This window comes from Staphylococcus sp. HMSC34C02 (genome assembly GCF_001838705.1).
Classification (GTDB): Bacteria; Bacillota; Bacilli; order Staphylococcales; family Staphylococcaceae; genus Staphylococcus; species Staphylococcus borealis.
On record NZ_KV838572.1, the window covers coordinates 1 to 57,671 of the forward strand.

56 protein-coding genes, 1 other RNA gene, 2 pseudogenes and 2 other annotated features (1 of these 61 running past the window's edge) are annotated in these 57,671 nt (G+C 33.0%); of the genes and pseudogenes, 53 read left to right on the forward strand and 6 right to left on the reverse strand.

Features of this window, described 5'->3' with window-relative positions; genetic code table 11:
* Positions 1 to 189: 189 nt before the first annotated feature.
* The 12 genes from HMPREF3239_RS04755 (at position 190) to HMPREF3239_RS04810 (ending at position 12,861) form a co-directional block, all read left to right on the forward strand.
* On the forward strand, positions 190 to 798 hold the full coding sequence (locus HMPREF3239_RS04755; RefSeq protein ID WP_053029597.1) for an NUDIX domain-containing protein: 609 nt from the start codon (positions 190 to 192) through the stop codon (positions 796 to 798).
* Positions 799 to 810: 12 nt separating this feature from the next.
* The gene (locus tag HMPREF3239_RS04760) at positions 811 to 1,734 is read left to right on the forward strand and encodes a hypothetical protein (protein ID WP_070854901.1); all 924 of its coding nucleotides are present in this window, start codon (positions 811 to 813) and stop codon (positions 1,732 to 1,734) included.
* A gap of 159 nt (positions 1,735 to 1,893) precedes the next feature.
* Positions 1,894 to 3,198: a trigger factor gene (tig, locus tag HMPREF3239_RS04765; protein WP_070854902.1), complete on the forward strand. Its 1,305-nt coding sequence runs from the start codon at positions 1,894 to 1,896 to the stop codon at positions 3,196 to 3,198.
* Between the two features lie 157 nt (positions 3,199 to 3,355).
* Positions 3,356 to 4,618 carry an ATP-dependent Clp protease ATP-binding subunit ClpX gene (clpX, locus tag HMPREF3239_RS04770; RefSeq protein WP_070854903.1) on the forward strand — a complete coding sequence of 421 codons (1,263 nt, stop codon included), beginning with the start codon at positions 3,356 to 3,358 and terminating at the stop codon, positions 4,616 to 4,618.
* A gap of 204 nt (positions 4,619 to 4,822) precedes the next feature.
* Positions 4,823 to 5,410, forward strand: a complete 588-nt coding sequence (gene yihA / locus HMPREF3239_RS04775) for a ribosome biogenesis GTP-binding protein YihA/YsxC (RefSeq protein WP_070854904.1) — start codon at positions 4,823 to 4,825, stop codon at positions 5,408 to 5,410.
* Positions 5,411 to 5,580: 170 nt separating this feature from the next.
* On the forward strand, positions 5,581 to 6,927 hold the full coding sequence (gene hemA / locus HMPREF3239_RS04780) for a glutamyl-tRNA reductase (RefSeq protein ID WP_070854905.1): 1,347 nt from the start codon (positions 5,581 to 5,583) through the stop codon (positions 6,925 to 6,927).
* A 21-nt stretch (positions 6,928 to 6,948) separates the two neighbouring features.
* Positions 6,949 to 7,761, forward strand: coding sequence for a cytochrome C assembly family protein (locus HMPREF3239_RS04785; RefSeq protein WP_070854906.1), 813 nt, complete (start codon positions 6,949 to 6,951; stop codon positions 7,759 to 7,761).
* Positions 7,762 to 7,792: 31 nt separating this feature from the next.
* Complete coding sequence (hemC, locus tag HMPREF3239_RS04790; protein ID WP_070854907.1) at positions 7,793 to 8,725, forward strand: hydroxymethylbilane synthase; 933 nt, start codon at positions 7,793 to 7,795, stop codon at positions 8,723 to 8,725.
* A gap of 26 nt (positions 8,726 to 8,751) precedes the next feature.
* On the forward strand, positions 8,752 to 9,432 hold the full coding sequence (locus HMPREF3239_RS04795; protein WP_070854908.1) for a uroporphyrinogen-III synthase: 681 nt from the start codon (positions 8,752 to 8,754) through the stop codon (positions 9,430 to 9,432).
* Complete coding sequence (hemB, locus tag HMPREF3239_RS04800) at positions 9,422 to 10,396, forward strand: porphobilinogen synthase (RefSeq protein WP_070854909.1); 975 nt, start codon at positions 9,422 to 9,424, stop codon at positions 10,394 to 10,396. Before HMPREF3239_RS04795 ends, hemB begins: the two co-directional genes overlap by 11 nt.
* A 24-nt stretch (positions 10,397 to 10,420) precedes the next feature.
* Positions 10,421 to 11,704 carry a glutamate-1-semialdehyde 2,1-aminomutase gene (gene hemL, locus HMPREF3239_RS04805; RefSeq protein ID WP_053029587.1) on the forward strand — a complete coding sequence of 428 codons (1,284 nt, stop codon included), beginning with the start codon at positions 10,421 to 10,423 and terminating at the stop codon, positions 11,702 to 11,704.
* 80 nt (positions 11,705 to 11,784) lie between these two features.
* Positions 11,785 to 12,861 (forward strand): AbrB family transcriptional regulator, encoded by a 1,077-nt coding sequence (locus tag HMPREF3239_RS04810; RefSeq protein WP_070854910.1) that lies wholly within the window; start codon positions 11,785 to 11,787, stop codon positions 12,859 to 12,861.
* 210 nt (positions 12,862 to 13,071) lie between these two features.
* On the opposite strand, the gene HMPREF3239_RS04815 is transcribed toward HMPREF3239_RS04810, so the two are convergent.
* On the reverse strand, positions 13,072 to 13,626 hold the full coding sequence (locus HMPREF3239_RS04815; RefSeq protein WP_070854911.1) for a DNA-3-methyladenine glycosylase I: 555 nt from the start codon (positions 13,624 to 13,626) through the stop codon (positions 13,072 to 13,074).
* Between the two features lie 56 nt (positions 13,627 to 13,682).
* Positions 13,683 to 13,901 (forward strand) — a binding site (T-box leader).
* 44 nt (positions 13,902 to 13,945) lie between these two features.
* On the opposite strand from HMPREF3239_RS04815, the gene HMPREF3239_RS04820 reads away from it, so the two are divergent.
* The 8 genes and pseudogenes from HMPREF3239_RS04820 (at position 13,946) to HMPREF3239_RS04850 (ending at position 23,717) form a co-directional block, all read left to right on the forward strand.
* A complete protein-coding gene (locus tag HMPREF3239_RS04820; RefSeq protein ID WP_070854912.1) occupies positions 13,946 to 16,576 on the forward strand; it encodes a valine--tRNA ligase in 2,631 nt (876 codons plus the stop codon).
* A gap of 11 nt (positions 16,577 to 16,587) precedes the next feature.
* Positions 16,588 to 17,850 (forward strand): bifunctional folylpolyglutamate synthase/dihydrofolate synthase, encoded by a 1,263-nt coding sequence (locus tag HMPREF3239_RS04825; protein ID WP_053029583.1) that lies wholly within the window; start codon positions 16,588 to 16,590, stop codon positions 17,848 to 17,850.
* A gap of 192 nt (positions 17,851 to 18,042) precedes the next feature.
* Positions 18,043 to 18,738, forward strand: a complete 696-nt coding sequence (locus tag HMPREF3239_RS12765; RefSeq protein ID WP_083324753.1) for a prepilin peptidase — start codon at positions 18,043 to 18,045, stop codon at positions 18,736 to 18,738.
* A gap of 15 nt (positions 18,739 to 18,753) precedes the next feature.
* Positions 18,754 to 19,293, forward strand: a pseudogene (gene radC / locus HMPREF3239_RS04830) (DNA repair protein RadC); the annotation flags it as partial.
* Between the two features lie 132 nt (positions 19,294 to 19,425).
* Positions 19,426 to 20,511 (forward strand): tyrosine-type recombinase/integrase, encoded by a 1,086-nt coding sequence (locus HMPREF3239_RS04835; RefSeq protein ID WP_000868132.1) that lies wholly within the window; start codon positions 19,426 to 19,428, stop codon positions 20,509 to 20,511.
* Positions 20,508 to 22,400, forward strand: coding sequence for a site-specific integrase (locus HMPREF3239_RS04840; protein ID WP_001557544.1), 1,893 nt, complete (start codon positions 20,508 to 20,510; stop codon positions 22,398 to 22,400). Before HMPREF3239_RS04835 ends, HMPREF3239_RS04840 begins: the two co-directional genes overlap by 4 nt.
* A 6-nt stretch (positions 22,401 to 22,406) precedes the next feature.
* Positions 22,407 to 22,784 carry a DUF6262 family protein gene (locus HMPREF3239_RS04845; protein ID WP_000361059.1) on the forward strand — a complete coding sequence of 126 codons (378 nt, stop codon included), beginning with the start codon at positions 22,407 to 22,409 and terminating at the stop codon, positions 22,782 to 22,784.
* A gap of 150 nt (positions 22,785 to 22,934) precedes the next feature.
* The gene (locus tag HMPREF3239_RS04850) at positions 22,935 to 23,717 is read left to right on the forward strand and encodes an aminoglycoside nucleotidyltransferase ANT(9)-Ia (protein WP_000067268.1); all 783 of its coding nucleotides are present in this window, start codon (positions 22,935 to 22,937) and stop codon (positions 23,715 to 23,717) included.
* Positions 23,718 to 23,842: 125 nt separating this feature from the next.
* Here the strand turns inward: HMPREF3239_RS04850 and erm(A) are convergent, their stop codons facing one another.
* The gene (gene erm(A), locus HMPREF3239_RS04855; RefSeq protein ID WP_001072201.1) at positions 23,843 to 24,574 is read right to left on the reverse strand and encodes a 23S rRNA (adenine(2058)-N(6))-methyltransferase Erm(A); all 732 of its coding nucleotides are present in this window, start codon (positions 24,572 to 24,574) and stop codon (positions 23,843 to 23,845) included.
* A gap of 57 nt (positions 24,575 to 24,631) precedes the next feature.
* Positions 24,632 to 24,691 carry an erythromycin resistance leader peptide gene (locus HMPREF3239_RS12770; RefSeq protein ID WP_010959190.1) on the reverse strand — a complete coding sequence of 20 codons (60 nt, stop codon included), beginning with the start codon at positions 24,689 to 24,691 and terminating at the stop codon, positions 24,632 to 24,634.
* Positions 24,692 to 25,082: 391 nt separating this feature from the next.
* On the opposite strand from HMPREF3239_RS12770, the gene HMPREF3239_RS04860 reads away from it, so the two are divergent.
* The 3 genes and pseudogenes from HMPREF3239_RS04860 to HMPREF3239_RS04865 all read left to right on the forward strand — a co-directional run bounded on the left by HMPREF3239_RS04860 (position 25,083) and on the right by HMPREF3239_RS04865 (position 26,477).
* Positions 25,083 to 25,745 (forward strand): class I SAM-dependent methyltransferase, encoded by a 663-nt coding sequence (locus tag HMPREF3239_RS04860; RefSeq protein ID WP_001092058.1) that lies wholly within the window; start codon positions 25,083 to 25,085, stop codon positions 25,743 to 25,745.
* 228 nt (positions 25,746 to 25,973) lie between these two features.
* Positions 25,974 to 26,117 (forward strand): annotated as a pseudogene (locus HMPREF3239_RS12070) (JAB domain-containing protein); the annotation flags it as partial.
* A 78-nt stretch (positions 26,118 to 26,195) separates the two neighbouring features.
* Positions 26,196 to 26,477 carry a hypothetical protein gene (locus tag HMPREF3239_RS04865; protein ID WP_053029581.1) on the forward strand — a complete coding sequence of 94 codons (282 nt, stop codon included), beginning with the start codon at positions 26,196 to 26,198 and terminating at the stop codon, positions 26,475 to 26,477.
* A gap of 57 nt (positions 26,478 to 26,534) precedes the next feature.
* On the opposite strand, the gene HMPREF3239_RS04870 is transcribed toward HMPREF3239_RS04865, so the two are convergent.
* Entirely contained in the window at positions 26,535 to 26,714 is a 180-nt protein-coding gene (locus HMPREF3239_RS04870) for a hypothetical protein (RefSeq protein WP_053029580.1), read from the reverse strand.
* 168 nt (positions 26,715 to 26,882) lie between these two features.
* On the opposite strand from HMPREF3239_RS04870, the gene HMPREF3239_RS04875 reads away from it, so the two are divergent.
* From HMPREF3239_RS04875 to HMPREF3239_RS04985, 24 genes are all read left to right on the forward strand, one after another.
* A complete protein-coding gene (locus HMPREF3239_RS04875) occupies positions 26,883 to 27,359 on the forward strand; it encodes a DUF4930 family protein (protein ID WP_053029579.1) in 477 nt (158 codons plus the stop codon).
* Positions 27,360 to 27,439: 80 nt separating this feature from the next.
* Positions 27,440 to 27,565: a hypothetical protein gene (locus HMPREF3239_RS12625; protein ID WP_141763588.1), complete on the forward strand. Its 126-nt coding sequence runs from the start codon at positions 27,440 to 27,442 to the stop codon at positions 27,563 to 27,565.
* Between the two features lie 197 nt (positions 27,566 to 27,762).
* On the forward strand, positions 27,763 to 28,599 hold the full coding sequence (gene mreC, locus HMPREF3239_RS04880; protein ID WP_070854914.1) for a rod shape-determining protein MreC: 837 nt from the start codon (positions 27,763 to 27,765) through the stop codon (positions 28,597 to 28,599).
* Entirely contained in the window at positions 28,599 to 29,108 is a 510-nt protein-coding gene (mreD, locus tag HMPREF3239_RS04885) for a rod shape-determining protein MreD (protein ID WP_070854915.1), read from the forward strand. The genes mreC and mreD overlap by 1 nt, the downstream gene beginning before the upstream one ends.
* A 45-nt stretch (positions 29,109 to 29,153) precedes the next feature.
* Positions 29,154 to 29,229 (forward strand) — a sequence feature (ribosomal protein L21 leader region).
* Between the two features lie 13 nt (positions 29,230 to 29,242).
* Complete coding sequence (gene rplU, locus HMPREF3239_RS04890; protein WP_002448968.1) at positions 29,243 to 29,551, forward strand: 50S ribosomal protein L21; 309 nt, start codon at positions 29,243 to 29,245, stop codon at positions 29,549 to 29,551.
* Between the two features lie 3 nt (positions 29,552 to 29,554).
* Entirely contained in the window at positions 29,555 to 29,875 is a 321-nt protein-coding gene (locus HMPREF3239_RS04895; RefSeq protein WP_053029576.1) for a ribosomal-processing cysteine protease Prp, read from the forward strand.
* Positions 29,876 to 29,886: 11 nt separating this feature from the next.
* Positions 29,887 to 30,171, forward strand: a complete 285-nt coding sequence (gene rpmA, locus HMPREF3239_RS04900; protein ID WP_011275573.1) for a 50S ribosomal protein L27 — start codon at positions 29,887 to 29,889, stop codon at positions 30,169 to 30,171.
* A gap of 152 nt (positions 30,172 to 30,323) precedes the next feature.
* Entirely contained in the window at positions 30,324 to 31,616 is a 1,293-nt protein-coding gene (gene obgE, locus HMPREF3239_RS04905) for a GTPase ObgE (protein WP_070854916.1), read from the forward strand.
* Between the two features lie 11 nt (positions 31,617 to 31,627).
* Positions 31,628 to 32,083, forward strand: coding sequence for an ACT domain-containing protein (locus tag HMPREF3239_RS04910; protein WP_070854917.1), 456 nt, complete (start codon positions 31,628 to 31,630; stop codon positions 32,081 to 32,083).
* Between the two features lie 12 nt (positions 32,084 to 32,095).
* Positions 32,096 to 32,701, forward strand: coding sequence for a Holliday junction branch migration protein RuvA (gene ruvA, locus HMPREF3239_RS04915; RefSeq protein ID WP_053029573.1), 606 nt, complete (start codon positions 32,096 to 32,098; stop codon positions 32,699 to 32,701).
* Positions 32,702 to 32,752: 51 nt separating this feature from the next.
* Positions 32,753 to 33,748 (forward strand): Holliday junction branch migration DNA helicase RuvB, encoded by a 996-nt coding sequence (ruvB, locus tag HMPREF3239_RS04920; RefSeq protein ID WP_053029572.1) that lies wholly within the window; start codon positions 32,753 to 32,755, stop codon positions 33,746 to 33,748.
* A 10-nt stretch (positions 33,749 to 33,758) separates the two neighbouring features.
* On the forward strand, positions 33,759 to 34,784 hold the full coding sequence (gene queA, locus HMPREF3239_RS04925; RefSeq protein ID WP_053029650.1) for a tRNA preQ1(34) S-adenosylmethionine ribosyltransferase-isomerase QueA: 1,026 nt from the start codon (positions 33,759 to 33,761) through the stop codon (positions 34,782 to 34,784).
* 19 nt (positions 34,785 to 34,803) lie between these two features.
* Positions 34,804 to 35,943, forward strand: a complete 1,140-nt coding sequence (gene tgt / locus HMPREF3239_RS04930; protein ID WP_070854918.1) for a tRNA guanosine(34) transglycosylase Tgt — start codon at positions 34,804 to 34,806, stop codon at positions 35,941 to 35,943.
* A gap of 16 nt (positions 35,944 to 35,959) precedes the next feature.
* Positions 35,960 to 36,220, forward strand: coding sequence for a preprotein translocase subunit YajC (yajC, locus tag HMPREF3239_RS04935; RefSeq protein ID WP_011275581.1), 261 nt, complete (start codon positions 35,960 to 35,962; stop codon positions 36,218 to 36,220).
* Between the two features lie 226 nt (positions 36,221 to 36,446).
* Positions 36,447 to 38,732, forward strand: a complete 2,286-nt coding sequence (gene secDF, locus HMPREF3239_RS04940; protein WP_070854919.1) for a protein translocase subunit SecDF — start codon at positions 36,447 to 36,449, stop codon at positions 38,730 to 38,732.
* Positions 38,733 to 38,870: 138 nt separating this feature from the next.
* Entirely contained in the window at positions 38,871 to 41,144 is a 2,274-nt protein-coding gene (recJ, locus tag HMPREF3239_RS04945; RefSeq protein ID WP_070854920.1) for a single-stranded-DNA-specific exonuclease RecJ, read from the forward strand.
* Positions 41,145 to 41,165: 21 nt separating this feature from the next.
* Positions 41,166 to 41,684: an adenine phosphoribosyltransferase gene (locus HMPREF3239_RS04950; protein ID WP_053029568.1), complete on the forward strand. Its 519-nt coding sequence runs from the start codon at positions 41,166 to 41,168 to the stop codon at positions 41,682 to 41,684.
* A 374-nt stretch (positions 41,685 to 42,058) separates the two neighbouring features.
* Positions 42,059 to 44,248: a RelA/SpoT family protein gene (locus HMPREF3239_RS04955; RefSeq protein ID WP_053029567.1), complete on the forward strand. Its 2,190-nt coding sequence runs from the start codon at positions 42,059 to 42,061 to the stop codon at positions 44,246 to 44,248.
* 15 nt (positions 44,249 to 44,263) lie between these two features.
* On the forward strand, positions 44,264 to 44,716 hold the full coding sequence (gene dtd / locus HMPREF3239_RS04960) for a D-aminoacyl-tRNA deacylase (protein ID WP_070854921.1): 453 nt from the start codon (positions 44,264 to 44,266) through the stop codon (positions 44,714 to 44,716).
* Complete coding sequence (locus HMPREF3239_RS04965) at positions 44,713 to 45,588, forward strand: N-acetylmuramoyl-L-alanine amidase family protein (RefSeq protein ID WP_070854922.1); 876 nt, start codon at positions 44,713 to 44,715, stop codon at positions 45,586 to 45,588. Before dtd ends, HMPREF3239_RS04965 begins: the two co-directional genes overlap by 4 nt.
* Before the next feature lie 359 nt (positions 45,589 to 45,947).
* Complete coding sequence (gene hisS, locus HMPREF3239_RS04970) at positions 45,948 to 47,216, forward strand: histidine--tRNA ligase (protein WP_070854923.1); 1,269 nt, start codon at positions 45,948 to 45,950, stop codon at positions 47,214 to 47,216.
* Between the two features lie 23 nt (positions 47,217 to 47,239).
* Positions 47,240 to 49,006 carry an aspartate--tRNA ligase gene (aspS, locus tag HMPREF3239_RS04975; RefSeq protein WP_053029563.1) on the forward strand — a complete coding sequence of 589 codons (1,767 nt, stop codon included), beginning with the start codon at positions 47,240 to 47,242 and terminating at the stop codon, positions 49,004 to 49,006.
* Positions 49,007 to 49,227: 221 nt separating this feature from the next.
* Positions 49,228 to 49,418: non-coding RNA, 6S RNA (gene ssrS / locus HMPREF3239_RS04980), on the forward strand.
* A gap of 92 nt (positions 49,419 to 49,510) precedes the next feature.
* Positions 49,511 to 50,287: a tRNA threonylcarbamoyladenosine dehydratase gene (locus tag HMPREF3239_RS04985; RefSeq protein ID WP_053029562.1), complete on the forward strand. Its 777-nt coding sequence runs from the start codon at positions 49,511 to 49,513 to the stop codon at positions 50,285 to 50,287.
* A 72-nt stretch (positions 50,288 to 50,359) separates the two neighbouring features.
* Here the strand turns inward: HMPREF3239_RS04985 and HMPREF3239_RS04990 are convergent, their stop codons facing one another.
* Positions 50,360 to 51,628 carry a replication-associated recombination protein A gene (locus HMPREF3239_RS04990; protein ID WP_070854924.1) on the reverse strand — a complete coding sequence of 423 codons (1,269 nt, stop codon included), beginning with the start codon at positions 51,626 to 51,628 and terminating at the stop codon, positions 50,360 to 50,362.
* Positions 51,629 to 51,713: 85 nt separating this feature from the next.
* Here HMPREF3239_RS04990 and cymR point away from each other — a divergent pair, with 85 nt between their 5' ends.
* Positions 51,714 to 52,136 (forward strand): cysteine metabolism transcriptional regulator CymR, encoded by a 423-nt coding sequence (cymR, locus tag HMPREF3239_RS04995; RefSeq protein ID WP_070854925.1) that lies wholly within the window; start codon positions 51,714 to 51,716, stop codon positions 52,134 to 52,136.
* Positions 52,137 to 52,282: 146 nt separating this feature from the next.
* Positions 52,283 to 52,417, forward strand: coding sequence for an SAS049 family protein (locus HMPREF3239_RS12630; RefSeq protein ID WP_254613586.1), 135 nt, complete (start codon positions 52,283 to 52,285; stop codon positions 52,415 to 52,417).
* A gap of 300 nt (positions 52,418 to 52,717) precedes the next feature.
* Here HMPREF3239_RS12630 and HMPREF3239_RS05000 read toward each other — a convergent pair whose 3' ends face one another.
* On the reverse strand, positions 52,718 to 53,731 hold the full coding sequence (locus tag HMPREF3239_RS05000; protein WP_176747950.1) for an LLM class flavin-dependent oxidoreductase: 1,014 nt from the start codon (positions 53,729 to 53,731) through the stop codon (positions 52,718 to 52,720).
* Between the two features lie 547 nt (positions 53,732 to 54,278).
* Between HMPREF3239_RS05000 and HMPREF3239_RS05005 the strand changes: the two genes are divergently transcribed.
* The 4 genes from HMPREF3239_RS05005 to HMPREF3239_RS05020 form a co-directional block, all read left to right on the forward strand.
* On the forward strand, positions 54,279 to 55,418 hold the full coding sequence (locus HMPREF3239_RS05005; RefSeq protein ID WP_070854927.1) for a cysteine desulfurase family protein: 1,140 nt from the start codon (positions 54,279 to 54,281) through the stop codon (positions 55,416 to 55,418).
* Positions 55,419 to 55,420: 2 nt separating this feature from the next.
* Complete coding sequence (gene mnmA / locus HMPREF3239_RS05010; RefSeq protein ID WP_053029558.1) at positions 55,421 to 56,533, forward strand: tRNA 2-thiouridine(34) synthase MnmA; 1,113 nt, start codon at positions 55,421 to 55,423, stop codon at positions 56,531 to 56,533.
* 118 nt (positions 56,534 to 56,651) lie between these two features.
* Entirely contained in the window at positions 56,652 to 57,323 is a 672-nt protein-coding gene (locus tag HMPREF3239_RS05015) for a tetratricopeptide repeat protein (protein WP_176747951.1), read from the forward strand.
* Position 57,324: 1 nt separating this feature from the next.
* On the forward strand, positions 57,325 to 57,671 hold the start of the coding sequence (locus tag HMPREF3239_RS05020; RefSeq protein WP_070854928.1) for an SF1B family DNA helicase RecD2. The gene runs 2,086 nt beyond the window's last position; 347 of the gene's 2,433 nt are visible here — the first part of the coding sequence; it begins with the start codon at positions 57,325 to 57,327; the stop codon falls past the right edge of the window.

The following is a 57,671-nucleotide window of genomic DNA, read 5'->3' on the forward strand; positions in this document are numbered from 1 at the left end:
TTTTAGTCATCAGTCCAATTTATTATAGAGCCTAAAATAATTGATTTATTAAAGATGACTTTGAAGTCATCTTTTTTTGTTTTCAAATAATTAAAATTGAAATTATAAATCGTTCATGCACCTTTATTTGTTCTTTGGTGATTGAGTTTGATAAAATGCTAATTAAGAAATTATTGTAAGGAGAACACTATGTCTAAATATGATGAGCAAATTATAGTAGTACCAAGAGATATTCTTTTTGAAGAAGAATCAAATGCCTTTAATGGGTTTTTAACTAAAAATGATCCACAAGGCAAAGCAATATTTAATACTTTTTCTAAATATGAAGTTAAACGACGTGGAGATATGGAAGAGGACCCTTCATATAAACAATTAATTTCATATTGCTTACTAGAAAATGAAAAAAATGAATTGCTAATTTATAAAAGGTTAAGCGGTGGTGGAGAATCACGTTTACACGGTCAATCATCTATTGGTGTGGGTGGACACATGAATGATGTAATAGGCGCGAGTTCGATTAATGAAATTTTAAGAGAAAATGCTCAAAGAGAACTTGAAGAGGAAGTAGGATTAACTGAAGCCAATTCTCAAAACATGGAATATATCGGATTTATAAATGATGATACAAATGATGTTGGCAAAGTACATATTGGTGTAGTTTTTAAAATTAAAGTTAACTCAAATGATATTGAAGTTCGTGAAACAGATACATTAAAAATTCAATGGTTGGAGAAAGAAAGCATTGACAATTATGATGATTTTGAAACATGGAGTGCATTGATTTTAAAAGAGTTATAGGAGGGAGATGAAATGTCTGATATTATCCCTTTTCCGAAATTGCAACAAAAACTATATAAAGATATTAAAGTAGCACATAACAAGCAACAATATGAAATGCTATACCAATTATTTGAAAATTATGAGACACAATTTGAATTAGACGAAACACTAGCTTTAATTAAATGTAATATGCTGTATCATTTAAATTCTTTTTTGGAGTTAAGAGAAGAGGCTATTGTACTCTTGAAAAGAGGGATTCAACAATATGATGACTTAATGTTATATTACATCAAGGCGTTAAATGGTCTTGGACAGTACTATGAATCCGTCAATGTTATAAATCAGATCATAGATGAAGTTCAAAGTCATAAAACTAGAATGGCGCTATTCCCACTAAAAGAATATGCGCAATCACAGTTGAATGAAGATAAACATATAACTAGTCAAATGTTAGCTAAATTCAACACCTTGAACCTAAACGAACAAATTCAATTAATTCTTAAATTGATTGATAATGGCCACTATGAATTTAAAGAAACCATTGCCTTTTTGCTAGCCAATGAGGTAGAAGCAGATAATTTAAAGAGTTTAATGATCGAATTCTTAAGGTTTGCTGGATATCATTCAGCGATTTCGATAAATAAGATGGGTCACGACATTAAAGTTATTCCATCTGAGCTTAATGGCTTAGAACATACTGAACTTAAAACTCAAGTCATTCCTAAAGTCATTGATCGTTTAGAGAATGGCGCACTAAACATCATAGATGAAGCCATACATGCAATGAATAACCATGCTATATTATTATATCCACTTAATATATATGAATTATTTGATTATGAAGATTGGATTGTGGGATATGATGTTTATTTTAAATCAATGATTGGTATAGAAAATACGGAAGCTAATTTAGACGTATTAAGTTTTATTCATCAACTTGATGGTCAACTTTGAGCAAATTATTTTATAATATTAAATGAATTCGTTAAAGTTAGATTATTGAAATTTAAAAGTGTTTTAAAGCCCTATAAAAGACTGTTTGTGTCCGTATTGGACGTGTGCTATAATAGGGAAGTTGAAAAAATAAAAATGTAATCATGGAGGTATTTATACATGACAGCAACTTGGGAAAAAAAGGAAGGTAACGAAGGATTATTAAAAGTTACAGTTCCAGCAGAAAAAGTAGACAAAGCATTAGATCAAGCATTTAAAAAAGTAGTTAAACAAATTAACGTGCCTGGTTTCCGTAAAGGTAAAGTGCCTCGTCCTATCTTTGAACAACGTTTCGGTGTAGAAGCATTATATCAAGATGCAGTAGACATTCTATTACCTGAAGCTTATGGTGAAGCGATTGATGAAACTGGTATTAACCCAGTAGCGCAACCTGAAATTAATGTTACACAAATTGAAAAAGGTAAAGATTTCGAATTTGAAGCTACTGTAACGGTTGAACCAGAAGTTCAATTAGGTGATTACAAAGGTTTAGAAATTGAAAAACAAGATTCAGAATTAACTGACGAAGATTTACAAGAAGCAATTGACCACAGCTTAGGTCACTTAGCTGATATGGTAGTTAAAGAAGATGGCGCTGTTGAAAATGGTGATACAGTGAATATCGACTTTGATGGCTATGTTGACGGTGAACAATTTGAAGGTGGACAAGCTGACGGTTACGATCTTGAAATCGGTTCAGGTTCATTTATCCCTGGATTTGAAGATCAATTAGTAGGCGTTAAAAAAGGTGAAGAAAAAGACGTAGTTGTTACATTCCCTGAAGAATATCATGCTGAAGAATTAGCTGGTAAAGAAGCTACTTTCAAAACAAAAGTAAATGAAATTAAATATAAAGAAGTACCAGAATTAGATGACGAAATCGCTAATGAATTAGATTCTGAAGCTAATAGTGTTGATGAATACAAAGAAAACTTACGTGAACGTTTATCAGAACAAAAAGCTGAAGAAGCTAAAAATGTAGAAAAAGAAGAAGCAATTAACAAAGCGACTGATAATGTAACAATCGATATTCCTCAAGCAATGATTGATACTGAATTAGATCGTATGGTTCAAGAATTTGGTCAAAGAATTCAACAACAAGGATTAGACTTACAAACTTATTTCCAAATTTCAGGTCAAGATGAGTCTCAATTAAGAGAACAAATGAAAGATGATGCTGAACAACGCATTAAAACAAACTTAACACTTTCAGCAATTGCAGATAAAGAAAATATTGAAGCAACTGATGAAGATATCGATAAAGAATTAGAAAAAATGAGTAAACAATTTAATATCTCTGTAGAAGATATTAAAAACACTTTAGGTAATACAGACATCATTAAAAATGATGTACGTATTCAAAAAGTTATTGACTTACTTAGAGACAATGCTAAATACGTTGAATCTACAAAAGAAGACAAATAATAATTCATTGTTAAATTAATAATTAAAATTTAAAGTAGCAGGTGCATCAATATATGTAACCTGCTACTCTATGTTTTAAGCATTTTAGTTGTTAACCATGAATTTGCATTGTAGAATGCTATCTAGTATAGTCGTTTAAGAATAGAGGTGTAAATGAATGTTTAAATTCAATGAAGATGAAGAAAATTTAAAATGTTCTTTCTGTGGTAAGGACCAAGACCAAGTTAAGAAATTAGTCGCAGGAAGTGGCGTATATATCTGTAATGAGTGTATCGAATTATGTTCAGAAATTGTGGAAGAAGAGTTGGCTCAAACGACTTCTGAAGAATTTACTGAACTGCCTACACCGAAAGAAATTATGGATCATTTAAATGAATATGTTATTGGTCAAGAAAAAGCTAAAAAATCTTTAGCAGTAGCTGTATATAATCACTACAAACGTATTCAACAATTAGGACCTAATGAAGACGAAGTCGAGTTACAAAAAAGTAACATTGCGTTAATAGGACCAACTGGTAGCGGTAAAACTTTACTCGCACAAACATTAGCCAAAACGTTAAACGTTCCATTTGCAATTGCAGATGCTACAAGTTTAACAGAAGCTGGCTACGTTGGTGATGACGTAGAGAATATTCTATTACGATTAATTCAAGCAGCCGACTTTGATATTGATAAAGCTGAAAAAGGTATTATCTATGTTGATGAGATTGATAAGATTGCTCGAAAATCTGAAAATACGTCTATTACACGTGATGTATCTGGTGAAGGTGTTCAACAAGCTTTACTTAAAATTCTTGAAGGCACGACTGCTAGCGTGCCACCACAGGGCGGACGTAAACATCCAAACCAAGAATTAATCCAAATTGATACAACGAATATCTTATTCATTTTAGGTGGTGCGTTTGATGGCATCGATGAAGTTATTAAACGTCGCTTAGGTGAAAAAGTAATTGGATTTGCAAGTAATGAGGCGGATAAATATGATGAAGAAGCATTGTTAGAACAAATTCGTCCAGAAGATTTACAATCATATGGTTTAATTCCTGAGTTTATCGGACGTGTGCCAATTGTTGCTAACTTGGAAACATTAGATGTAGAGGCGCTTAAAAATATTTTAACGCAACCTAAGAACGCTTTAGTAAAACAATATACTAAAATGTTAGAACTTGATAATGTCGAGTTAGAATTTACAGAAGAAGCATTAGCTGCTGTAAGTGAAAAAGCAATTGAACGTAAAACAGGTGCTCGTGGCTTACGTTCTATTATTGAAGAAGCATTAATTGATATCATGTATGATGTGCCATCATCAGAAGATGTAACTAAAGTCGTAATTACAGATAAAACAATTAATGATGAAGTTGAACCAGAACTATATGACGCTGAAGGCAACTTATTGAATGATAGTAAAACATCTGCTTAATTAAATATATTGCTTAATATGCTTTAATCATTCACAGTCACCAGTGTTAAAGAAATTGAAGACAATTATAAATTGGAGTGGGACCTCGAATTCAATTTGAATTCCGTTCCACTCTTTTTAATTTGAGTAATTGTTTGTTTAGAAATATCACAATATATATTATAATGAAACAGTTAAAATTAATTCTAAAAGAGAGGATAATCTATGAATATTAATCCTAATAATATTGATTTAATTATTAGTGCAGTTCAAGAAGCACAGTATCCAGATTCAGGTTTATCTGAAGTAGCGTTAAGCGGACGTTCAAATGTCGGTAAATCCTCATTTATAAATAGTATGATAGGTAGAAAGAATATGGCACGTACGTCACAACAACCAGGGAAAACACAAACATTAAATTTCTTTAATATTGATGATCAATTAATATTTGTTGATGTACCTGGATATGGATATGCAAAAGTAAGTAAATCTCAACGTGAGAAATTTGGTAAAATGATAGAAGAGTATCTAACTAAAAGAGAAAGTTTAAAGTTAGTTATTCAATTAGTTGACTTACGCCACAATCCTACGGAAGATGATGTTTTAATGTATAATTATTTAAAACATTTTGATATTCCTACTTTAGTCATCTGTACTAAAGAGGACAAGATTGCTAAAGGCAAAGTTCAAAAGCACATCAAAAATATCAAAGAAAAATTAGATTTAGATACTGATGACACGATCATTAGTTACTCATCAATTCAAAATACTAAACAACAACAAATATGGGATTTAATTGCTAATTATTTATAATCATTACAATCTAAACAAAGTTGAAACTTTTGTTTAGATTGTTTTATGTTTAAAGTGTCAAAATTTTGACTTTAAATTAGAATCTTTCTAATTTGTTTGAGCAATCAACTTAAAATCGTTAAATTATGTGTTATACTAACAGTATTGTTAGTATTTGGAGGGCGTTATAAATGCATTTTATTGCTTTAAGTATAAATCATCGCACTGCCGATGTAGCACTTAGAGAGCAAGTCGCTTTTAGAGATGATGCCTTACGATTAGCCCATGAAGATTTGTTCGAAACTAAATCTATTTTAGAGAACGTTATTCTATCTACATGTAATCGTACTGAAGTATATGCCATAGTTGATCAAATCCATACAGGTCGTTATTATATACAAAGATTTTTAGCGCGTTCATTTGGATTTGAAGTAGATGATATAAAACAAATGTCAGAAGTTAAAGTGGGGGACGAAGCAGTTGAACATTTACTGCGTGTCACTTCTGGCTTAGATTCTATTGTACTGGGTGAAACACAAATTCTTGGACAAATGAGAGACGCATTCTTTTTAGCTCAAGATCTTCAAACAACTGGTACAATGTTCAATCATTTATTTAAGCAGGCTATTACATTTGCTAAAAAAGCGCATAATGAAACTGATATAGCAGATAATGCTGTTAGCGTTTCATATGCTGCGGTTGAATTAGCTAAAAAGGTATTTGGTAAACTAAAAGGTAAACAAGCTATCATCATAGGTGCAGGGGAAATGAGTGAGTTATCACTTTTAAATTTGTTAGGTTCAGGTATTGATGATATTACTGTTGTAAATCGAACTGAAACTAATGCGTATAAATTAGCAAACAAGCACGGCGTGAATTATAATACACTTGAGTCATTACCAACTCTATTGACTGATGCGGATATTGTTATCAGTTCAACAAGTTCACCAGATTTTATTGTTACAAAATCTATGATAGAAGAAGTCAATCTTCAAAGAAAAGCTTCATCATTACTGTTAATTGATATTGCAGTTCCTAGAGATATTGAACCAGATGTTAACATTAGTGAGAATATATTCAGTTATGATGTGGATGACCTTAAAGGTTTAGTTGATGCAAACTTACGAGAACGTCAAATGGCTGCAGATTTTATAGCTAGTCAAATTCCTGATGAAGTACAAGCACATAACGATTGGGTGAATATGTTAGGTGTTGTACCTGTTATTAGAGCGTTACGTGAAAAAGCAATGACAATCCAATCAGAAACGATGGATAGTATCGACAGAAAGCTTCCTAATCTTACAGATAGAGAACGTACAATAATTTCGAAACACACTAAAAGTATTATCAATCAAATGTTGAAAGATCCAATAAAACAGGCCAAAGAATTGAGTAATGATAAGAGAAGTAATGAAAAATTAGAGCTATTTCAAAACATATTTGATATTGATGCTGAAGATCCTTACGAACATATTAAAGCGCGTAAAGTACAAAAAGAAAAAGAAATGTCTATCCGTCATATCTTTAGTTTTGAATAAGCATATTTATATGGTGATAATATGCAAGAGACCCTGTTTATTAGATTTCATGAAATAATATTAATTATATATTTAATTAGTATTCTCTGTTATTTTATTGACTTCGTTAAAAAGAGTCACAAAATTAGACAATTGGGAATTTATACATTAGGGATTGTTTGGATATTACAAACAATCTCTTTGTCTGTTTATATCACTTCACATAATAGAATTCCTTTAAGTTCGTTATTTGATGTATTTTTCTTTTTATCGTGGATAATCATATGTATTGCATTGATTTTAAATGTTGTTAAAGTATTAAGTTTTTCTGTGTTCTTTCTTAATGTAATAGGATTTATCTTATTAATGATGAATACGTTTCAACCTGAACATTATTCAACAAACGTGCAACGGGTTGCAGTTATTAATGAATTATTGTTAGTGCACATTGGATTAGCAGTATTAAGTTATGCATTTTTTGCTTTAGCTTTTGTTAATTCGTTGCTGTATATTATTCAGTACCGAAATTTGAGAGAGAAGAATTTTGATCAAAAGTATTTTAGGATTGGTAGCGTAGCTACACTTGAAACCGTTGTGTTCTACTCATCTTTAGCTGGATTCATCATCTTGATTTTAAGTGTTATCCTAGGTGCTCAGTGGGGCGTGTATGCCATAGGTCATAGTATCTTTGCTGACCCTAAAGTGGTATTATCGTCAATTATTACCATTTTCTACGCTATTTATTTAATAAGTCGTATCAATCACTGGTTTAAAACAATTTATTTAATCTACTTTAACATTGTGTTATTTTGCTTATGTATGGTTAATTTATTTTTTACAACGCATTTCACTTAAATTTTTTAAATGTCATTAGGAGGCAACAAGTATGCGCAAATTAGTTGTAGGCTCACGTAGAAGTAAACTTGCTTTAACACAGAGCCAACAATTTATCGATAAGTTAAAAGAAATGGATCCAACTCTAGAAATTGAAATTAAAGAGATTGTCACAAAAGGTGATCGCATTGTAAACAAACAACTATCTAAAGTTGGTGGTAAAGGGCTATTCGTCAAAGAGATTCAGCAAGAACTTTTTGATAAAGATATCGACATGGCGATTCACTCACTTAAAGATGTGCCGAGCATCATACCTGAAGGTTTAACCTTAGGTTGTATACCAGATAGGGAAGTACCGTTTGATGCTTATATTTCAAAAAATCATGTTCCATTACATGAATTACCAGACGGTAGTATAATTGGAACAAGTTCGTTAAGACGTGGTGCTCAAATTTTATCTAAATATCCCAATTTAGAAATAAAATGGATAAGAGGTAATATTGACACGCGCCTTCATAAACTTGAAACTGAAGATTATGATGCCATTATTTTAGCTGCTGCTGGATTGAGACGCATGGGTTGGTCAGATGACATCGTTACAACGTATTTAGATAAAGATGTTTTATTACCAGCTATCGGCCAAGGTGCATTAGGTATTGAATGTCGTAGTGATGATACCGAGTTATTAGAATTATTGCAGAAAGTCCATAATCAATCAGTAGCAGACTGTGTTACTGCTGAAAGAACATTCCTTTCGGCTATGGATGGAAGTTGCCAAGTACCTATTGGTGGTTATGCCACAAACAAAGAAAATGGGGAAATTGAATTTACTGGGCTCATTATGACGCCAGATGGCTCAGAAAGATATGAACATACAGAAGTTGGTAGCAATCCAATTGATTTAGGTGAAAAAGTCAGTCGTGTATTAAAAGAGCAAGGCGCTTATGACATCATAAAAAAATTAAACGAAGAACAATCGCATTAAACCAAATTTTAGAGGTGCAATGAATTATGAAACCAGTTGTAGTTATGACGCAATCGAGTGAATTTAGTAGTGATTTAGTTGAAATAGTGCATAAGCCATTTATTGAAATTCAATCACTTGAATTTGACACTCAAGTTTTGCATCATAATTATGACTGGATTATTTTTTCCTCTAAAAATGCGGTTCGATTATTTTATCAATATTTAAATCAAGTAGATGTTAACTATGTAGCAGTTATTGGCAAGAAAACAGCAGAGCTATGTGAAACGTTAAATATTAATGTGGACTTTGTTCCTGATGATTACTCTCAAGAAGGGTTGTTAGAACAGTTTAAACAAGAAAATCAATCTATTTTAATACCAAGTAGTGCTATGGCGCGACCTAAACTTCATCAAACGTTAGCACTAACTAATAGTGTGACCAAAATCGATTTATATGAACCTATTGCGAATAATAGACATATTAGTGAAGTGATTCAACAAGTCGAAAGTCATAAGATTGATGCTATAACGTTTTCAAGTTCTTCTGCTGTAAACGCATATGTAAAGCATAATGTGCCGAAACAGTTTAATAACTATTTTGCAATAGGAAAGCAAACTGCGAACACATTACATCAACATGGTTTAAAATCATTGGTAGCAGATAAACAAACTTCAGAATCGCTTATAAATAAAATTATTGAAAGTTGGTATAATAATGAAATTTGATAGACATAGACGATTACGTTCATCAGAATCAATGCGTAATTTAGTTAGAGAAAATCATGTTAGAAAAGAAGATTTAATTTACCCAATATTTGTAGTTGAAAAAGATGATGTAAAAAGTGAAATAAAATCACTTCCTGGCGTTTATCAAATCAGTTTAAATTTGTTAGATGATGAAATTAATGAGGCATATGACTTAGGTATAAGAGCGATTATGTTCTTTGGTGTACCGAATGCTAAAGATGATGTAGGTTCAGGTGCATATGATCATAATGGCATTATTCAAGAAGCGACTAGAAAAGCCAAAGCATTGCATCAAGATTTATTAATCGTTGCAGATACATGTTTATGTGAATATACAGACCACGGTCATTGTGGTGTGATCGATGAGCATACGCATGATGTAGATAATGATAAATCCTTACCATTGCTTGTTAGAACGGCTCTTTCACAAGTTGAAGCAGGTGCTGATATTATTGCACCAAGTAATATGATGGACGGTTTTGTCGCTGAAATTCGAAAAGGCTTGGATGACGCAGGTTATTATAATGTTCCAATTATGAGTTATGGCATTAAATACGCATCAAGCTTCTTTGGACCATTCAGAGATGCGGCAGACTCTGCACCGTCATTTGGAGATAGAAAAACATATCAAATGGATCCCGCAAATCGTTTAGAAGCATTCCGTGAACTTGAAAGTGACTTAAAAGAAGGCGCAGATATGATGATCGTAAAACCTGCGTTAAGTTACTTAGATATTGTTAGAGATGTTAAAAATAATACAAATATTCCTGTTATCGCTTATAACGTTAGTGGTGAATATGCGATGACGAAAGCTGCAGCTCAAAATGGTTGGATTGATGAAGAACGTGTTGTTATGGAACAAATGGTTTCTATGAAACGCGCTGGCGCAGATATGATTATTACTTACTTTGCTAAAGACATTTGTCGTTATTTAGATAAATAAAATAACTAGTAGGAGGACTTTGATATGGGTTACGAGAAATCGATAGAGGCTATGCAAGTTGCTGAAAATCTAATGCCAGGTGGTGTTAATAGCCCTGTAAGAGCATTTAAATCTGTAGATACACCAGCAATTTTTATGGATCATGCTAAAGGATCAAGAATTTATGATATTGATGGCAATGAATATATTGATTATGTATTAAGTTGGGGGCCATTAATTTTAGGACATAAGAATGAACAAGTCATTAAAAAACTTCATGAAGCTGTAGATAGAGGCACAAGTTTTGGTGCATCTACATTAGAGGAAAATAAACTTGCTGAATTAGTTATCGAACGCGTGCCATCAATTGAAAAGGTACGTATGGTTTCGTCTGGAACTGAAGCAACATTAGCAGCTTTACGATTGGCTCGTGGTTATACAGGACGTAATAAGATCGTTAAATTTGAAGGATGTTATCACGGCCATAGTGATTCATTATTAATTAAAGCGGGTTCTGGTGTTGCAACACTTGGCTTACCTGATTCACCTGGTGTACCTGAAGGCACTGCTAAAAATACAATCACCGTTCCTTATAATGATCTTGATGCAATTAAAGTTGCATTTGAGAATTACGGGGATGATATAGCTGGTATTATTGTAGAGCCTGTTGCAGGTAATATGGGGGTTGTTCCACCTAAAGATGGATTTTTACAAGGATTACGTGATATTACAAATGATTATGGTGCACTTCTTATTTTTGATGAGGTTATGACAGGTTTCCGAGTAGGATACAATTGTGCACAAGGTTACTTTGGTATTACGCCAGATCTTACTTGCTTAGGTAAAGTTATCGGTGGCGGACTACCAGTAGGTGCTTTTGGTGGTAAAAAAGAAATAATGGATAAAATTGCGCCAGTAGGTAATATTTATCAAGCAGGAACACTTTCAGGTAACCCGTTAGCGATGACAAGTGGTTATGAAACACTAAGTCAATTAACACCTGAGTCATATGAATATTTCCAAGAATTAGGTGATATGTTAGAAGAGGGACTTAAAAAAGTCTTTAGTAAACATAACGTCCCAATCACTATAAATAGAGCTGGTTCTATGATTGGATACTTCCTAAATGAAGGACCTGTCACTAATTTTGAAGAAGCAAATAAAAGTGATTTAGAACGATTTAGTCAAATGTATCGTGAAATGGCAAAAGAAGGGGTATTCTTACCACCATCTCAATTTGAAGGTACTTTCTTATCTACAGCACATAGTAAAGAAGACATTGAAAAAACCATCCAAGCATTTGATACTGCTCTAAGTCGTATTGTATAATGTTATGAAATAGAATGAGGTTAGGACTTTCAACTCGATGATGTCTTAACCTCATTTTTAATGAAAGAAGTGGATGCATAATGAAAAAAATATGGATCAATAACTTTATTCTTTTAGTGACAGCAATTGTAATAAGCTTAATACTGCATGTTGCACACATTCTTTTACCATATATGTTTGGTCCTATTATTGCATCAATAATTGTCATTAAGGTATTTAAATTAGAGGTTAAATGGCCTTTTTGGTTCAGTCAGATTGGTCTTATTTTATTAGGTGTTCAAATTGGATCGACATTCACGACTGAAGTGCTTCATGATATCAATGATGATTGGCTGACAATTATTATTGTTACACTATTACTTATCATTTTATCGCTACTGATAGCATTCTTTTTTAAGAAAATAGCAAATGTTAACACTGAAACGGCGATATTAAGTGTTATACCCGGTGCATTAAGTCAAATGTTGATCATGGCTGAGGAAAATAAAAATGCAAATATACTCGTGGTGAGTTTAACGCAAACGTCTCGAGTCATTTTTGTAGTGATATTAGTACCAATGATTTCATATTTCTTTAGTAGCCATGGTGATAATGGCGTAACGCCTCTGAAATCACCACCATTAACAGAAGTACTTAACTTATCGCAAGTTATATTACTCGTGTGTTGTATTGCCATTGTTTATAGTTTTATGGCGAAAATTAATTTTCCTAATAAACAATTATTAGCGCCTATATTAGTTTTGGTTATTTGGAATTTGACGACACAACACATATTTACACTGGATAACTATATCCTTGCTTCTGCACAAGTGATCTATATGATTAGAATCGGACTACAGATTGCCAATTTACTCTCAGATTTAAAAGGTCGTATTGCCGTAGCTATAATTTATCAAAATGTCTTTTTAATCATTGGATCATTTATCATGGTATACGTTGTGCATCTGTTTACAAATAATAATATTAATGAATTATTTTTAGGTGGGGCGCCGGGAGGTATGAGTCAAATTGTTCTAGTCGCAATGGCAACTGGGGCAGATGTGGCAATGATTTCTAGTTTCCATATATTTAGAATCTTTTTTATTTTATTTGTAGTAGCACCTATCATTGGCTTTTTCTTACGTGGTGGTATATCGAAATTTCTGAAAAAAAGATGAGGTTGGAGCAAAATAGTTAGATAATATTACTTGGTAAATTTACAGTAGCCGATTGAACTAAGAAGATGCTTAAATCAAACGTTTAACAAACCTAGTTATCTTTGCTAGCCGGGTCCTAGCTAAGTGAATGTCATCATAAAAAGCTACAAGCTAAGCAAGCTGGGGCGGGACAACAAATATATTTTATTTCTGTTCCGCCCCATATTAATTTTATGAAGGTTTAGATGGGCATCCTTTTAAATGAGCGTCATATAACCCAGCCGCTTCTAAAAATGAAAATACAGTTACTGGACCAAGAAACTTAAAGCCATATTTTTTTAAGTCTTTAGACAATTGCTTAGCACGATCATCTACGGTTAATCTTTCCGAAGCATTTGTGTAGTTTAAATCAATTGGTTTGTGATTTACATAAGACCATAGAAAGTGGCTAAAGCTACCATAGTCTTTTTCTATTTCGAAATAGCCCTTGGCTTGTGACACAATGGCTTCTAACTTTTTACGATTATGAACAATATTTGGAAATTCCATTAATGCATCAATATCACTTGGTGTCATTTGTGCAATTTTGCTTGGTTCGAAGTTGTAAAATGCTTCTTCATATGAGTGCTTCTTTTTTAATATAGTGAGCCATGATAGCCCAGCATGTTGAGATTCTAAAGCCATTAGTTTAAATAAGGCTTTACTATCATATATAGGTTGTCCCCAGACATTGTCATGATAATCTAAGTAAGTCGGGTCTGTTGTGCTAAATGCACATTCATTCATAAATATACCTCCAAGAGATTGACTTATCACGATTTCCATTATACTATAATTAAGTAATGAAATATATTATTGGGAAGAGTAAGTTTGAATGATAGCACAGAGAGCATATGGTCGGTGTAAATATGTATAACATTCAATCTGAAGGTAGCCCACTAGAACTTTTATTGAACAATTAATAAGTAGATAAAAGCGTGTTTGAGCGTTAATCAAATTAAGTGCAAGTATATGGATATATGCTTGAATTTAGGTGGTACCACGGAACATCCGTCCTATGTTATTTAGGAGGATGTTTTTTTAATTATTAGGAGGTTTTTAATCGATGAACATGGAACCTAAGTATAATCCACGCGAAGTTGAGGCTGGGCGTTATGAAGAATGGGTAAAGAATGGTTATTTCAAACCCTCAGAAGACAAATCAAAAGAAACATACACAATTGTAATTCCACCACCCAATGTAACAGGTAAATTACATCTTGGACATGCATGGGATACAACGTTACAAGATATCATTACGCGAATGAAACGTATGCAAGGTTATGACACTTTATATTTACCTGGTATGGACCATGCTGGTATTGCTACTCAAGCTAAGGTAGATGCTAAATTAAAAGAACAAGGCATTTCTCGTCATGATATTGGACGTGAAAAGTTCTTAGAACATGCATGGTCATGGAAAGAGGAATACGCATCATTTATTCGCCAACAATGGGCTAAATTAGGATTAGGACTTGATTATAGTCGAGAACGATTTACTTTGGATGACGGATTAAGTAAAGCAGTGAGAAAAGTCTTTGTTGACTTATACAATAAAGGTATCATCTATCGTGGAGAACGTATTATTAACTGGGATCCCGAAGCTCGAACTGCGCTATCAGATATTGAAGTCATTCATGAAGATGTTCAAGGTCATTTTTATCATTTTAAATATCCTTATGCTGATGGTGAAGGGTATATTGAAATCGCAACAACAAGACCTGAAACAATGTTAGGAGATACTGCTATAGTAGTAAATCCAAATGATGACCGCTATAAAGATGTAATTGGAAAGACAGTTATATTACCTATTGTTGGTCGTGAATTACCAATATTAGCTGATGAATATGTTGATATTGATTTTGGTAGTGGGGCAATGAAAGTTACACCTGCACACGATCCAAATGACTTTGAAATTGGGCAACGACATGATTTAGAAAATATTATAGTCATGGATGAAAATGGTAAAATGAACGATAAAGCTGGTAAATATGCTGGTTTAGATCGCTTCGAATGCCGTAAACAGTTAGTTGAAGACTTAAAAGCGCAAGATTTAGTTATTAAAATTGAAGAGCACGTTCACTCTGTTGGGCATTCTGAACGTTCTGGTGCTATTGTTGAGCCGTACTTATCTACGCAATGGTTTGTAAAAATGAAACCACTAGCACAACGTTCACTTGATAATCAAAAAACGGATGATCGCATTGATTTTTATCCACCACGTTTTGAGAATACTTTCAATCGCTGGATGGAAGAAATTAGAGACTGGACGATTTCTAGACAATTATGGTGGGGACACCAAATTCCTGCATGGTATCATAAAGAAACAGGAGATATTTATGTTGGAGAAGAAGCACCTAAAGACATTGATAATTGGGAACAAGATGAAGATGTATTAGATACTTGGTTCTCAAGTGCGTTATGGCCGTTCTCAACTTTAGGTTGGCCAAACATCGATGCCGACGATTACAAACGCTACTATCCTACGAATGCGTTAGTAACGGGTTATGACATTATCTTTTTCTGGGTTGCGAGAATGATATTCCAAGGTCTGGAATTTACAGATAGAAGACCATTCAATGATGTTTTACTTCATGGATTAGTTCGAGCTGAAGACGGCCGAAAAATGAGTAAGTCTTTAGGTAATGGTGTAGACCCTATGGATGTTATTGAAGAATATGGGGCAGACAGTCTCAGATATTTCCTAGCAACAGGATCATCACCTGGTCATGATTTACGTTACTCTACTGAAAAAGTAGAATCCGTTTGGAATTTCATTAATAAAATTTGGAACGGTGCACGTTTCAGTTTAATGAATATTGGAGAAGAATTTAAATTCGAAGATATCGACTTAAGTGGTAATTTATCACTTGCAGATAAATGGATACTAACTCGCTTAAACGAAACAATAGAAACAGTTACAAACTTAAGCGAGAAATATGAATTTGGTGAAGTTGGTCGAGCATTATATAACTTCATTTGGGATGAATTCTGTGATTGGTACATTGAAATGAGTAAAATCCCAATGAATGGTGATGATGAGGTACAAAAACAAACAACACGTTCTGTTTTAAGTTACACACTTGATCAAACGATGAGAATGTTACATCCATTCATGCCATTTGTCACTGAGAAGATATGGCAAAGTCTTCCGCATGAAGGAGAAACTATTGTAAAAGCATCATGGCCAACTGTTAAAGAAGAATATATCTTTGAAGATAGTAAACAAACGATGCAACAATTAGTTGAAATCATCAAATCTGTAAGACAATCACGTGTTGAAGTGAATACACCACTTTCAAAAGCTATTCCTATTTTCATTCAAGCCAAAGATGAAAATATTAAAGCAACACTTATTGAAAATGCAGATTATATTCATAAATTCTGTAATCCAAGTGAATTAACGATAGATACACATATTGATATACCAGAAAAAGCGATGACTGCAGTAGTAGTTGCTGGTAAAGTTGTATTGCCTTTAGAAGGTTTAATCGATATGGATAAAGAAATTGCACGCTTAGAAAAAGAATTAGATAAATTACAAAAAGAACTAGATCGTGTTGATAAAAAATTATCTAATGAAAATTTTGTTAATAAAGCGCCTGAAAAAATCATCAACGAAGAAAAAGAAAAACAGCAACGTTATCAAGAAAAATATGATGGTGTGAAAAACAGAATTGAACAATTAAAAGCATAGGAGAATCGCCAATGAATTACCTAGAGAGTTTGTATTGGATACATGAGAGAACTAAATTTGGTATCAAACCCGGTGTAAAACGTATGGAATGGATGCTAGATCGTTTGAATAATCCTCAATTAAATATCAGAGGCATACATGTTGGTGGTACAAATGGTAAAGGCTCAACTGTCGCTTATATAAGAGCCGCTTTAGTTGAAAATGGTTATGAAGTAGGAACGTTCACTTCTCCATTTATTGAAACGTTCAACGAAAGAATCAGTTTAAATGGACTTCCAATTACAAATGATGAAATTGTTGAATTAGTTGAAATAGTTAAACCAATTAGTGAAGCTTTAGAACAAGAAACAGAATTAGGTGGCGCTACTGAATTTGAAATCATCACAACGATGATGTTCGTTTACTTTGGTCAAATCCATCCAGTTGATTTCGTTGTTGTTGAAGCGGGATTAGGTATAAAAAATGATTCCACTAATGTGTTTAATCCAATTCTCTCAGTACTTACAAGTATAGGATTAGATCATACAGATATATTAGGTAACACATATTTAGATATTGCAAAAGATAAAGGTGCAATTATCAAGCCGAATACACCTGTCATTTATGCTGTTAAGAATGAGGAAGCACTTAAATATATCCGTGATCTTGCAGAGAGTACTGAAGCAAAACCTATTGAACTTGATCGTGAAATCGTTGTGGTATCACAAGATGATGAATTTACTTACCGATATAAAGATTATGAGCTCGAAACAATTATTCTAAATATGCTTGGAGAACATCAAAAAGAAAATGCATCTCTTGCCATTACTGCACTGATAGAACTTTACGAGCAAGATGTTATCACTTTGGATTTTAATAAGATGATTGATGCAATTGAGAGTGTTACATGGACTGGTCGCATTGAACAAGTCAAAGAGAATCCATTAATGATTATCGATGGTGCGCATAATAATGAAAGTATTGAAGCGCTAATTGATACTATCAAAAATTATTATGACAATGAAAAAATGGATATTCTATTCTCAGCCATAAAAGGTAAACCGGTTCACGGTATGCTTAATAAACTTGAAGAAATATCAAATCACTTATATTTCACTGAATTTGATTTTCCTAAAGCACTAACTAAAGAGGAATTGTCCGAACAAGTAAATCTAGAAAATATTGAATTCATCGATGACTATGTGTCGTTCATAAAGAATTACGATGGTGACGGGCTATTAATTACCGGTAGTTTGTATTTTATAAGTGAAGTAAAAAGTAATACTGAGTTTTAAATTTATAGTAGTTTATTCCCAAGTTGTCTAGGTGACTAAAAATACCTAGTTGACTTGGGAATTTTAGTTATAACGATAATTTGAAAAACCGCTTCAATTTTTCTCTGTTTTTTAAATACTATATATTATTTATAATATAAATCACACAACTTATTTACTTTTATAGGGGAAGCGTTATACTTATTATAGGTGATGCTAGTGCTATTAACGTCTTTTGTTTGCAGTGTTCTATTTAGTTTTTTATATCAACTGACAAATATGACGCAATTAAAATTCAATTATCTAACAATGCGTTCTAAATGTGATTATTGTGACTCGAAATTACAATGGTTTGTTCTAATACCTATACTTAGCTTTTTTATTTTAAGAGGGAACACCGCTTGTTGTCACAATAAGTTAAAACGTCATTATATTATAGGAGAATGTTTATCGTTTATACTGATTCCGATAATTATTTATTTCGACGTCCAAGTGCATTTACCTCTTTTCATTACCACGTATTTATTTTTACTGACCATGGCACTTTATGATATAGAAACATTGTCCATTAATGTATTTATGTTAATTCTCTTCGCGATAGTGTGTACGGCACACTCAATATTTTATTTTTCCACATTTATTATTTTTTTCTTCATATTACATGCATTTTATTTTTTATCCCCTAAACATATAGGCTACGGTGATATACTACTTTTAACCATTTTATCCTGCTTTTTCCCTTATCATTTTTACGTAATATTTTTACTCTTTACGCTTTTTATTGCTATTATCGTATCTTCAGTTTTATTCATCACGAAACAGCAAACGTATATTCCATTTGTACCATTTATGTTTATTGGATTTATATTTGCAAGCTGTTTATACCATTCCACACTAATGTATTTATAGAAAGGTTGATAATTATTGAGAATTAAAAGTATGGCAAAGTCTGAATTACCTAGAGAGCGACTCATACATAATGGAGAGAAAAGCTTATCTAATAGTGAGTTGTTTGCAATTCTTATTAATACAGGAAGGCAAGGATTTTCAAGTATAGATATTGCCAATGAATTAATCATACGTTTTGATGGTTTAAAAGCGCTCAAACATTTATCAATAAATGACTTTACAAAAATTAAAGGAATAGGATTATATAAAGCAGTCATTCTTAAAGCTGCTTTTGAACTTGGTGAGAGAATGTATGCTAGAGACCTCAGTGAAAAGATTAAAATAACTTCTCCAAGTGACGTTGCAGATATTATGATGTCAAAGATGAAAGATTTGGCTCAAGAACATTTTGTTGTACTCTTATTAAATTCTAAAAATATTGTGATTAAAGAAGAAACAATTTATAAAGGAACATTGAATGCATCCGTTATTCATCCACGAGAAGTCTTTAAAGCAGCTATTAGAGCATCTAGTAATGCCATTATCGTATTACATAACCATCCTTCTGGCGATGTCTTAACCATAGTATAATAAATAATAGTAGTAAAGTAGTTTAAGAGGAGATATTAAAGGGATATTTTACTTTAAATAAAAATTAACAAGGTTTATAATTTGTAGTAGTTAAAGTATTTAAAGAGGTGGGAACATGTGAAGGTTCAAAGGATAGAAGTGGAGAATAAGCCGTATCCATTGTATTTATTACTAGATAAAGAATACCAGCTAATAGAACCAGTAATGAAATTTATTAAATACTTAGATAATACTGGTAAGTCTCCTAATACCATTAAGGCATACTGCTATCATTTAAAGTTGCTGTACGAGTTCATGGAACAGAGAGGTGTTATTCTTAATGATATTAACTTTGAGTTGTTAGCAGACTTCGTAGGTTGGTTGAGATATCCTTCAGCATCAAATGTAATTGATCTTCAGTCAAAAAAAGCCATAAGAGAAGAAACGACAGTGAATACAATTTTAAATGTAGTTATGAGTTTTCTTGATTATTTAAGTAGATTAGGAGAATTTAAATCAATTGATGTATTTAAACAAGCAAAGGGAAGAAATTTCAAAGGATTTTTACATCATGTTAATAAGGGTAGATACCAAAAGAATGTCTTAAAGTTAAGGGTTAAAAAGAAACAGATAAGAACATTGAGATCAAAGGAAGTTAAGCAAATTATTGATGCTTGTCATACGAAAAGAGATAAATTAATTTTAATGCTTATGTATGAGGGTGGTTTAAGAATCGGTGAAGTGTTATCGCTTAGGCTTGAAGATATTGTCACTTGGGACAATCAAATCCATTTAACACCTAGAGATGTTAATGTTAATGAAGCTTATATTAAATTAAGGAAGGAAAGAACAATACATGTGAGTAAAGAACTTATGTCACTTTATACAGATTACTTGATATATGAGTATAGTGAGGAATTGGAGCATGATTATGTTTTTATTTCCTTAAAAGAAGGCTATTTTGGGAAACCACTAAAGTACCAAAGTGTTCTTGATCTAGTTAGAAGAATAGTTAAAAGGACTGGAATAGAATTTACATCACATATGCTTCGCCACACTCACGCAACGCAGCTAATTAGGGAAGGATGGGATGTTGCGTTCGTTCAAAAGAGATTAGGTCACGCACATGTTCAGACAACGTTAAATACCTATGTTCATCTTTCAGATCAGGATATGAAAAATGAGTTTAATAAATACCTCGAGAGAAAGGAGCATAAGAAATGAATGCTTCTAGTAAAAGGAAAATTATTAGTCAGAGTGAGATTAGCAAAAAAATAGCTGTAATGAATGAAGAAATGCAGGGGTTTTGGGCTAATAATAGTTGGGATATAAGAAAATGTCCACATCCTTCTGCCATAGAATTAAGTAAGAATCCTGCTTTAAGGAATCGTTGGGTTCGTTTTGAACGTGTTAAAAATCTGTGGTTAAGAACAGAATTGAAATATTTTTATTTTTACCATTTAAACAATGGAATATGGAATGCAAAAACTGTCTGGATTAGAAAAGGAACAGTAATTAATAAAATGTTAGATTTCTTAGATTTAAAGTATCCTAGCATTACTTCAATTACTGAAGTTCCTATTGAAAAAGCAATGACGGAGTATAGAACTTATTTGACAAAACGGGGTGTTAGAATTACCACTACTAATTATAAGATTACTGCTAATCAAGAAAAAACACCTGTAAAAGCTAATTCCTACTATGTTACTAATCTAAAACAATTTATGGAGTTTTATGAGAACTTTTATTTTGATGGAGAGGAGTGGGATAAAGACGTTTGGGATAGACGTAACTTACCTTTGCCAGATGATAAGGTTAACCCAACACAATATGAATATACAATTAACTTTAAAGGGTTTCGGAATACATATTTTAAACAACTTGTAAAAAGATATTGTAAGTTGAGATTGAACGTGGATAGCTTTTCCTATGTAAGTGATATTGCCCAAAGACTTAAAGAGTTCTTTAATTTTCTGGACATGAAATTTAAACAAGTTCAGAGAGTACACCAATTAACGAGAGTGGAAATTGAAGCATATTTAAGTGAACTAAACATGATGGGAATAAAACCTAGTACAATAACTGGGAGGATCTCTATATTGGAAGGACTATTTAGTACCCTTCTTAGGCTAGAATGGGATGATGTTCCTTCCAAAATATTAATTTATTCTGAGGACTATCCGAAAATACCAAGAGCAAAACCACGCTTTATAGATGAATTCGTCCTAGAGCAATTGAACAGTCATCTTGATAAATTACCCGAATATATAGCTACGATGACTATGATTGTTCAAGAATGTGGAATGAGGATAAGTGAATTGTGCACCTTGAAAAAAGGCTGTCTATTAGAGGACAAAGATGGAGATTTCTTTTTAAAGTATTATCAATGGAAAATGAAAAAGGAGCATATAGTTCCAATATCTAAAGAGGTAGCTTTACTTATTAAAGTTCGGGAAGATAAAGTTTCAGAGGAATTTCCAGATAGTGAATACCTCTTTCCAAGAAAAGATGGATCGCCATTAAAACAAGAAACATTTAGAGGTGAGTTAAATAAATTAGCTTATGAGCAAAATATAGTGGATAAATCAGGTGAGATTTATAGATTCCATGCCCATGCCTTTCGCCATACAGTAGGAACAAGAATGATTAACAACGGGATGCCCCAGCATATTGTGCAGAAATTTTTGGGGCATGAAAGCCCAGAAATGACAAGCAGATACGCTCATATCTTTGATGAAACTCTAAAAAATGAATTTACTAAATTTCAGGAAAAACTGGTTACCAATAATGGAGATGTGCTTGATCTAGATGAAGATAATGAAGTCGATGATGTAGAGCTTCAATGGTTCAAGAAAAATATAAATGCACAAGTGCTTCCAAATGGTTATTGTAGATTGCCAGTAGTAGCAGGTGGTTGTCCACATGCGAATGCATGCTTAGATTGCACTCACTTCTGTACCAGTAAGCAATTCTTACCACAGCACGAAGAACAGTTAGAGCGTACAGAAGAGTTATTAGCCATAGCTAAGGATAAACAATGGCAAAGACAAGTAGAGACTAATAGCCGTGTTAAAGAGCGTTTAGAACAAATCATTGGAAGTTTGACGGGGTAATTATCAATGGATAAACAAGTTAGAAATACAACAGAAATTGTACGTTTGGCGAAGCAGAAATCAAAAAAGACAAGGGAAAAAGTAGACAAAGCGATTTCTAAATTTTCGATTGAAGGTAAAGTTATTAATTTTAATTCAATAGCAAAGGAAGCTAATGTTTCTAAATCATGGCTTTATAAGGAACACGATATTAGGCAAAGAATCGAATCCCTTCGTGAGCGTCAAATAACAGCAAATGTAGTCTCAAAACCCAAGAAAAGTTCTCGTTCGGAGGAAATCCTTATTAAAACCTTAAAAAGAAGAGTAATGGAATTAGAAAAAGAAAATAAAAAATTACAGAACCAAATTCAAAAATTATATGGAGATCTGTATAATAAAGAATAATTATTAATCTGTAGACAAATTGTGAAAGGATGTACTTAAACGCTAACGGTCAGCTTTATTGAACAGTAATTTAAGTATATGTCCAATCTAGGGTAAGTAAATTGAGTATCAATATAAACTTTATATGAACATAATCAACGAGGTGAAATCATGAGCAATTTGATTAACGGAAAAATACCAAATCAAGCGATTCAAACATTAAAAATCGTAAAAGATTTATTTGGAAGTTCAATAGTTGGAGTATATCTATTTGGTTCAGCAGTAAATGGTGGTTTACGCATTAACAGCGATGTAGATGTTCTAGTCGTCGTGAATCATAGTTTACCTCAATTAACTCGAAAAAAACTAACAGAAAGACTAATGACTATATCAGGAAAGATTGGAAATACGGATTCTGTTAGACCACTTGAAGTTACGGTTATAAATAGGAGTGAAGTTGTCCCTTGGCAATATCCTCCAAAAAGAGAATTTATATACGGTGAGTGGCTCAGGGGTGAATTTGAGAATGGACAAATTCAGGAACCAAGCTATGATCCTGATTTGGCTATTGTTTTAGCACAAGCAAGAAAGAATAGTATTTCTCTATTTGGTCCTGATTCTTCAAGTATACTTGTCTCCGTACCTTTGACAGATATTCGAAGAGCAATTAAGGATTCTTTGCCAGAACTAATTGAGGGGATAAAAGGTGATGAGCGTAATGTAATTTTAACCCTAGCTCGAATGTGGCAAACAGTGACTACTGGTGAAATTACCTCGAAAGATGTCGCTGCAGAATGGGCTATACCTCTTTTACCTAAAGAGCATGTAACTTTACTGGATATAGCTAGAAAAGGCTATCGGGGAGAGTGTGATGATAAGTGGGAAGGACTATATTCAAAGGTGAAAGCACTCGTTAAGTATATGAAAAATTCTATAGAAACTTCTCTCAATTAGGCTAATTTTATTGCAATAACAGGTGCTTACTTTTAAAACTACTGATTTATTGATAAATATTGAACAATTTTTGGGAAGAATAAAGCGTCCTCTTGTGAAATTAGAGAACGCTTTATTACTTTAATTTAGTGAAACAATTTGTAACTATTGAAAATAGAAAGAAATTGTTCCTTCGATAGTTTATTAATATTAGTGACATTTGCATGCTTCAAAGCCTGTCGGAATTGGTTTTTAGTGAAAAGAACACGATATTCACGGTTTACCCACTTATAAACAAAAGATCGATACTTTTTGTAGTCCTTCTTTGAAATCAATGGTTGATGTCGTTCAAGAACAATCAATACAGAGTCTACACTTGGCTTAGGATGAAAATATAGTGGTGGTACTTTTTTGAGCATTTTTATATCCATCTCCACCATTAATAGTAAACCCAAAGCTCGTTGCAGATTTTGCAATCTTTTCGCAAATCCCTTCTCAACGATAAGATAGCTATATTTAGCCTGACTTTCAAAGGTAATTCTTTTGACAATATCCGTACTGATGTTATAAGGAATATTACCATATATCTTATAGTTTATATGTTTTGGGAAGGAAAATTTTAGAATATCCGTTTGAATCACTTTTATATTCTCAGAGGGGTTTACCGCTTCTTTAGTCACTTGACATAAGCCTCCATCAATTTCTATAGCAGTAACTGATCGACTCATTTTGACTAGCTCTTTGGTAAAATGTCCTTTTCCTGATCCGATTTCTATTACGTTGTCTTGTTTACTGATATTCGTGTGATTCAATATTTCTTTTACATGCTTTTTAGAAGTAATAAAATTTTGCGTGTCTTTAGGGTTTTTCTGGTTCATTATAACCTTCTCCTTACTGGTTATAATGAACTGACATTAAGCGTTCATTATAACCAATTAATTTTGATTTGGTTGATAACGAACTTTATTAATAACAAATATAGAAAAAGTACCCATACTTTTATCTCCTTTCCATTTTTTTCATTATGAATGAGATAAAGTAATTTCTACTACTGCGATACTGGTGCACATAATTGAAACCTCCTTATGTAACTGAATATGATTGTATCATCTTTTCATTTTAGAATAAACCTTTATATGTAATTTTGCACTTGACACTTCAGATGGACGTTTTCTTCAAAATAATATGTTTTGAAACTTGATAAGAGAAGCCACTGTCTTTACTAAAAAGTAAAGGCTGCGATAAAGGACAGTGACTTTAATAAAGTTGCACTGTTGTATTGTCTTTGGATAAAATTGTCTAAAGGGAAGTTTTATCCCCAACGAAAAAACATCTAAAGTGGTAAGTAATGAAAGAATGTCGATAAAGTAGGAATGGGGGATCTTTTTGAATACAATAGAATCACAGTTTGATAAGGTTGCAGAAGATTACGATTTCGTGAATGAGCTTTTGAATGATTATTCATTCTTTGTGTCTAATATGTCTCCAAAGAAAGGCAGAGCATTAGATATCGGATGTGGCTCGGGTTTGTTAGTGGAGAAATTAGCAAGTTATTATGATGAAGTGGTAGGGATTGATATTTCTAATCAAATGCTCGATCTTGCCAAATCTAAACGTCAACTAACAAATACGGTCTATCTGAATATGAATGCAGAACAACTTAATTTTAATGAGAAGTTTGATTTTATTGTAAGCCGAACAACCTTTCATCATTTGGATGATATAGCCAGCGTAATACAGCAAATGAAGGAACTGTTGAATGAGGAAGGAAGAATAGTTATTCTTGATAATGTATCTGAAGTCGAGACACCGCCTACCTATGTTTATAAATTAGGGGCAATCCAAGAGTTTTTACCGCATTGTTTCAAATTTGGAATAAAAAATGCGATTAGAATTTATAATCACAACACATCTAAATCATGGCTTGAGCATTTAGCTTCAGATAAGTACCTATCTGAACAAAATTATTACGATTTATATGAAAAGTTGTTGCCTGGATGCCAATTCCATAAAATGGGTTGGGCAATGGGGGTTGTCTGGACAAAATAACTTAAAGCTGTGGCTTTGAAAAGTTGAATTTGTGATTGTTTTCAGAGCTATCGGGTGCTTTAGTATAAATAACAATGAATAAAAAATCAGCCTGTATCTTATGTTACTATTAAGTAATTTAAGATACAGGTTTTACTATTTTTGAAATAAGTACCTTCCACTTCAAATACATGTATTCAAAGTGAAAGTATTGATTTAAATGATTCTTTTGTAATTTACTCTTGATAAGATGTCACACCTTCTAAAGAAGATATAGCAACTACTATAAGATTAAAAGATTGCGGTGAATTATTAGGGATTCAAGTCCTTGATCATATTATTATTGGAGATCAGAAATATGCAAGTTTAGTGGAAGAAGGTTATTTTGAATAAGTCAATTTAAAGAATGATTTGTTTTAATGATTAATCATCTTGTATAATTGTGTTTGAAAAATTTTATAGAGGTGCTTTATGACATTATTTTTAATCATTGGGATTTTGATACCAGTTATATATGTATTAAGACTTACAATTAAAGAATACACCATTGGACTTAAAGAAATGCTTGTTACAGTTGTTCTTTCTATGATAGGCATTGCGATATTTACCGTGCTAGGCGTGTTGATTAGTGGCCAAGATATAAATATTGCTACATTAATTTTAGCTTCGTTAATTACAGGGGCTATATGGGGGATATTACTATCTAGCATTTATAAATTATTTAACTATCTAAGACATACATTTCGTAAATAAAAACTAGCCATTGCAATATCAATTATGATAAGTGATAATGCATGGCTAGTTTCCAATTTATTGAATATAGGCGGATAATACTTGGAAATTTTCCATAATCCAAAGTATACCTTGATATCCTAAATATAATCCTAATAGTATTAAGGCTGCAGATATTACAAATCTAAGAATTGCAAAACCAACCCTAAATAGCAATATCACAAGTAATGCAATTAAAATGATACTCACAATACTCATTATCAACACTCCTCATGAATATCCATAAACAATAATATAGTTATATTATAAAACATTCTTGATTAATTTGGTATCATACTTTAGTGCATACCATTTTCATGCTTAAGACTGATGATGTTGTGACAACGGTCATTTATAATAATATGGAATACTATTGGAGGGTATTTAATGCGATTTTTACTTAGTATTATTAAAAATATCATTGCAGTCATAGCTATTATTTGTATTATATATTTTGCATTAAAATACGCACCATTTTTAAGAGATCAAGATTGGAATCCAATTAATCATCCTATTAATAATGAGCAAGTCAGTAACGCACCAAATAATTTGAATCGTCCACAAAATATTCCGGCTAATGGTAAGCATTATGAAATCCAAGATAATGATATTTTACAAAATATACCAGCAAGTCAAACTAGAAATGTATTTAAATATTTGGATAAAAAAGAGTTTATGGCGGTTTCTGGTCTAGGTAGAATGGGATATAATGACAATTATTTAGCAGGTCAACGTGATGATGAATTCATTATTTATAAATTTGGTAGTGATCATATTAAAGTATATCGAACTGAAATAGAAATGGAACAAGATTTAAATGCGCTCGGTCAATATATTGAATTAAGACCTTTTGATGCATATTAATTAAGTTTTCATAATTGAACTCGCTTATTTTCTGCGTTATGGTTATGTTATAAACTAAATTTCGAAGGTTGGTGTGATGAATGTCTGAACAATCTAAAGAAAAACAAGCAAATGAACAAGCTAAAGCGCAAAATCTTTTCGCGAAATGGAGAAAAGATGGAAAACTTTATAGTGATGATGATAAAAAAGATAAAGACAAAAAGTAAAATTAATTTCAAAATGAGTTTGATGAGTAAGATTAGATAATATAGGCTATGTAACACGTTTCATAATAGTCTAGTTATCTAATCTCTTTTTTATTTTAAGATGATACTATAGAATAAACTTAGTGCTTTATTTAAGACTCCGAGTAATATAAAATAATATAGGATGATTAAAATTAGAATTTATAGAGGTGTTATGAGTGCAAAAGTTTTTCAAAAATAACAAATTAATTGTTGTTTTTTGTGCGGTTATTATTTTTATTGCACTGATTGGTTTGTCATTAAGATCGCAGACGCAATCACCTCCTGAACAATATGTAGGGGATTCCGTTTCTCTTGGACAAAGAGTCGTGAGTTATCCTGTCAATTTTGTTACTGGAGCGATTAATAATCTTTTTAGCTCAAATAAAACAACTGATAATAATAAAGTGAAACAGCTAGAGGCTAAAAATGAAAAGCTAGAAGCGGAAAATAAAGATTTAAAAAAAGAATTAGATATGACTGACATTTCTAAATATGATCCTATTTCTGGTGCAGTAATCGCTAGAAATGCAGATCAGTGGATGAATACAGTTATTATCGATAAAGGTAAAAAAGATGGTGTTAAATCTAATATGGCTGTTATGACCGCTGAAGGCTTAGTTGGAAGGGTAACGAAAGTCAACCAATTTTCAGCTCAAGTAGACTTATTATCAACGAATACAAGAACAGGTAAATTGTCTGTTAATATTCAACATGATTCTAAAAATGTGTTTGGCTTAATCGACCATTACGATAAAAAGAATCAGGAACTTGTGATTGGAAATATTAATAATAAAGATAAGATTTCAAAAGGCGATAAAGTTGTTACAAGCGGATTAGCCGATCAATTGCCAAGTGATTTATACATAGGTGAAGTTACCAAAGTTGAGAATGATGAGTATGGATTAGCAAAAGAAGTGAGCGTTAAGACGGGTGCCAATTTATCAGATATTAGCCACGTTTATATTGCCAAAAAAGATCCTGACAATGGTACGGATGAAAGCAGGGACAATTGATGAGAGTATTGTGGTACTTAATTGTTGGCGTTGTGTTGTTTTACATCGACAGCATCATTGGACTTGTGATACCGATGCATTTTGGTCATTTTGAGTTTAATCTTATCCCACACTTAATGTTATTATATATTTTGTTGTTAACAATTTATCGTGGCTTCGGTATAGGATTAATCTTTGCAGTATTATTTGGAATTGTAACGGATGTTTATACCGGTAGTGTATATGGCTTATATATGTTTGGTTACTTAGCACTCGTGGTTATTTTCGATAAATTCCTTAACGTTTTTTATCGAGATTACACTATGGTTTTTGCATTAAGTATTGCAAGTATCATTGTGTTTGAGATTTATATAGCAATGATATATGGTGTGATTGGGTTCGCAAATATTGATATCATTAATCTTATTTTATTGAGATTAATACCAACAGTAATAATGAATATCTTATTGTTAATGATTCTATTTCCTATATTTATGAAATTAATGAAAAAAACACAAAATCAAGATTGACACATAGATGTAGTAATGGTAAGATGCAGTAGTTGAGTAGTTTTATAGTACATACAACCGCTCAAATATAGGTTTAAGAACATTTCGATGTCACCTATATATGGCGTGACTTATAATTATAGGAGGTGCAAAGTATGTTTGCTATTATCGAAACAGGCGGTAAACAAATTAAAGTAGAAGAAGGTCAAGAAATCTTCGTTGAAAAATTAGATGTTAATGAAGGTGACTCATTCACATTTGATAAAGTTTTATTTGTAGGTGGCGATTCAGTTAAAGTTGGTGCGCCAACTGTTGAAGGTGCTACAGTTACTGCTACAGTTAATAAACAAGGACGCGGTAAAAAAATCACTGTATTTACGTACAAACGTCGTAAAGACTCTAAACGTAAAAAAGGTCATCGTCAACCATACACTAAATTAACTATTGATAAAATCAACGCTTAATCTATGATTACGGTTGATATTACTATTAATGATAGTGGAAAAGTAACTGACGTTATCATGGATGGTCATGCTAATCATGGTGAATATGGTCATGATATTGTTTGTGCAGGTGCATCAGCGGTTATATTTGGAAGTGTTAATGCGATTCTAGGTTTAACGACTGAGAAACCAGACATTGATTATGAAGATGACGGAGGTCATTTTCATATCAGAAGTGTAGATACAAACAATGAACAAGCGCAACTAATTCTTCAAGCGATGTTAGTTTCTTTACAAACGATTGAAGATGAATATAATGAAAATATCAGATTAAATTACAAGTGAGGTGTATCCCGATGTTAAAATTAAACTTACAGTTCTTCGCATCTAAAAAAGGGGTAAGTTCTACTAAAAACGGTCGTGACTCTGAATCTAAACGTTTAGGTGCTAAACGTGCTGACGGTCAATACGTTACAGGCGGTTCAATTTTATACCGTCAACGTGGTACTAAAATTTATCCTGGTGAAAATGTAGGTCGTGGTGGCGATGATACATTATTCGCTAAAATCGACGGCGTTGTTCGTTTCGAACGTAAAGGTCGTGACAAAAAACAAGTTTCTGTTTATGCAGTAGCTGAATAATTTTGTCTAGTTAACACCAGAAGTGAATGCTTCTGGTGTTTTATTTTGTTTTTATAGAATTTAACTAACTTTATTGTATTAGTTTTTTATACTTTAATGGATAATGATATAATATTGTCATTGAAGAACAAATCGTAAAAGAGGTGAGATATATGTTTGTCGATCAAGTTACAATATCTCTTAAAGCCGGTGATGGTGGTAATGGTATCACAGCTTATCGAAGAGAGAAGTATGTCCCATTTGGTGGACCTGCTGGTGGTGACGGTGGTAAAGGCGCATCAGTAGTTTTTGAAGTAGATGAAGGTTTAAGAACATTATTAGATTTTAGATATCAACGTCACTTTAAAGCTAAAAAAGGTGAAAATGGACAAAGTAGTAACATGCATGGTAGAGGTGCCGAAGATTTAGTATTAAAAGTACCACCTGGCACGATAATTAAAAGTGTTGAAACGGATGAAGTTTTAGCAGACTTAGTTGAAGATGGCCAACGCGCTATAGTTGCTCGAGGTGGACGAGGCGGACGTGGTAATTCTCGATTTGCAACGCCTAGAAATCCGGCGCCTGATTTTAGTGAAAATGGTGAACCTGGTGAGGAATTAGATGTTACATTAGAACTGAAATTACTTGCTGATGTTGGATTAGTAGGATTCCCTAGTGTAGGAAAATCAACGTTGTTATCAATCGTTTCCAAAGCTAAACCCAAAATTGGTGCCTATCATTTCACTACGATTAAACCGAATTTAGGTGTTGTTTCAACACCAGACAATAGAAGTTTTGTAATGGCTGATTTACCAGGTTTAATTGAAGGTGCTTCCGACGGTGTTGGATTAGGACATCAATTTTTAAGACATGTTGAACGTACAAAAGTAATTGTGCATATGATAGATATGAGTGGATCAGAAGGCAGAGATCCATATGAAGATTATCAAATCATTAATAAGGAATTAGTTAATTATAAGCAAAGATTAGAGGATAGACCTCAAATCGTTGTAGCTAACAAAATGGATATGCCTAACGCAGAAGACAATCTAACGCTATTTAAAGAAGAAGTAGATAATGATGTTGTAATCATTCCTGTCTCAACGATTACACGTGATAATATTGATCAATTGTTATATGCGATAGCGGATAAATTAGATGAAGTTAAAGATATTGACTTCAGCGTCGATAATGACGAAGAAGTAGGTGTTAACCGCGTACTTTATAAACATACGCCTTCACAAGATAAATTTACTATTACGCGAGATGATGATGGCGCTTATGTTGTCAGTGGTAATGCTATTGAAAGAATGTTCAAAATGACAGACTTCAATAGTGATCCTGCAGTTAGAAGATTTGCTCGACAAATGCGCTCAATGGGTATTGATGATGCATTGAGAGAGCGTGGTTGTAGTAATGGAGACATCGTTAGAATTTTAGGTGGAGAATTTGAATTTGTAGAATAGGAGTGCTAACAGTGGACAACAAAGATTATAAAAAGTTTTATTTGATACGAGAAGATGTTTTACCTGAATCAGTGGTTAAGACATTAAAAATTAAAGATGCTTTAAAAAATAATCCGGAATTGTCCATTTATGAAGCAGTTAAATTATTCGATCTTTCCCGGAGTGCATTTTACAAATATAGAGAAACCATATTTCCTGTAGATGAGAAAATGCTAGACCATCGTGAATTTACACTCATCCTTTATGTAAATGACATTGTAGGAATGCTAGCACAAGTACTGAATACTATTTCTAAACTACAATTATCTGTACTTACAATTCATCAAAGTGTACCTATGGAAGAGAAAGCTACGATAACGCTATCTTTAAGCGCCCAAAATACTACGATTTCAATTGACGAAATAATTAAAGCTTTACGAAATATTGATCATGTTTCTAAAGTCGAATTAATCAGTATGAGTATGTAAGGAAGGTTAATAATGTACGCTTATATTAAAGGGAAATTAACACAATTATTTCCAACTCACGTAGTTGTTGAAACATCGAATGGAGTAGGGTACGAAATTCAAACACCTAATTCTTATCGTTTTCAAAAATATTTGGACCAAGAAGTAGTCATATATACTTCTTTGATTGTTAGAGAAGATGCAGAGTTACTTTATGGCTTCATCAATGAAGAAGAAAAAGATATGTTTTTAAGTTTGATTAAAGTAACAGGGATAGGCCCTAAATCTGCATTAGCAATTTTAGCGACAAGCACTCCAAATGAAGTTAAACTAGCCATTGAGAATGAAAATGACGCTTATTTAACGAAGTTTCCAGGTATAGGGAAGAAAACTGCGCGTCAAATTGTGCTTGATTTAAAAGGAAAAGTACAAATTACAACAGAAACAACTGAATCACTACTCAGTATCAATGAAAATAGTTCAAATAATGAGCAACTAGTGAAAGAAGCTTTACTTGCGCTTGAAGCTTTAGGATATTCAAAACGTGAAATAGCTAAAGTTGAAAAAGTATTGAACAAATCATCATTTGATTCAGTTGATGAAGCAGTGAAACTCGGCTTAAAAACACTGGTATCTTGATTTTTTAAAAGCAGAGACAAAACATTAACTAATGTAACTGGGGGAGAAAATATGGATGACAGAATGGTTGATCAATCTTTGCATAATGAAGAAACGTCTTTCGAGCTGTCACTTAGACCAACAAGATTAAAACAGTATATAGGACAATCTTCAATTAAGAATAATCTCGAAGTATTCATTAAAGCGGCTAAACTTCGTGAAGAACCATTAGATCATGTACTTTTATTCGGACCACCAGGACTTGGTAAAACAACGCTATCTAATATTATTGCAAATGAAATGGATGTTAATATCAGAACTGTTTCAGGACCATCATTAGATAGACCTGGTGACCTAGCTGCGATACTTTCTGGCTTACAACCTGGCGATGTATTATTTATTGACGAAATTCACCGTTTAAGTAGTACTGTAGAAGAAGTGTTATATTCAGCAATGGAAGATTTCTTCATTGATATTATTATTGGTAAAGGTGACGAGGCGAGAAGTATTAGAATAGACTTACCTCCATTTACGTTAGTTGGTGCAACTACACGAGCTGGAAGTTTAACAGGCCCATTGAGAGATAGATTTGGTGTTCATCTAAGATTGGAATATTATAACGAAAATGATTTAAAAGAAATCATTATCCGTACAGCAGAAGTTTTAAATACTAAAATTGACGATGAAAGTGCGACTGAATTAGCGAAACGTTCGCGAGGTACACCACGTGTTGCCAATCGTTTATTAAAACGTGTCAGAGACTTTCAACAAGTTAATGAAGATGAACAAATTTATATTGAAACAACGAAACAAGCTTTACAATTACTACAAGTAGATGCAGAAGGTTTAGATTATATTGATCATAAAATGATGAGATGTATTATAAATCAATACAATGGAGGACCTGTAGGACTGGATACAATAGCGGTATCTATAGGTGAAGAACGTGTAACCATTGAGGATGTCTACGAGCCTTTTTTAATTCAAAAAGGCTTTATAGAACGTACACCTAGAGGTAGAAAAGCCACTGCATATGCGTATGAACATTTCAAAAATTTTAATAAATGAGGGAATAAAAATGAATGTTGAGGAATTTGATTATGACTTGCCTGAATCATTAATTGCTCAGACCCCTTTGAAAGATAGAGACCAAAGTAAATTATTGGTGTTAGGTAGAAAAGATGGTCACATCACACATAAACATTTCAAGGATGTGATTGATTATTTAGAAGCTGGTGATACGCTTGTCTTAAATGATACGCGTGTTATGCCTGCACGATTATTTGGTTTGAAAGAAGAAACTGGCGCAAAAGTTGAAATGCTAATGCTTACCCGAATTGAGGATAACGATTGGGAAGTATTACTTAAACCTGCAAAACGAATTAAAGTGGGTAATAAATTATCTTTCGGAGACGGTAAGATTGTAGCTGAATGCATCAAAGAATTAGATCAAGGTGGACGCATCATGCGTTTACATTATGAAGGAATATTAGAAGAAAGATTGAATGAACTCGGTGAAATGCCACTACCTCCATATATTAAAGAACGCTTAGATGATCCTGATCGTTATCAAACTGTATATGCCAAAGAAAGCGGCTCAGCAGCAGCGCCAACAGCTGGGCTACATTTTACAGATGAATTGTTAGATGATATTAGAGCTAAAGGAATAAATATTGCATTTATTACCTTACATGTTGGATTAGGTACATTTAGACCTGTGAGTGTTGAAGACATCAATGACCATGAAATGCACAGTGAATATTACCAAATGACACAAGAAACAGCGGACTTATTAAATCAAACTAAAAAAGAAGGCCACAGAATCATTTCTGTAGGTACAACATCTACTAGAACCTTAGAGACGATTCGTAGAGATTATAGTGAATTTGTAGCTGTCAGTGGCTGGACTGATATTTTTATCTATCCAGGATTTACGTACAAAGCGATAGATGGTTTGATTACTAATTTCCATTTACCTAAATCAACGCTTGTCATGCTTGTTTCCGCATTTAGTAGTCGAGAAAACATTTTAAACGCATATAAAGAAGCTGTTAACTTGGAATATAGATTCTTCAGTTTCGGTGATGCGATGTTAATTATTTAATGAATGAGAGGTATTAAATATGCCAGCAGTAACTTATGAACATATAAAGACTTGTAAACAATCAGGCGCACGCTTAGGTATCGTTCACACACCACATGGTTCTTTTGAAACGCCGATGTTTATGCCAGTTGGTACAAAAGCAACCGTTAAAACAATGAGTCCTGAAGAATTACGCCAAATTGAAGCTAAAATTATACTTGGAAATACGTATCATTTGTGGTTACAACCTGGAAATGATATTATCAAACAAGCTGGGGGTCTACATAAGTTTATGAATTGGGATGGCCCAATTCTTACTGACTCAGGTGGTTTCCAAGTATTTAGTTTAAGTAATCTTCGTAAGATCAGTGAAGAAGGCGTTGAGTTTAGACATCATACGAATGGATCGAAATTATTTTTAAGTCCTGAGAAATCGATGGAGATTCAAAATGATTTAGGTTCAGATATTATGATGGCGTTCGATGAATGTCCACCTATGCCTTCAGAATATAAATATGTAAAAGACTCAATTGAACGTACGACACGATGGGCTGAACGTTGCTTAAAAGCGCATAAGCGTCCTGATGATCAAGCGCTCTTTGGTATTATCCAAGGTGGAGAATACAAGGATTTAAGAGAACAAAGTGCGAAAGAATTAGTTGCACTAGATTTCCCTGGATATGCAATCGGTGGCTTATCTGTAGGTGAACCTAAACCAGTAATGTATGAAATGGTTGAACATACTGTGCAATATATGCCAGATGATAAACCACGTTACCTTATGGGTGTAGGGTCTCCAGATGCGTTAATTGAGTGTAGTATACGTGGAATGGATATGTTTGACTGTGTTTTACCGACGCGTATCGCTAGAAATGGTACATGTATGACATCGAACGGAAGATTAGTGATTAAGAATGCTAAATATGCCAACGATTTTAAACCACTAGATGAAAATTGTGATTGCTACACATGTAAGAATTATTCACGCGCATATATCAGACATCTGATTAAAGCTGAAGAAACTTTCGGTATCCGTCTTACTACTATTCATAATTTACATTTTCTGCTAAAATTGATGGAAGATATTAGACAAGCGATTCGAGAAGATCGTCTTTTAGATTTTAAAGATGAATTCTTTGAACAATATGGGCTTAATGTAGAGAACCCTAAAAATTTCTAAATAAGGAGACAACATAATGAACGTTTCAGCGTTAATTTTACCTATAATTTTAATTATAGTATTTTATTTCTTTTTAATTCGACCTCAACAAAAACGTGCGAAAGAGCATCGTGAAATGATTAGTCGAATTGAATCAGGTCAACGTATTACTACAATTGGTGGTTTAAAAGGAACTGTTAAAGCTGTGGATGAAACTACAGTTGTTATTACAGTTAATGGTCATGGTACTGAAATGACTTTCGAAAAACCAGCGATTAAACAAGTAGACCCTTCTTAATATTAAGGGAGATACGAAATGAATTATCTAAAGCTGTCGACAGAGATGATCTTTGTTGACAGTTTTTTTAGTTTTAAAGGGTTAGGTGCAATGATCTTAATTTCACTAATAGATGTGGTATGTTAATATAGATAGGTCATGTAATAACTATGTAATTTTTTATTAACTTGCACATGGTTTATTAAAAGATTATTCTTAGTACATAAGTAAACAATGAGGTGTTCATGTGAAGAAATTTAGTAGGATAATTGCATTCATACTAATCGTAGCCGTTCTATTTGTTGGAATGGGGATGACTTACAAGAATGTAGTTAAAAATGTAAATCTCGGACTAGATTTACAAGGTGGATTCGAAGTGCTTTATCAAGTTAAACCACTTGATGGGGATAAAAAAATCGATGAAAAAGCCTTGCAATCTACTGCTAGAACTTTGGAAAACCGTGTCAACGTGCTAGGTGTTTCTGAACCTCACATTCAAGTTGAGGATCCAGATCGTATCAGAGTTCAATTAGCAGGTGTAAAAGATCCTGATGAGGCACGTAAAATATTATCTTCTCAGGCTAATTTAACGATTCGTGATGCTAATGACAAAGTTAAATTAACAGGTAAAGATATTGTACAAGGCTCAGCTAAGCAAGAATTCAAGCAAGGTACAAATGAGCCGGCAGTTACGTTTAAATTAAAAGACCGCGCAAAATTTAAAAAAGTAACAGAAGAAATTTCAAAAAAACAAGAAAACATGATGGTAGTTTGGCTTGATTTTAAAAAAGGAGATAGCTACCATAAAGAATTAGAAAAACCTGAAGACAAACGTAAATTCGTTTCAGCAGCGTCTGTTGATCAACCAATTAATTCTGATAGCGTTGAAATTTCAGGTGGCTTCCATGGTCAAGAAGGTGTGGAACGTGCTAAACAAATTGCAGAATTACTTAACGCAGGTTCTTTACCAGTTGACTTAAAAGAAATTTACTCTAATTCAGTAGGTGCACAATTTGGTCAAGACGCACTTGATAAAGCTATATTTGCATCTGCAATTGGAGTAGCAATTATATACTTATTTATGGTAGGCTTCTACAGACTTCCAGGTATCGTTGCTATTATCGCATTAACAGTATATATTTACCTTACTTTAGTAGCATTTAACTTTATTTCTGGTGTGCTTACATTACCGGGATTAGCGGCACTTGTGCTTGGTGTAGGTATGGCGGTAGATGCGAATATTATCATGTATGAGCGGATAAAAGATGAATTGCGAATCGGTAGGACATTAAAACAGGCTTACTCTAAAGCAAATAAAAGTTCATTCTTAACTATCTTTGACTCGAACTTAACAACAGTAATTGCAGCTGGTGTGTTATTCTTCTTCGGTGAAAGCTCAGTTAAAGGTTTCGCAACAATGTTACTTTTAGGTATCTTGATGATATTTGTAACAGCCGTATTCTTATCAAGAGGTTTATTATCATTACTCGTATCTTCTAACTACTTTAAGAAGAAATTCTGGTTATTTGGTGTTAGTAAGAAGGATCGACATGATATTAATGAAGGCGTAGATGTTCATGATCTTAAAACCTCATACGAAAAATGGAATTTTGTAAAATTAGCAAAACCATTAATTGGATTTAGTATTTTAATCTTAATCGTTGGTATTGTTATATTGAGTATCTTCAAATTAAACCTAGGTATTGATTTTTCAGCAGGTACTAGAGTAGACATTGATTCTAATACGAAACTATCACAACCTAAAGTTGAACGTACGATGAAAGATTTAGGATTATCACCAGATCAAGTTCAAATTAATGGTAATGACAACAAACAAGCGACTGTTCAATTCAAAAAAGACTTATCTAAAAATAAAGTCGTAGAGTTAAATAAAAAAGTAAATGACGAGTATGGTCATAAACCAACAGTCAATACTGTATCACCTATGATTGGTCAAGAATTAGCTAAAAACGCAATGAAAGCACTTATATACGCTGCAATAGGTATTATTATCTATGTATCACTAAGATTCGAATGGAGAATGGGATTATCATCTGTTTTAGCATTGCTCCATGACGTCTTTATGATTGTTGCTTTATTCAGTTTATTCCGATTAGAAGTTGATATTACATTTATCGCAGCTGTACTAACCATTGTAGGTTATTCAATTAATGATACGATTGTTACATTCGACCGTGTAAGGGAGAACCTTCATAAAATTAAGGTTATTACTAAACTTGAACAAATCGATGAAATCGTCAATCGATCTATACGTCAAACAATGACACGTTCTATCAATACGGTATTAACTGTTATTGTGGTCGTAGTAGCGATTTTAATCTTTGGTGCATCAAGTTTATTTAACTTCTCATTAGCACTATTAATCGGATTAGTTTCTGGTGTATTCTCTTCAGTATTTATTGCTGTGCCATTATGGGGTATTATGAAAAAACGACAACTTAAGAAATCAGATAATGGTAAATTAACGGTATACAAAGAGAAAAAATCAAATGATGAAAAAATATTAGTATAAATTATAAGAGTAGAATGGTGAATTCAATTAGAATTCCGTTCTACTCTTTTTTAACGCTTTTAATAACTTAACGTTGATTACTTTTTATTTAGCTCAATTTTCGGTATAATGGCTTTTGGAAAAAGGGAGGATAATGACATGATTAAATCAAAATATAATTGGCTATATGAACCTCCAACACAATACATAGATGAAACATTAGCAAATAAACATCAATTAACACCTATTATAAAAAAAGTACTTGAAAGTAAATCCATTACTGAAGATGCGTCTATTAAAGCGATTTTAAATCAAACAGCCGTCAACCATGATCCTTGGTTATTAAGTGATATGGAAAAAGCGGTCAATCGAATTAATGAAGCTATAGATAAAAATGAACGCATTTTAGTATATGGTGATTATGATGCTGATGGTGTCACGTCTACGACTATATTGGTTAATACGTTAAAGACATTAGGTGCTGAGGTAGGTTGGTATATTCCGAATCGCTTCACAGAAGGTTATGGACCTAATGAACTTGCATTTAGAAATGCACATGACGAAGGTGTATCCCTAATCATAACTGTCGATAATGGTATACAAGGTCATAAAGAGATTGAAATGATACAAGAACTAGGCGTTGACGTTATTGTTACTGACCATCATGAAATTGGTCGAACGTTACCTTCAGCATATGCAATCGTGCACCCAATGCACCCGGAATATGATTATCCATTTCATTATTTGTGTGGTGCTGGCGTGGCGTATAAATTATCTCAAGTTTTATTGGATAATCCACCTAATTATTTTGTAGGCTTAGCTGCAATAGGAACGATTGCAGATTTAGTTTCATTGACTGACGAAAATCGTTCGATTGTAAAACAAGGATTAGCTTTGTTAAACGAAAGCTGTCCGATACAAATTAAAGCTTTACTTAACCAAGCGGGTTATAATGACACGATTAACGAAGAAACGATAGGTTTCATTATAGGACCCAGACTAAATGCAGTAGGCCGATTAGAAGATGCTTCGTTAGCAGCAGAATTATTAATGACAGAAGATGAAGAAGAAGCGGAATTTCTAGCGGAACAAGTTGAACATTTTAATATTGAACGTAAAGAGATAGTTGCTCAGATTACTGAAGAAGCATTAGCCATAGCCGAGGATAAAGTGAACAAGGGCAAACAATTTTTGTTATTAGCTAAAGAAGATTGGCATGAAGGTGTCCTTGGTATCGTAGCATCTAGAATAGTTGAAACCTATGGACTACCGACTTTGATGCTTAATATTGATTTAGAACAAAACCATGCTAAAGGGTCAGCACGAAGTATAGAGCAAGTATCTATGTTTGAAATTTTAAGTGCACATCAAGATTTAATTTCTAAATTCGGTGGTCACCATATGGCGGCTGGAATGACAATGGAAATTGATTATATTGAGTCGTTAGAGCAAGGATTAAATGAATGGATGCACCAATTATCAGAACATACGTCATTAGAGCCAAACAAACGTGTCGCAGTTAAATTAGAAGAGAATGATATTACGATTAACAATATTCGTGATATTCAAAGACTCAGTCCATTTGGTACGGATTTTGAGAAACCGTTATTAGAATTAGATGACAATGAAGTTGTAGATGTTAAAGCCATAGGCAAAGATAAAAACCACTTAAAATTAGTAACTGGGCAGTTGAAACTGCAAAGTTTATTTTGGCAAAATGGTGATTTAGCTACGCAAATAGAACTTGGTCAACCAATTAATCTTCTGGGTAATTTGCAAATCAACGAATGGAATGGTAATCAATCACCACAATTTATTATTCAAGATATTGCAACAAATAATGAACAAATATTAGACTATCGAAGTAAACGTAAACAATTGAATTTGGATCCTAATGATACTAATATTGCATTCTTGATTCATCCTAAAAAAGAAAAATTACATGATAATTACTATTATTATGGTGATAAAATAAATGGGGACCATGAAGTCGTTGTCTTAAGAGATTTACCACTTGATTTAGAGAGTTTAAAAATGAGTCTCGAAGAATTAAATTATTCTCAACTTTATTTAGTGTTACAACACCAACAATCAATCTATTTTGATGGTATGCCGACGACGACGCAATTCAAAAACTGTTATAAAGCACTAATAACTAAAAAAGAAACAAATTTAGAACAAGAAGGCATGTTATTATGTCAATTTCTAGATGTAAAGCCTAACATTTTAAAATTTATGCTAAAAGTATTTTTTGAGTTAGGTTTTGTAACAGAGGAAAATGGTATAATTAAAATTAAAGATAATCCTAATAAACAAAATATTGAAACAAGTCGTGTTTATCAACTAAGACAATCAAGAATGGAAGTTGAGAAACTTCTTCTTTATGATGATTTTACGCAACTAAAAACTTGGATTAAATCACAAAAGGGTTAGATTATAGGAGGAAATAGATAAATGGATTTAAAGCAATATGTTTCGGAAGTGCAAGATTGGCCAAAACCGGGAGTAAGTTTCAAAGATATAACTACAATCATGGATAATGGAGAAGCTTATGGTTATGCTACCGATCAAATTGTAAAATATGCTAAAGACAGAGATGTAGATGTTGTTGTAGGTCCAGAAGCTAGAGGATTTATCATTGGATGTCCAGTAGCGTATTCAATGGGTATTGGTTTTGCGCCAGTTAGAAAAGAAGGTAAGTTACCTCGTGAGGTCATTCGCTACGAATATGACTTAGAGTACGGAACAAATGTTTTAACGATGCATAATGATGCAATTAAACCAGGTCAACGTGTGCTTATCACAGATGATTTGTTAGCAACTGGAGGTACGATTGAAGCTGCAATTAAATTAGTTGAAAAGCTTGGCGGTATCGTTGTTGGAATTGCATTTATTATTGAACTTAAATATTTAAATGGTATTGAAAAAATTAAAGATTATGACGTTATGAGCTTAATTTCATACGATGAATAATTGACTAGCGTACGACATAAGCGTTGCGCATGTTGATTAATTCTTGCGTAATAAGTGGGAGTGGGATAATGAATTCGAAAGGAATTCTATCTTATTCCCACTTTTTGTTACTAAAATAAACGACTTGTTTTTGTTTTAGTGTAACACCATTTATTTATTTAAAAACTTGTAGTATCATAGAACTATTATTTATATAATTGTTAAAGCTTTTATAGTTCTTTTAACATTTGATAAAATTAAAGTAATACTCGCATTTCTATATCGAAATAGATGATATACTCGGATTAAAGAAGGACAATGTATGTTTTCTTAATTTTCAAAAATTCGAATATTGGTTGAGTATTTGAAATACAAATGAGTTGGGGTGTCATATATTGAATAACGAGTATCCATATAGCGCTGACGAGGTGCTAAATAAAGCTAAATCATATTTATCAACTGATGATTATCAATACGTCTTAAAAAGTTACCATATCGCTTATGAAGCTCATCAAGGCCAGTTTCGTAAAAATGGTCTTCCGTATATCATGCATCCTATTCAAGTAGCGGGCATACTTACAGAAATGCGTTTAGATGGTCCAACGATTGTTGCTGGATTTCTTCATGATGTTATAGAGGATACACCATATACATTTGATGATGTGAAGGATATGTTTAATGAGGAAATCGCACGAATTGTGGATGGCGTAACTAAACTAAAAAAAGTAAAATATCGTTCTAAAGAAGAACAACAAGCAGAAAATCATCGTAAATTATTTATTGCAATCGCAAAAGATGTTCGAGTCATACTTGTTAAACTAGCAGATAGATTACACAATATGAGAACATTAAAAGCGATGGCCCGAGAAAAACAAGTGCGTATTTCAAAAGAAACATTAGAAATTTATGCACCATTAGCGCATCGTTTAGGTATTAATACAATTAAATGGGAATTAGAAGATACTGCGTTACGATACATAGATAGTGTTCAGTATTTCCGTATTGTTAATTTAATGAAAAAGAAACGTAGTGAAAGAGAAGCATATATCGCAAACGCTATAGATAAAATTCAAACAGAAATGGTGAAAATGGATATCACTGGTGACATTAGTGGTAGACCGAAACATATTTATAGTATTTATCGTAAAATGATGAAACAGAAAAAGCAGTTTGATCAAATATTCGATTTATTAGCTATTCGCGTAATAGTTAATTCAATTAATGATTGTTATGCAATATTAGGATTAGTTCATACGTTATGGAAACCAATGCCTGGACGATTTAAAGATTATATTGCAATGCCTAAACAAAATATGTATCAATCGCTTCATACAACAGTAGTTGGACCAAATGGAGACCCATTGGAAATTCAAATTAGAACGTATGAAATGCATGAAATTGCAGAACATGGTGTTGCTGCGCATTGGGCATATAAAGAGGGTAAAACCGTCAATGAAAAGAACCAAGATTTCCAAAACAAATTGAATTGGTTAAAAGAATTAGCTGAAGCCGACCATACTTCATCTGATGCACAAGAATTTATGGAATCATTGAAGTATGATTTGCAAAGCGATAAAGTATATGCGTTTACACCTGCAAGTGATGTTATCGAATTACCTTATGGTGCTGTTCCAATTGATTTCGCCTATGCCATTCATAGTGAAGTCGGTAATAAAATGATTGGTGCTAAAGTAAACGGTAAAATTGTCCCAATTGATTATGTCCTACAAACTGGAGATATTATTGAAATTCGCACCAGCAAGCATTCGTATGGGCCAAGTAGAGATTGGCTCAAAATAGTTAAATCATCAAGTGCTAAAAGTAAAATTAAAGGATTCTTTAAAAAGCAAGACCGTTCCTCTAACATTGAAAAAGGTAAATTTATGGTTGAAGCTGAAATTAAGGAACAAGGCTTTAGAGTAGATGATATTTTAACGGATAAAAATATTGAAGTCGTCAATGAAAAATATAATTTTGCTAATGACGACGATTTATTTGCTGCTGTTGGTTTTGGTGGTGTAACAGCACTTCAAGTTGTGAATAAATTAACGGAAAGACAACGGATACAAGACAAGCAAAAAGCACTTAACGAAGCACAAGAAGTGATTAAGTCATTACCAATCAAAGAAGATATCATTACGGATAGTGGTGTTTATGTTGAAGGTATTGAGAACGTATTAATCAAACTCTCAAAATGTTGTAATCCAATCCCAGGAGATGATATTGTAGGTTATATCACTAAGGGACATGGCATTAAAGTACATCGCACGGATTGTCCAAATGTTAAAAATGAAACAGAGCGATTAATCGCAGTTGAATGGGTAAAATCTAAAGATTCAACACAACGATACCAAGTTGACCTAGAGGTAAGTGCTTATGATCGTAATGGTTTATTAAATGAAGTAATACAAGCTGTTAATTCTACAGTTGGAAGTATTATCAAAATTAATGGACGTTCTGATACAGATAAAAATGCAATTATCACAATTAGTGTTATGGTACGTAACGTTAATGATGTCTTCCGTGTTGTGGAGAAACTTAAACAACTAAGTGATGTATACACTGTAAGTAGAGTATGGAATTAATGAGGTGCTATTAATATGAGAGTAGTTGTACAAAGAGTAAAAAGAGCAGCAGTTACAAATGACAGCATTCATAATGAAATAGACAAAGGTTATTGCTTGCTAGTTGGTATAGGTAAGGAAACAACTGAAGCCGACATAGAAGCAGTTGCTAAAAAAATCATAAATGCACGTTTGTTTGAAGATGATAATGGCAAACTTAATTTAAATATTCAACAGGTGGATGGTCAAATTTTATCTATTTCACAATTTACGTTATATGCTGACGTCCGCAAGGGTAATCGACCTGGATTTTCAAATTCAAAGAACCCTGAAGAAGCCAATGTGTTATATGAAAAATTTAACACTGTCTTAAGATCGTACGATGTTGAAGTGCAAACTGGTGAATTTGGCACGGACATGGAAGTTGAAATTATAAATGATGGTCCAGTTACGATTATTTATGAAAGTCAGGATGGCAAAATAATATGAATAAAATAGATGCATGGTTATCTAAACATGATCTTAAAAATCTAACAACATTGGTTGTTGTATGCGCATTTATATTATTTTTAATTTTATTATATATGCTTATGAATCATAGTGATCAAGGAAGCAATAGAATTACAGTTTCTGAAGATGCTGAATTACTTACTGGTCCAAATGCCGCCTATCCTGTGATTTATCATGTCGATAAAGGCGACACATTCACAAGATTAGGTAAATCTGGTAAATGGATAGAAGTTGAAAGTAGAGATGGCACTGAAAAGGGATGGATAGCTGGATGGCATACAAGCTTAAATATTGAAGCGGATGCTAACAAGAATGAAAACCCTTTGAAAAATAAGGTCATTGTCTTAGACCCTGGACATGGAGGCAATGACCAAGGTGCATCCAGTAATACTACAAAAAAGAGTTTAGAGAAGAATTATACTTTGAAAACTGCAAAAGAATTGAAGCGTGCACTTGAAAAAGCAGGTGCAACAGTAAAGTTAACGAGATCAGATGATACTTATGTTAGTCTAGATGATAGAAAAATGAATGGTGATGCTTTTATCAGTATACATAATGATTCTCTTGATAGTCCTAATGCAAATGGTGCAACGGTTTATTGGTATAAAGATAATCAGGAAACATTAGCAGAGACGTTGAATGCTAATATACAAAAGAAAGCATTATTGTCTAATAGGGGCACACGACAAGAGAACTTCCAAGTACTTAGACAAACGAATAAGCCAGCTGTATTATTAGAGCTTGGTTATATTAGTAATCCAACTGATGAAGTAATGATCAGAGATCAAATCCATAGACAAGTTGTAGAAGAAGCTGTTGTTGATGGATTAAAACAATATTTTGCATCTTAAAGCTTGCAAACTATACATAAACTCGTTATCATAGTTATTGAACTTTATAATTAATACCGATATGATTCTTGAAAGTATAAATGAAAGAGACAACAATTCATATAATTGTGTAGAGATATAATCCTTGGCTGGAAGATTATACTGAGTAATTTATAACTTTGAACACAAGAACAGGTGCTTTAATAGATTAAGCCGATTGACGTACGTTACGCGTTTTGAGTGGTAACTTAGTTTAAGAAATAGACTTCGTTACAATTAGGGTGGCAACACGGCGATTCGTCCCTTGTATAGTAGTTATACTATATAAGGGGCTTTTTTTATTAAAGAGAGTTTAAAAAAGAAAATGAAGGAGTGATTGTGTGATTAGAATTCCTAGAGGTACACAAGACATCTTACCTGAAGAGTCTAGTAAGTGGCGCTATATAGAAAACCAATTAGACGAATTAATGAAATTATACAATTATAAAGAAATACGCACACCTATTTTTGAAAGTACAGATTTGTTCGCTCGTGGCGTCGGCGATTCTACAGATGTCGTACAAAAAGAAATGTACACGTTCAAAGATAAAGGTGATAGAAGTATAACATTAAGACCAGAAGGAACAGCAGCAGTTGTGCGTTCTTATATTGAAAATAAAATGCAAGGGTTACCAAATCAACCTGTCAAATTATACTATAATGGCCCAATGTTTAGATACGAACGTAAGCAAAAAGGGCGTTATCGTCAATTTAATCAATTTGGTGTTGAAGCAATTGGTGCTGAAAATCCAAGTATGGATGCCGAAGTTTTAGCAATGGTGATGCATATATATGAATCATTTGGCTTAAAACATCTAAAATTAGTTATCAATAGTATTGGTGATGCTGATTCACGTAAAGAATATAATGAAGCACTGATTCGTCATTTCGAACCAGTTATTGATACGTTTTGTGATGATTGTAAATCAAGACTGCATACTAATCCGATGAGAATATTGGATTGTAAAGTAGATAGAGATAAAGAAGCGGTTAAAAATGCGCCGAGAATCACTGACTATTTAAATGAAGAGTCAAAAGCTTATTATGATGAGGTCAAAAGTCATTTGGATCGTTTAGGTATTTCATATGTAGAAGATCCAAATCTTGTACGTGGACTTGATTATTATACACACACTGCTTTTGAATTAATGATGGACAATCCTAATTATGACGGTGCTATAACTACTTTATGTGGCGGTGGTCGTTATAATGGATTACTTGAACTATTAGATGGACCAAGTCAAACAGGTATTGGTTTCGCATTAAGTATCGAAAGATTGTTGTTAGCACTTGAAGAAGAAGGCATTGAACTTAACGTTGAGGATGAGTTTGATTTATTTATTGTTACAATGGGCGAAGAAGCTGAAAGATATAGTGTTAAGCTTTTAAATCAATTGAGAAAAGCCGGTGTTAGAGCCGATAAAGACTATTTGCAACGTAAAATAAAAGGCCAAATGAAACAAGCCGATCGTTTAAATGCTAAATATACAGTTGTCATTGGTGATCAAGAACTCGAGAATGAAACGATTGATGTTAAAGACATGACGACTGGTGAATCTGAAACAATTAAGTTAACAAACTTAGTGAATTATTTTCAAAACAAAAAATAAATGATTATAAAAGGAGAATATAAATGAGTAAAAGAACAACATATTGTGGTTTGGTTACAGAAGAACTTTTAGATCAAAAAGTTACTTTAAAAGGTTGGGTTCATAATCGTCGTGATTTAGGCGGTTTAATCTTTGTAGACTTACGTGACCGTGAAGGTATTGTGCAAATTGTATTTAACCCTGATTTCTCTGAGGAAGCATTGAGTATTGCTGAGACAGTTAGATCTGAATATGTCGTTGAAGTTGAAGGTACAGTAACTAAAAGAGATGAAGATACTGTAAATCCTAAAATTAAAACGGGACAGGTAGAAGTTCAAGTTTCAAAAATTACAATTATTAATAAATCAGACACACCACCATTTTCAATCAATGAAGAAAATCAAAATGTCGATGAAAATATTCGTTTAAAATATCGCTATTTAGATCTTAGACGTCCAGAGTTAGCACAAACATTTAAAATGAGACATCAAACAACACGTTCTATTCGCGAATATTTAGATAATAATGGCTTTTTCGATATCGAAACGCCTGTTTTAACGAAATCTACGCCAGAAGGTGCGAGAGATTATTTAGTACCTTCTCGTGTACATGAAGGTGAATTTTATGCTTTACCACAATCACCACAATTGTTTAAACAATTATTAATGATTAGTGGCTTTGATAAATACTATCAAATCGTTAAATGTTTCCGAGATGAAGATTTACGTGCTGATCGTCAGCCAGAATTCACTCAAGTCGATATTGAAATGAGTTTCGTTGATCAAGAAGACATCATCGAGATGGGTGAAGAGATGTTACGTAAAGTTGTAAAAGATGTTAAAGGTATTGATGTTCAAGGTCCTTTCCCTAGAATGACTTACGAAGAAGCAATGAGACGTTATGGCTCAGATAAGCCAGATACACGTTTTGACATGGAACTTAAAGATGTATCACAATTAGGTCGAGAAATGGACTTTAAAGTATTTAAAGATACTGTTGAAAATAATGGTGAAGTAAAAGCAATAGTAGCAAAAGGTGCTGCTGATAACTATACTCGTAAAGATATGGATGCATTAACAGAGTTTGTTAATATTTATGGTGCAAAAGGGCTTGCATGGGTGAAAGTTGTTGAGGAAGGATTAAGTGGTCCTATTGCGCGTTTCTTTGAAGATGCGAATGTATCAACATTAAAAGAACTTACACAAGCTGAACCAGGAGACTTAGTAATGTTTGTTGCTGATAAGCCTAATGTAGTAGCTCAAAGTTTAGGCGCTTTACGTATTAAAATTGCTAAAGAGCTAAATCTAATTGATGAAACAAAACTTAATTTCCTATGGGTAACAGATTGGCCATTACTAGAATACGATGAAGATGCTAAACGTTATGTTGCAGCGCATCATCCATTTACATCTCCTAAACAAGAGGATATTAGTAAATTAGATTCAGAGCCTGAAAATGCACAAGCGAATGCATATGATATTGTCTTAAATGGTTATGAATTAGGTGGCGGTTCAATCAGAATTGCTGATGGTGAATTACAAGAAAAAATGTTCGAAGTACTAGGATTTACTAAAGAACAAGCAAGAGAACAATTTGGTTTCCTATTAGATGCATTTAAATATGGTGCACCGCCACATGGTGGTATTGCTTTAGGTTTAGACCGTTTAGTTATGTTATTAACGAATCGTACAAACTTACGTGATACAATTGCATTCCCTAAAACTGCGTCTGCAACATGCTTACTAACAGACGCACCAGGTGAAGTTTCTGACAAGCAATTAGAAGAATTATCATTACGTATTCGTCATTAAACTAAATAGTGTTTATTATAGTCATCAAAATCGTTAGCGATTTTGGTGGCTTTTTTAAAATTTAAATTATTTGAGATATACGTTTATTGATTTATAACAACTATAATTATATTATGTAAATTTATAATGTTTAAATTTTTAGGTTCACAAAAAATACATTTCTACACAAGCAATAAGGATTTCCTTATCTTGGTCTCTGTGGTAATATATTCATATAAGGTAGTCATCTGTATTGTTCGTATGTTTGCTTTTTATTTGGGCCTAACACTTTTTGATCAGGGAGCCCAATAGGTTTTCTTGCAGCGCACACGCCTCAATTGGAGGACTTGCAAAACAAGAAACAGGGCACCCACCTGTATATAGCAGGCCGAATGATCAAGCTTTTTATAACTACGGCAATTACGGACTCTACCGGTACGCAAGGCTTTTTAAGTCTTGCGTATTTTTATTTGTCTTTTTCTGTTAATATTAAATTATCGTATTGTTTTTATAAAGGAGTTTAAAATGAAACATCAATTTTCAAGAAATGAATTAGCATATGGACAAGAAGGTTTAGATTTATTAAAAGAGAAAACAGTAGTTGTCCTTGGTGTAGGTGGTGTAGGCTCATTTGCTGCAGAAGCATTAGCACGAACTAATATTGGTCATATCATTTTAATCGACAAAGATGATGTAGATATTACTAATGTCAATCGTCAAATACATGCACTTACAACAACCATTGGACAAAGTAAAGTCACATTGATGGAAGAACGGATTAAATTAATTAATCCTGAATGTAAAGTGACACCACTTCATATGTTTTATACTGAAGAGACATATGAAGAACTGTTCAATAACTATGATATTGATTACTTTATCGATGCGAGTGATACAATTATTTATAAAGTGCATTTAATGAAAGAATGTTTAGAGAGAAATATTAAAGTGATTTCAAGTATGGGTGCAGCTAATAAAACGGATCCTACACGTTTCCGAATTGCTGATATTTCGAAAACATTTATGGATCCTATGGCTAAAATTATTCGAAATAAATTAAAACGTCAAGGGATAAAAAAAGGCGTGCCGGTTGTATTTTCTGATGAAAGTCCAATTGTAATTCGTGAAGATGTTAAGGCTACAGTTGGAGATGCTAACGCTATTAATCGTAAAGGACAAATGCCACCGTCATCTAACGCATTTGTACCTAGCACGGTTGGATTAATTTGTGCTAGTTATGTTGTGAATGATATTTTAAAAAACATTCCTGTTCGACGTATTAAGGATAAAGGTAACTTATAAATATAAAGACTATGAATCAAACGAAATGCCAGTAATACATTGCATTGGCTTCGTGTAATTCATAGTCTTTTGTTATTTTTGATTTCTTAAATTATCATATATAGTTTTAAATTGTTGTTCACTTTTAGAGGTTGTTTTAGGTTGATAATAGATTTTATCTTTCAGTTTATCAGGTAAATACTGTTGGACGACATGACCATTCTCATAGTTGTGAGGATACTTATAACCAGTGGCGCGACCTAACGCTTTAGCACCAGTATAATGGCCATCTCGTAAATGATTCGGTATTTGACCTATATTTCCTTGGCGGATGTCGCTTAGTGCATTATCAATTGATGTAATAGCTGAATTTGATTTAGGCGATAACGAGAGCTCAATAACTGCTTGACTAAGTGGAATTCTCGCTTCTGGAAATCCTAATCGCTCTGCTGATTGAATAGCTGCAAGGGTTCGTTGTCCTGCATTAGGGGAAGCTAAGCCTACATCTTCGTAACTAATGACTAATAAGCGTCTAACAATTGTTGGTAAATCTCCAGCTTCAATTAACCTTGCCAAATAATGAAGTGCGGCATTAACATCACTACCTCTAATCGATTTTTGAAACGCACTCATAACATCATAATGCATATCTCCATCTTTATCACTGACAAACGCACCTTTTTGAAGACAATCTTTAGCATCCTCAAGTGTGATATGTCTATTTTCATCAACTATTGGTGAGCTTAAGACAGCCAACTCAAGCGCATTCAATGCACTTCTAACATCACCTTGGCTTTGAGTAGCAAAATAGTCTAATGCATCTTCATCAACTACAGGTTTATAGTCAGCTAATCCACGTTCTGAATCACTAAGTGCTCTCTCAATAGCAAGTCGCACATCATTGTGATCTAAAGCGTATAACTCAAATATTTGAGCTCTAGAACGAATAGCGGGATTAATAGCATGGTAAGGGTTAGAGGTTGTCGCTCCAATTAAAACGATTTTGCCATTCTCTAAATGAGGTAATAAAAAATCTTGCTTAGCTTTATCTAATCGGTGAATTTCATCTAATAAAAGAATGACTTGTCCGGACATCTTGGCTTCTTCAACAACCATTTGCATATCTTTTTTTGAATTAGTAACCGCATTTAATTGTCTAAATTTATATTCAGTACTACCAGAAATTGCTTTCGCGATACTTGTTTTACCAATTCCTGGTGGCCCGTAAAATATCATTGAAGATAATCTCTTAGTTTCAACCATACGTCTAATGATGCCTCTAGGTCCCACTAGATGTTGTTGAGAGATTATCTCATCGATATTAGTAGGTCTCATTCTTGAGGCTAAAGGTTCAGTAGTCACGATTTTCACACCTTTCTATTACTATCTTAACTGAAAAAATGCTAGAATGGTATTATATATTATTCGAATTAAGTGAGGTTATGTTATGAAGATATCAACGAAAGGGAGATATGGCTTAACTTTAATGATTTCCCTTGCTAAAAGAGAAGGGCAAGGATGCGTATCTTTAAAGTCAATTGCTGAAGAGAATAGTTTGAGTGATTTATATCTCGAACAATTAGTTGGCCCTTTAAGAAATGCTGGTTTAATTCGAAGTGTTCGTGGTGCTAAAGGTGGTTATCAACTAAGAGTACCAGCTGACGAAATTAAAGTAGGCGATATTATTCGCTTATTAGAAGGTCCTATAACAATAGTAGAAAGTATTGAATCAGAACCACCTGCACAAAAACAGTTATGGTTACGTATGAGAGATGCAGTTAGAGAAGTATTAGATAATACCACTTTAAAATATTTAGCAGATTATGTTGAAACTGATGATAAACTTGATGGTTACATGTTTTATATTTAATTTTAAATAAATGTTTATAATAAGTTGTAAGTGGTAAACAGATATTACAACAGTATAGATACATTGATTTATTGATTTTTTGTATCTCAGAATGCACGCAATACTTGATCGATAATTATTCTTAAATTTGAAAGGAGAATTTCATTATGGGATTCATGGATAAAGCGAAAGATGCAGCAGAAAAATTTAAAAATAGCGATAACGAACAAGTTAATAAAGCTAAAGATAAAATCAATGAATATACTGAAAAAGGCAACGATGATAAAAAAGAAGATAAATAATTAAATTTTCAAGTACAGGATAACATTCCTAAAAATATAGCCAGTAAAAGCGACATTGTGATGTGCTTTTACTGGCTTATTTATATATGCTACTACGTTTTTGGCATACTTTTTGATAAGGATTTACATAACGATGTTTCATGATTTATTTTTCAATGCCACGCTTTAATCAATTATTAAGGGTTACCTAAAAACATATAAAGAAGGGCACTGAATCCAAATTGATTATTGTTCCACTCTCAAATTAAATTCTATATGCCCATAATGATTTTAATTACTTTACGTTACTTTATATACCAATTATTGGTTTAATTTTTCGATTACATTGTGTAAACGTTTAAAGGATTCAAATTGTTTATCTTGATCATAAATATAACTAATGCCCATTAATTCATCAATTTCTCCATATTCCTCAATAAATGATTCTAATTTTTCTTTTACGGTTTCTTCAGAACCTATTAATGAATCGTTGAATCTTTGTTGAGCCATTTCATATTCTCTAGGTGTTAAAAGTGTTTGTAAATCATTTGTCGGTGGTTGTACTGGCTGCATTCTACCACGCGCAATGCCAATAAATACTTGTGCTAAAGTACTTGCTAAGTATTCGGCTTCTTCATCGGTTTCGGCTACAATCGCATTTAAACATACAATCATATATGGTTTATCTAACACATCTGAAGGTTCGAACAACTCTTTGTAAATTTGCATAGCCTCTTTCATTTGTTGCGGTGCAAAATGACCTGCAAAAACATACGGTAATCCTTTACGTGCAGCTAAATGCGCTGAATCTGTAGAAGAACCCAAAATATATAATGGTACATTTTTACCTACTGCTGGATACGCTCTTACATAAGCTTGTTTGTTACCAGGTCCGAAATAAGTTTGTAATTGTTCAACTTCTTCAGGGAATTCGTAAACACCATTATGTTGATCACGTCGTAACGCACTTGCAGTCATCATATCTGTACCTGGTGCTCTTCCTAAGCCTAAATCAACTCTATGTGGAAAGAGTGTCTCCATTGTTCCAAATTGTTCAGCAACAATCAATGGCGCATGGTTTGGCAACATGATACCTCCAGAACCAACTTTGATACGGTGTGTGTGTTCAAGTGCATGTTGAATTAATAGAGAAGTAGCAGAACTTACTAAATTAGGTGCATTATGATGTTCTGCAATCCAATAACGCTCATAATTAAGTGAATCTAGTTCTTGAGCTAAACTAACCATGTCCTCAATGGCCTCTTTATCACTTTGACCTTCTCTAATTGGAACTAAATTTAATGCAGATACCTTAATATTACCCACAAATTTCATCTCCTCAAATATATTTAGTATGCTTAAGTTTAACAAGAGCAATGATAGAGTGATATTGAAATGCTCAAAGTTGCAAAAATTATAAAATTAAGTTAACTTTCGTTAATCATAATACAGAGGATGGGACATAAATAGTATAAAGAAGCTATTTTGCAAATTCGCAGTAGCTGACTGAACTGAGAAGGCGCTTAAATCAAGCTTTTCTCAGTTCTAGTCATCCTTGCGGGCGGGGCCCCTACAAAGAGAATTTCATCAAGAAATTCTACAAGCAAAGCAAGCTGGGGTTACGACGAATAAAATAAATTCTGTCCCACTCCCATCTCACTTTATATATTTAAAACGCGTATAGAATATAAGTGTTGCGTCTATTCGTATTATTAATTCCATTTTTACAAATTTATTATTGAATGGGTTAAATTTGTTTCTAATTGAATGTTAAAATGAAAATTAATAAAACGTTATATGTTTATAAACAACTATATAGAAAAAATTGTTTACAGGTGCTATTATAGGAACATTGATAATATTGTGAGGAGTGTACTTAATAATGGAAGTATATGCAGATTATGCTGCAACTACACCGGTAAAACCAGAGGTTGTAGAAGAAATGATGGCAATTTACAAGTCGCATTTCGGAAATCCATCATCTATTCATTCAATTGGAAGAGACGCACGTCGTTATTTAGATGAATCAAGAAGAACAGTTTCTAACTTACTAAATGCAAAGCCAAGTGAAGTTATATTTACAAGTGGCGCTACTGAATCAAATAATACCGCTATCAAAGGGTTAGTCTATGCAAATCAACATCTTGGAAATCACATTATCACTACTAAAATCGAGCATCATTCTGTTTTACACGTCTTTGAACAATTAGAAAAAGAAGGCTTTGATGTGACTTATCTAGATGTCGATGATACAGGTACAGTGGATTTAGATCAACTTAAAGAAGCATTAACGAGTGATACAATCTTAGTTTCGATAATGTTTGTTAATAATGAAGTTGGAACTGTAGAACCAATGTATGATATTGAAGATATCGTTAGCGAATCGAATGCTTTGTTGCATGTTGACGCTGTCCAAGCAATTGGACATTTAGATGTCAGCTTTGAAGATTTTAAAATGGATACTTTGAGTTTAACGGCGCATAAATTTGGTGGTCCAAAAGGCGTGGGTGTACTATTAGTTAGAGACCAAACACCAATTGTGTATTCACAGTTAGGTGGGGAACAAGAAACTAAAAGACGTGCCGGCACAGAAAATGTGGCACAAATTGTAGGCTTAACTAAAGCGTTAGCACTAGCAAACGATAATAGAGATCAAAATAATTTACATTTAATGCAGTTAAAGGAATTATTTCTAGTTAGTTTGCAAGAACGAGCAATACCGTTTGAGGTCAATGGTTCAATGGTAGACACAACTGGTCATATACTCAATTTGTATTTCCCATTTATAGATGTGGAAACGATGTTAACACTTCTGGATTTAGCAAATATATATGTATCGTCGGGTTCAGCTTGTACAGCTGGCTCAACTACACCTTCACATGTTCTAGCAGCAATGTATGAAGATGAAGAGCGTGCGAAACACTCTGTAAGATTTAGTTTTAACGAATTAACAACTGAACAAGAAATTAAATATATCGTTGCTGAAATTCATAAAATATATCATAAATTTAAGGAGGAATAAATGTGTCAAACAAAGATATACGTGTAGTTGTTGGTATGTCTGGTGGAGTTGATAGTTCAGTCACTGCCCATGTTTTAAAAGAACAAGGGTATGATGTTATTGGAATATTTATGAAAAACTGGGACGACACTGATGAGAATGGTGTTTGTACAGCAACTGAAGATTATAATGATGTCATCGCAGTATGTAATCAAATTGGCATCCCATATTATGCGGTTAATTTCGAACAGGAATATTGGGATAAAGTCTTCACTTATTTCCTAGATGAATATAAAAAAGGACGCACACCTAATCCGGATGTTATGTGTAATAAAGAAATTAAATTTAAAGCATTTTTAGAGCATGCACTTAAATTAGGTGCTGATTATGTGGCAACTGGACATTATGCAAGAATACGTCGTCATGACGATGGTCATGTGGAAATGTTAAGAGGTATTGATAATAATAAAGATCAAACCTATTTCTTAAATCAATTGTCACAACAACAATTATCAAAAGTGATGTTCCCAATTGGTGATATTGAGAAAAAAGAAGTTCGAAAAATTGCTGAGGAACAAGATTTAGCAACGGCTAAGAAGAAAGATTCAACAGGCATATGTTTTATTGGAGAACGTAATTTTAAAACATTCCTATCACAATATTTACCGGCTCAATCTGGAGAAATGCGTACATTGGACGGAGAAAAGAAAGGTATGCATAGTGGATTAATGTATTACACAATTGGTCAAAGACATGGTCTTGGAATTGGCGGAGACGGTGATCCATGGTTCGTAGTTGGCAAGAATTTAAAAGATAATATTTTATATGTTGAACAAGGTTTCCATCATGATGCACTCTATAGTGATTATCTTATTGCATCTGATTTCTCATTCGTTAATCCAGTTGATTTAGAAAATGGATTTGAATGTACTGCCAAATTTAGATATCGCCAAAAAGATACTAAGGTGTTTGTTAAACGTGAAAGTCAGGATGCTTTACGTGTAACATTTGATGAACCAGTACGTGCGATAACGCCAGGACAAGCGGTTGTATTTTACGATGAGGAAGTTTGTTTAGGTGGCGCAACAATCGATGATGTATTTAAAACAACAGGTCAATTGAGTTATGTTGTTTAATTAAAAAAACAGAGGGTGGAGTGTAATGAAATCATCTAAGATTTCACATACTACTCCATCTTTATTTTTACGTTTTAAATCAATACAAACGATGATTAAAGAATTGGGTGAAAATATGATAACGAAACAAGAAACAATTTATAAATGGATTCAGAACGGTCAACTTGAAGCTGCATTAAAAGCATTATTCGAAAACATAGAAGAAGAACCGAATACAATTGAAAATTATATTAATGCAGGAATCGTACTCGCTGACGTTAATGAAGTGGAAAAGGCTGAAAGATTTTTCCAAAGAGCACTTGCAATTGATGATAAAAATGGACCTGTATATTATAATTTAGCTAATCTATACTATGATCAAGGTAAATACCGCGATGCCATTAAGCTATATCAATTGGCATCTAAATGCGATATGGATAAAATAGATACGAATTACATGATTGGGATGTCATTTAATCAATTAGATGCACCTAAAGAATCATTACCTTTCTTTATGACTGCAGCAGAATTAGAACCTAATCGTGATGCTGAAGTTCAGTTTCAATATGGTTTAGCATTATGTCATTTAGAAATGTTTGAACAAGCGATTCAACAATTAAAGTTAGTGCTATCAATAGACTCACAACATGTAGATGCACTATATAATCTTGGTTTAGCTATATATATGCATACAGAAGACATTGAATTAGCCATATCATATTTTGATAAGGCTATATCTATTGATCCAGAACACGTATTAAGCCAACATGCTAAGAAGACCTTTGAAGCAATAAAGAACGAGGAGGAGTAATATGTCAGACCCTACACTATTTGATTATTCAATGATTAAAGGTACTGTAGATGCTATTTTATTTCAGAATAATGATAATTTTTATACAGTCATTAAAGTGGATACAATTGAAACAAATGAATCATTTGGTAATTTACCAACAGTTGTAGGGTTCTTTCCAAATATTGTTGAAGGAGATGTCTACACTTTTAAAGGTCAAGTTGTAGAGCATCCACGTTACGGTAAGCAACTGAAGGCTGATACGTTTGAGAAAGAAGTACCACAAACTAAAGATGCAATAATTACATATCTATCAAGTGATTTATTTAAAGGGATAGGAAAAAAGACTGCTCAAAATATAGTGAACAC

Excerpts from the sequence above, each read along its gene's own strand:
- ruvA (WP_053029573.1), top strand. The coding sequence starts at position 32,096 with ATGTACGCTTATATTAAAGGGAAATTAACACAATTATTTCCAACTCAC.
- HMPREF3239_RS12625 (WP_141763588.1), top strand. The coding sequence starts at position 27,440 with ATGTCTGAACAATCTAAAGAAAAACAAGCAAATGAACAAGCTAAAGCG.
- HMPREF3239_RS04795 (WP_070854908.1), top strand. The coding sequence starts at position 8,752 with ATGAAACCAGTTGTAGTTATGACGCAATCGAGTGAATTTAGTAGTGAT.
- HMPREF3239_RS04810 (WP_070854910.1), top strand. The coding sequence starts at position 11,785 with ATGAAAAAAATATGGATCAATAACTTTATTCTTTTAGTGACAGCAATT.
- yihA (WP_070854904.1), top strand. The coding sequence starts at position 4,823 with ATGAATATTAATCCTAATAATATTGATTTAATTATTAGTGCAGTTCAA.
- obgE (WP_070854916.1), top strand. The coding sequence starts at position 30,324 with ATGTTTGTCGATCAAGTTACAATATCTCTTAAAGCCGGTGATGGTGGT.
- rpmA (WP_011275573.1), top strand. The coding sequence starts at position 29,887 with ATGTTAAAATTAAACTTACAGTTCTTCGCATCTAAAAAAGGGGTAAGT.
- HMPREF3239_RS04875 (WP_053029579.1), top strand. The coding sequence starts at position 26,883 with ATGCGATTTTTACTTAGTATTATTAAAAATATCATTGCAGTCATAGCT.
- HMPREF3239_RS04850 (WP_000067268.1), top strand. The coding sequence starts at position 22,935 with ATGAGCAATTTGATTAACGGAAAAATACCAAATCAAGCGATTCAAACA.
- hemA (WP_070854905.1), top strand. The coding sequence starts at position 5,581 with ATGCATTTTATTGCTTTAAGTATAAATCATCGCACTGCCGATGTAGCA.
- recJ (WP_070854920.1), top strand. The coding sequence starts at position 38,871 with ATGATTAAATCAAAATATAATTGGCTATATGAACCTCCAACACAATAC.
- cymR (WP_070854925.1), top strand. The coding sequence starts at position 51,714 with ATGAAGATATCAACGAAAGGGAGATATGGCTTAACTTTAATGATTTCC.
- dtd (WP_070854921.1), top strand. The coding sequence starts at position 44,264 with ATGAGAGTAGTTGTACAAAGAGTAAAAAGAGCAGCAGTTACAAATGAC.
- HMPREF3239_RS12765 (WP_083324753.1), top strand. The coding sequence starts at position 18,043 with ATGCTAGTGCTATTAACGTCTTTTGTTTGCAGTGTTCTATTTAGTTTT.
- ruvB (WP_053029572.1), top strand. The coding sequence starts at position 32,753 with ATGGATGACAGAATGGTTGATCAATCTTTGCATAATGAAGAAACGTCT.
- HMPREF3239_RS04760 (WP_070854901.1), top strand. The coding sequence starts at position 811 with ATGTCTGATATTATCCCTTTTCCGAAATTGCAACAAAAACTATATAAA.
- HMPREF3239_RS05000 (WP_176747950.1), bottom strand. The coding sequence starts at position 53,731 with ATGAAATTTGTGGGTAATATTAAGGTATCTGCATTAAATTTAGTTCCA.
- HMPREF3239_RS04785 (WP_070854906.1), top strand. The coding sequence starts at position 6,949 with ATGCAAGAGACCCTGTTTATTAGATTTCATGAAATAATATTAATTATA.
- HMPREF3239_RS04845 (WP_000361059.1), top strand. The coding sequence starts at position 22,407 with ATGGATAAACAAGTTAGAAATACAACAGAAATTGTACGTTTGGCGAAG.
- rplU (WP_002448968.1), top strand. The coding sequence starts at position 29,243 with ATGTTTGCTATTATCGAAACAGGCGGTAAACAAATTAAAGTAGAAGAA.
- HMPREF3239_RS04870 (WP_053029580.1), bottom strand. The coding sequence starts at position 26,714 with ATGAGTATTGTGAGTATCATTTTAATTGCATTACTTGTGATATTGCTA.
- mreD (WP_070854915.1), top strand. The coding sequence starts at position 28,599 with ATGAGAGTATTGTGGTACTTAATTGTTGGCGTTGTGTTGTTTTACATC.
- clpX (WP_070854903.1), top strand. The coding sequence starts at position 3,356 with ATGTTTAAATTCAATGAAGATGAAGAAAATTTAAAATGTTCTTTCTGT.
- HMPREF3239_RS04895 (WP_053029576.1), top strand. The coding sequence starts at position 29,555 with ATGATTACGGTTGATATTACTATTAATGATAGTGGAAAAGTAACTGAC.
- hemB (WP_070854909.1), top strand. The coding sequence starts at position 9,422 with ATGAAATTTGATAGACATAGACGATTACGTTCATCAGAATCAATGCGT.
- queA (WP_053029650.1), top strand. The coding sequence starts at position 33,759 with ATGAATGTTGAGGAATTTGATTATGACTTGCCTGAATCATTAATTGCT.
- HMPREF3239_RS04820 (WP_070854912.1), top strand. The coding sequence starts at position 13,946 with ATGAACATGGAACCTAAGTATAATCCACGCGAAGTTGAGGCTGGGCGT.
- HMPREF3239_RS04985 (WP_053029562.1), top strand. The coding sequence starts at position 49,511 with ATGAAACATCAATTTTCAAGAAATGAATTAGCATATGGACAAGAAGGT.
- HMPREF3239_RS04865 (WP_053029581.1), top strand. The coding sequence starts at position 26,196 with ATGACATTATTTTTAATCATTGGGATTTTGATACCAGTTATATATGTA.
- HMPREF3239_RS04950 (WP_053029568.1), top strand. The coding sequence starts at position 41,166 with ATGGATTTAAAGCAATATGTTTCGGAAGTGCAAGATTGGCCAAAACCG.
- HMPREF3239_RS04755 (WP_053029597.1), top strand. The coding sequence starts at position 190 with ATGTCTAAATATGATGAGCAAATTATAGTAGTACCAAGAGATATTCTT.
- HMPREF3239_RS04825 (WP_053029583.1), top strand. The coding sequence starts at position 16,588 with ATGAATTACCTAGAGAGTTTGTATTGGATACATGAGAGAACTAAATTT.
- hemL (WP_053029587.1), top strand. The coding sequence starts at position 10,421 with ATGGGTTACGAGAAATCGATAGAGGCTATGCAAGTTGCTGAAAATCTA.
- hemC (WP_070854907.1), top strand. The coding sequence starts at position 7,793 with ATGCGCAAATTAGTTGTAGGCTCACGTAGAAGTAAACTTGCTTTAACA.
- yajC (WP_011275581.1), top strand. The coding sequence starts at position 35,960 with ATGAACGTTTCAGCGTTAATTTTACCTATAATTTTAATTATAGTATTT.
- HMPREF3239_RS04965 (WP_070854922.1), top strand. The coding sequence starts at position 44,713 with ATGAATAAAATAGATGCATGGTTATCTAAACATGATCTTAAAAATCTA.
- HMPREF3239_RS04840 (WP_001557544.1), top strand. The coding sequence starts at position 20,508 with ATGAATGCTTCTAGTAAAAGGAAAATTATTAGTCAGAGTGAGATTAGC.
- HMPREF3239_RS04815 (WP_070854911.1), bottom strand. The coding sequence starts at position 13,626 with ATGAATGAATGTGCATTTAGCACAACAGACCCGACTTACTTAGATTAT.
- tgt (WP_070854918.1), top strand. The coding sequence starts at position 34,804 with ATGCCAGCAGTAACTTATGAACATATAAAGACTTGTAAACAATCAGGC.
- HMPREF3239_RS12630 (WP_254613586.1), top strand. The coding sequence starts at position 52,283 with ATGGGATTCATGGATAAAGCGAAAGATGCAGCAGAAAAATTTAAAAAT.
- aspS (WP_053029563.1), top strand. The coding sequence starts at position 47,240 with ATGAGTAAAAGAACAACATATTGTGGTTTGGTTACAGAAGAACTTTTA.
- tig (WP_070854902.1), top strand. The coding sequence starts at position 1,894 with ATGACAGCAACTTGGGAAAAAAAGGAAGGTAACGAAGGATTATTAAAA.
- HMPREF3239_RS05005 (WP_070854927.1), top strand. The coding sequence starts at position 54,279 with ATGGAAGTATATGCAGATTATGCTGCAACTACACCGGTAAAACCAGAG.